This window comes from Gemelliphila sp. 1F1, from assembly GCF_056897515.1.
In genome coordinates this window covers 173014-230684 of the sequence record NZ_JBXHBE010000001.1, presented here as the reverse complement: position 1 = coordinate 230684, position 57671 = coordinate 173014, and the positions used below count along the sequence as shown (strand labels likewise).

The 57671-nt window shown below is 27.2% G+C and carries 56 protein-coding genes and 1 riboswitch (2 of these 57 only partly in view); of the genes, 4 read left to right on the top strand and 52 right to left on the bottom strand.

The annotated features are described in order from the left end of the window. The 26 genes from AC1XWJ_RS01040 to AC1XWJ_RS00915 all read right to left on the bottom strand — a co-directional run. Positions 1-420 carry the beginning of an acyltransferase family protein gene (locus tag AC1XWJ_RS01040; RefSeq protein WP_483333951.1) on the bottom strand. It extends 1455 nt beyond the left edge of the window, so 420 of the gene's 1875 nt are visible here — the first part of the coding sequence; its start codon is at positions 418-420; its stop codon lies beyond the left edge, outside the window. A 133-nt stretch (positions 421-553) separates the two neighbouring features. Next, entirely contained in the window at positions 554-2722 is a 2169-nt protein-coding gene (locus tag AC1XWJ_RS01035) for a Tex family protein (protein WP_483333950.1), read from the bottom strand. After that, on the bottom strand, positions 2722-3861 hold the full coding sequence (gene alr, locus AC1XWJ_RS01030) for an alanine racemase (RefSeq protein WP_483333948.1): 1140 nt from the start codon (positions 3859-3861) through the stop codon (positions 2722-2724). Before alr ends, AC1XWJ_RS01035 begins: the two co-directional genes overlap by 1 nt. A gap of 4 nt (positions 3862-3865) precedes the next feature. Then, the gene (gene acpS, locus AC1XWJ_RS01025) at positions 3866-4219 is read right to left on the bottom strand and encodes a holo-ACP synthase (RefSeq protein WP_483333947.1); all 354 of its coding nucleotides are present in this window, start codon (positions 4217-4219) and stop codon (positions 3866-3868) included. A 51-nt stretch (positions 4220-4270) separates the two neighbouring features. Next, positions 4271-4762, bottom strand: coding sequence for a PH domain-containing protein (locus tag AC1XWJ_RS01020; RefSeq protein WP_483333945.1), 492 nt, complete (start codon positions 4760-4762; stop codon positions 4271-4273). 10 nt (positions 4763-4772) lie between these two features. After that, positions 4773-6221 carry a PH domain-containing protein gene (locus AC1XWJ_RS01015; RefSeq protein ID WP_483333943.1) on the bottom strand — a complete coding sequence of 483 codons (1449 nt, stop codon included), beginning with the start codon at positions 6219-6221 and terminating at the stop codon, positions 4773-4775. Beyond that, positions 6211-6369, bottom strand: a complete 159-nt coding sequence (locus AC1XWJ_RS01010; protein ID WP_483333942.1) for a hypothetical protein — start codon at positions 6367-6369, stop codon at positions 6211-6213. The genes AC1XWJ_RS01015 and AC1XWJ_RS01010 overlap by 11 nt, the downstream gene beginning before the upstream one ends. 327 nt (positions 6370-6696) lie before the next feature. Beyond that, positions 6697-7320: an MBL fold metallo-hydrolase gene (locus tag AC1XWJ_RS01005; RefSeq protein WP_483333941.1), complete on the bottom strand. Its 624-nt coding sequence runs from the start codon at positions 7318-7320 to the stop codon at positions 6697-6699. A gap of 110 nt (positions 7321-7430) precedes the next feature. Next, positions 7431-8090, bottom strand: coding sequence for a deoxyribose-phosphate aldolase (gene deoC / locus AC1XWJ_RS01000; protein ID WP_483333940.1), 660 nt, complete (start codon positions 8088-8090; stop codon positions 7431-7433). A 13-nt stretch (positions 8091-8103) separates the two neighbouring features. After that, positions 8104-9408 carry a thymidine phosphorylase gene (locus AC1XWJ_RS00995; protein WP_483333938.1) on the bottom strand — a complete coding sequence of 435 codons (1305 nt, stop codon included), beginning with the start codon at positions 9406-9408 and terminating at the stop codon, positions 8104-8106. Positions 9409-9491: 83 nt separating this feature from the next. Further along, positions 9492-10031: a hypothetical protein gene (locus AC1XWJ_RS00990; protein WP_483333937.1), complete on the bottom strand. Its 540-nt coding sequence runs from the start codon at positions 10029-10031 to the stop codon at positions 9492-9494. A 17-nt stretch (positions 10032-10048) separates the two neighbouring features. After that, entirely contained in the window at positions 10049-10369 is a 321-nt protein-coding gene (locus AC1XWJ_RS00985; protein ID WP_483333935.1) for a hypothetical protein, read from the bottom strand. Positions 10370-10373: 4 nt separating this feature from the next. Beyond that, on the bottom strand, positions 10374-10793 hold the full coding sequence (locus AC1XWJ_RS00980; RefSeq protein WP_483333933.1) for a hypothetical protein: 420 nt from the start codon (positions 10791-10793) through the stop codon (positions 10374-10376). A 20-nt stretch (positions 10794-10813) separates the two neighbouring features. Beyond that, positions 10814-11803 (bottom strand): flotillin-like protein FloA, encoded by a 990-nt coding sequence (gene floA, locus AC1XWJ_RS00975; RefSeq protein WP_483333932.1) that lies wholly within the window; start codon positions 11801-11803, stop codon positions 10814-10816. A 16-nt stretch (positions 11804-11819) separates the two neighbouring features. Continuing rightward, positions 11820-12452 carry an NfeD family protein gene (locus AC1XWJ_RS00970; RefSeq protein WP_483333930.1) on the bottom strand — a complete coding sequence of 211 codons (633 nt, stop codon included), beginning with the start codon at positions 12450-12452 and terminating at the stop codon, positions 11820-11822. A 13-nt stretch (positions 12453-12465) separates the two neighbouring features. Continuing rightward, complete coding sequence (locus AC1XWJ_RS00965) at positions 12466-13185, bottom strand: MBL fold metallo-hydrolase (protein ID WP_483333929.1); 720 nt, start codon at positions 13183-13185, stop codon at positions 12466-12468. Positions 13186-13295: 110 nt separating this feature from the next. Continuing rightward, the gene (glyA, locus tag AC1XWJ_RS00960) at positions 13296-14510 is read right to left on the bottom strand and encodes a serine hydroxymethyltransferase (RefSeq protein WP_483333927.1); all 1215 of its coding nucleotides are present in this window, start codon (positions 14508-14510) and stop codon (positions 13296-13298) included. A 128-nt stretch (positions 14511-14638) separates the two neighbouring features. After that, the gene (gene ptsP, locus AC1XWJ_RS00955; protein WP_483333925.1) at positions 14639-16351 is read right to left on the bottom strand and encodes a phosphoenolpyruvate--protein phosphotransferase; all 1713 of its coding nucleotides are present in this window, start codon (positions 16349-16351) and stop codon (positions 14639-14641) included. A gap of 1 nt (position 16352) precedes the next feature. After that, complete coding sequence (locus tag AC1XWJ_RS00950) at positions 16353-16616, bottom strand: phosphocarrier protein HPr (RefSeq protein ID WP_483333924.1); 264 nt, start codon at positions 16614-16616, stop codon at positions 16353-16355. A 247-nt stretch (positions 16617-16863) separates the two neighbouring features. Continuing rightward, positions 16864-17628 (bottom strand): epoxyqueuosine reductase QueH, encoded by a 765-nt coding sequence (locus AC1XWJ_RS00945; protein ID WP_483333923.1) that lies wholly within the window; start codon positions 17626-17628, stop codon positions 16864-16866. 13 nt (positions 17629-17641) lie between these two features. Then, positions 17642-18643 carry a Holliday junction branch migration DNA helicase RuvB gene (gene ruvB, locus AC1XWJ_RS00940; RefSeq protein WP_483333922.1) on the bottom strand — a complete coding sequence of 334 codons (1002 nt, stop codon included), beginning with the start codon at positions 18641-18643 and terminating at the stop codon, positions 17642-17644. 21 nt (positions 18644-18664) lie between these two features. After that, entirely contained in the window at positions 18665-19237 is a 573-nt protein-coding gene (gene ruvA / locus AC1XWJ_RS00935) for a Holliday junction branch migration protein RuvA (protein ID WP_483333920.1), read from the bottom strand. A 36-nt stretch (positions 19238-19273) separates the two neighbouring features. Next, the gene (locus tag AC1XWJ_RS00930) at positions 19274-19927 is read right to left on the bottom strand and encodes a glutamate racemase (RefSeq protein WP_483333919.1); all 654 of its coding nucleotides are present in this window, start codon (positions 19925-19927) and stop codon (positions 19274-19276) included. 28 nt (positions 19928-19955) lie between these two features. Beyond that, positions 19956-20525: a hypothetical protein gene (locus AC1XWJ_RS00925; protein WP_483333917.1), complete on the bottom strand. Its 570-nt coding sequence runs from the start codon at positions 20523-20525 to the stop codon at positions 19956-19958. Between the two features lie 11 nt (positions 20526-20536). Beyond that, positions 20537-21094 carry a GNAT family N-acetyltransferase gene (locus AC1XWJ_RS00920; RefSeq protein WP_483333915.1) on the bottom strand — a complete coding sequence of 186 codons (558 nt, stop codon included), beginning with the start codon at positions 21092-21094 and terminating at the stop codon, positions 20537-20539. Positions 21095-21207: 113 nt separating this feature from the next. Next, positions 21208-23787, bottom strand: a complete 2580-nt coding sequence (locus tag AC1XWJ_RS00915) for an ATP-dependent Clp protease ATP-binding subunit (RefSeq protein ID WP_483333914.1) — start codon at positions 23785-23787, stop codon at positions 21208-21210. A 160-nt stretch (positions 23788-23947) separates the two neighbouring features. On the opposite strand from AC1XWJ_RS00915, the gene AC1XWJ_RS00910 reads away from it, so the two are divergent. Further along, on the top strand, positions 23948-24790 hold the full coding sequence (locus tag AC1XWJ_RS00910) for an RluA family pseudouridine synthase (RefSeq protein WP_483333913.1): 843 nt from the start codon (positions 23948-23950) through the stop codon (positions 24788-24790). A gap of 68 nt (positions 24791-24858) precedes the next feature. Here AC1XWJ_RS00910 and AC1XWJ_RS00905 read toward each other — a convergent pair whose 3' ends face one another. From AC1XWJ_RS00905 to tsaE, 7 genes are all read right to left on the bottom strand, one after another. Next, positions 24859-26007, bottom strand: a complete 1149-nt coding sequence (locus tag AC1XWJ_RS00905) for an MFS transporter (RefSeq protein WP_483333912.1) — start codon at positions 26005-26007, stop codon at positions 24859-24861. Positions 26008-26030: 23 nt separating this feature from the next. Then, positions 26031-26735, bottom strand: a complete 705-nt coding sequence (locus AC1XWJ_RS00900; RefSeq protein WP_483333911.1) for a CPBP family intramembrane glutamic endopeptidase — start codon at positions 26733-26735, stop codon at positions 26031-26033. A 120-nt stretch (positions 26736-26855) separates the two neighbouring features. Further along, entirely contained in the window at positions 26856-27629 is a 774-nt protein-coding gene (locus AC1XWJ_RS00895; RefSeq protein ID WP_483333910.1) for a formate/nitrite transporter family protein, read from the bottom strand. A 122-nt stretch (positions 27630-27751) separates the two neighbouring features. Then, positions 27752-28774, bottom strand: a complete 1023-nt coding sequence (gene tsaD / locus AC1XWJ_RS00890) for a tRNA (adenosine(37)-N6)-threonylcarbamoyltransferase complex transferase subunit TsaD (protein ID WP_483333909.1) — start codon at positions 28772-28774, stop codon at positions 27752-27754. Positions 28775-28777: 3 nt separating this feature from the next. Next, positions 28778-29215 (bottom strand): ribosomal protein S18-alanine N-acetyltransferase, encoded by a 438-nt coding sequence (gene rimI, locus AC1XWJ_RS00885; RefSeq protein ID WP_483333908.1) that lies wholly within the window; start codon positions 29213-29215, stop codon positions 28778-28780. After that, positions 29202-29858, bottom strand: coding sequence for a tRNA (adenosine(37)-N6)-threonylcarbamoyltransferase complex dimerization subunit type 1 TsaB (tsaB, locus tag AC1XWJ_RS00880; protein WP_483333907.1), 657 nt, complete (start codon positions 29856-29858; stop codon positions 29202-29204). Before tsaB ends, rimI begins: the two co-directional genes overlap by 14 nt. Further along, complete coding sequence (gene tsaE, locus AC1XWJ_RS00875; RefSeq protein WP_483333906.1) at positions 29852-30307, bottom strand: tRNA (adenosine(37)-N6)-threonylcarbamoyltransferase complex ATPase subunit type 1 TsaE; 456 nt, start codon at positions 30305-30307, stop codon at positions 29852-29854. The genes tsaB and tsaE overlap by 7 nt, the downstream gene beginning before the upstream one ends. A 140-nt stretch (positions 30308-30447) precedes the next feature. Between tsaE and AC1XWJ_RS00870 the strand changes: the two genes are divergently transcribed. Beyond that, positions 30448-31002 (top strand): thermonuclease family protein, encoded by a 555-nt coding sequence (locus AC1XWJ_RS00870; RefSeq protein ID WP_483333905.1) that lies wholly within the window; start codon positions 30448-30450, stop codon positions 31000-31002. Positions 31003-31027: 25 nt separating this feature from the next. Here the strand turns inward: AC1XWJ_RS00870 and AC1XWJ_RS00865 are convergent, their stop codons facing one another. From AC1XWJ_RS00865 to AC1XWJ_RS00840, 6 genes are all read right to left on the bottom strand, one after another. Next, positions 31028-31606, bottom strand: coding sequence for a DNA-3-methyladenine glycosylase I (locus AC1XWJ_RS00865; RefSeq protein ID WP_483333903.1), 579 nt, complete (start codon positions 31604-31606; stop codon positions 31028-31030). A gap of 10 nt (positions 31607-31616) precedes the next feature. After that, the gene (gene mfd, locus AC1XWJ_RS00860; RefSeq protein ID WP_483333902.1) at positions 31617-35162 is read right to left on the bottom strand and encodes a transcription-repair coupling factor; all 3546 of its coding nucleotides are present in this window, start codon (positions 35160-35162) and stop codon (positions 31617-31619) included. A gap of 7 nt (positions 35163-35169) precedes the next feature. Next, the gene (gene pth / locus AC1XWJ_RS00855) at positions 35170-35727 is read right to left on the bottom strand and encodes an aminoacyl-tRNA hydrolase (RefSeq protein ID WP_483333901.1); all 558 of its coding nucleotides are present in this window, start codon (positions 35725-35727) and stop codon (positions 35170-35172) included. A 68-nt stretch (positions 35728-35795) separates the two neighbouring features. Further along, a complete protein-coding gene (locus tag AC1XWJ_RS00850) occupies positions 35796-36749 on the bottom strand; it encodes a ribose-phosphate diphosphokinase (protein ID WP_483333899.1) in 954 nt (317 codons plus the stop codon). Positions 36750-36977: 228 nt separating this feature from the next. Next, positions 36978-37286, bottom strand: coding sequence for a thioredoxin (gene trxA / locus AC1XWJ_RS00845; RefSeq protein ID WP_483333898.1), 309 nt, complete (start codon positions 37284-37286; stop codon positions 36978-36980). 44 nt (positions 37287-37330) lie between these two features. After that, positions 37331-39664: an endonuclease MutS2 gene (locus AC1XWJ_RS00840; RefSeq protein ID WP_483333897.1), complete on the bottom strand. Its 2334-nt coding sequence runs from the start codon at positions 39662-39664 to the stop codon at positions 37331-37333. Between the two features lie 360 nt (positions 39665-40024). On the opposite strand from AC1XWJ_RS00840, the gene AC1XWJ_RS00835 reads away from it, so the two are divergent. After that, the gene (locus tag AC1XWJ_RS00835) at positions 40025-40873 is read left to right on the top strand and encodes a hypothetical protein (protein ID WP_483333895.1); all 849 of its coding nucleotides are present in this window, start codon (positions 40025-40027) and stop codon (positions 40871-40873) included. Between the two features lie 240 nt (positions 40874-41113). On the opposite strand, the gene rpoD is transcribed toward AC1XWJ_RS00835, so the two are convergent. Both rpoD and dnaG read right to left on the bottom strand, forming a co-directional pair. Then, positions 41114-42208 carry an RNA polymerase sigma factor RpoD gene (rpoD, locus tag AC1XWJ_RS00830; RefSeq protein WP_483333894.1) on the bottom strand — a complete coding sequence of 365 codons (1095 nt, stop codon included), beginning with the start codon at positions 42206-42208 and terminating at the stop codon, positions 41114-41116. 11 nt (positions 42209-42219) lie between these two features. Further along, positions 42220-44019 (bottom strand): DNA primase, encoded by a 1800-nt coding sequence (gene dnaG / locus AC1XWJ_RS00825; protein ID WP_483333892.1) that lies wholly within the window; start codon positions 44017-44019, stop codon positions 42220-42222. A gap of 468 nt (positions 44020-44487) precedes the next feature. Here dnaG and AC1XWJ_RS00820 point away from each other — a divergent pair, with 468 nt between their 5' ends. Next, complete coding sequence (locus tag AC1XWJ_RS00820) at positions 44488-45861, top strand: glycine--tRNA ligase (protein WP_483333890.1); 1374 nt, start codon at positions 44488-44490, stop codon at positions 45859-45861. Positions 45862-45933: 72 nt separating this feature from the next. On the opposite strand, the gene AC1XWJ_RS00815 is transcribed toward AC1XWJ_RS00820, so the two are convergent. From AC1XWJ_RS00815 to rpsA, 11 genes are all read right to left on the bottom strand, one after another. Beyond that, positions 45934-47811, bottom strand: coding sequence for an ABC-F family ATP-binding cassette domain-containing protein (locus AC1XWJ_RS00815; protein WP_483333888.1), 1878 nt, complete (start codon positions 47809-47811; stop codon positions 45934-45936). A 98-nt stretch (positions 47812-47909) separates the two neighbouring features. Beyond that, positions 47910-49376 (bottom strand): amino acid permease, encoded by a 1467-nt coding sequence (locus AC1XWJ_RS00810; RefSeq protein WP_483333887.1) that lies wholly within the window; start codon positions 49374-49376, stop codon positions 47910-47912. 71 nt (positions 49377-49447) lie between these two features. Then, positions 49448-49624: riboswitch (Lysine riboswitch) on the bottom strand. Between the two features lie 235 nt (positions 49625-49859). Next, the gene (gene mtrB / locus AC1XWJ_RS00805; protein WP_483333886.1) at positions 49860-50063 is read right to left on the bottom strand and encodes a trp RNA-binding attenuation protein MtrB; all 204 of its coding nucleotides are present in this window, start codon (positions 50061-50063) and stop codon (positions 49860-49862) included. Then, positions 50060-50620 carry a GTP cyclohydrolase I FolE gene (folE, locus tag AC1XWJ_RS00800; protein ID WP_483333885.1) on the bottom strand — a complete coding sequence of 187 codons (561 nt, stop codon included), beginning with the start codon at positions 50618-50620 and terminating at the stop codon, positions 50060-50062. Before folE ends, mtrB begins: the two co-directional genes overlap by 4 nt. A gap of 55 nt (positions 50621-50675) precedes the next feature. Continuing rightward, entirely contained in the window at positions 50676-50948 is a 273-nt protein-coding gene (locus tag AC1XWJ_RS00795; protein WP_179942236.1) for an HU family DNA-binding protein, read from the bottom strand. A 123-nt stretch (positions 50949-51071) separates the two neighbouring features. Next, positions 51072-52079, bottom strand: coding sequence for an NAD(P)H-dependent glycerol-3-phosphate dehydrogenase (locus AC1XWJ_RS00790; RefSeq protein ID WP_483333884.1), 1008 nt, complete (start codon positions 52077-52079; stop codon positions 51072-51074). Positions 52080-52582: 503 nt separating this feature from the next. Beyond that, the gene (locus AC1XWJ_RS00785) at positions 52583-53539 is read right to left on the bottom strand and encodes an Abi family protein (RefSeq protein ID WP_483333883.1); all 957 of its coding nucleotides are present in this window, start codon (positions 53537-53539) and stop codon (positions 52583-52585) included. Between the two features lie 250 nt (positions 53540-53789). Beyond that, positions 53790-53972: a CAP domain-containing protein gene (locus AC1XWJ_RS00780; protein WP_483333882.1), complete on the bottom strand. Its 183-nt coding sequence runs from the start codon at positions 53970-53972 to the stop codon at positions 53790-53792. A gap of 8 nt (positions 53973-53980) precedes the next feature. Then, positions 53981-55543: a CAP domain-containing protein gene (locus AC1XWJ_RS00775; protein ID WP_483333881.1), complete on the bottom strand. Its 1563-nt coding sequence runs from the start codon at positions 55541-55543 to the stop codon at positions 53981-53983. A gap of 119 nt (positions 55544-55662) precedes the next feature. Then, on the bottom strand, positions 55663-56970 hold the full coding sequence (der, locus tag AC1XWJ_RS00770) for a ribosome biogenesis GTPase Der (protein ID WP_483333880.1): 1308 nt from the start codon (positions 56968-56970) through the stop codon (positions 55663-55665). A gap of 91 nt (positions 56971-57061) precedes the next feature. Continuing rightward, positions 57062-57671, bottom strand: partial view of a 30S ribosomal protein S1 gene (gene rpsA, locus AC1XWJ_RS00765; RefSeq protein WP_483333879.1) — the 3' portion only. It continues 596 nt past the right edge of the window; 610 of the gene's 1206 nt are visible here — the last part of the coding sequence; its start codon lies off the right edge, out of view — the gene reads right to left on this strand; it ends in the stop codon at positions 57062-57064.

Here is a 57671-nt window from a genome sequence, read left to right as displayed (position 1 = left end):
CCATAGATGCTTAAATGGACTTATAGATCCAAAACTATCAAAATAATCTACTTGATGAAAAATATACCACCAATTACTCACATAAATATATCCAAAAATAGCATCAAGATGACTTTTTTCTAATAATACTTTATTAAATAACACCATTATAATCAAAACAGCAGTTATCATTAAATATACAGCCGGTAATAATCTCCTAGCTCTTCTCACATAAAAATTAACTAAATTTATTCGGCCATTCTCTTTAAACTCTTTTATTAAAAGTGAACTTATTAAATAGCCGGATAAAACAAAAAATAAATCAACTCCCAAAAATCCCCCTGGTAAATAAGAGGCACTACAATGATAAATAATAACAGAAATCACCGCTATAGCACGTAAGCTATCTATACTGGGAAGATATGAATTTTTCTTTTTCATAAATAACCTCCTCAAATAAAAACTACATTATGTATTATACCACTTTTCTCACTAAAATAGTTATTTTGTATTAAATTATTAAAAAATAAAAATAGTGATAAGCAAACTCATCACCATTCTTTAATATAATAAACTAGTTTTCTAACATAGTTAATGAAACACGACCTCTATCTTTATCAATTTCCAAAACATATACATCTACTATTTCTCCTACACTTAATATGTCTAATGGGTTTTTTATAAATTTTTTACTTATTTTAGAAATATGAACCATAGCATCTTGTTTTAGACCTATATCTATAAAAGCTCCAAATTGAGTAATGTTTCTTACCGTACCACTAATCTTATCTCCTATTTTTAAATCATCAATAGTTAATATATCTGATTTTAATAACGGTTTGTCGAAATCATCTCTAATATCACGCATAGGTTGTTTTAGATCTTTAATTATATCTTCTAACGTTTCATAGCCACATTCTAATTCAACAGCTAATTCTTTTATATTTATATTTTCAAATTTGTGAATTAATAACTCTGTTCCTATATGTTCTTTTGTAATATTAAATTTATTTATTAAGCACTCTGCAATATGATAGCTCTCTGGATGAATTCCCGTTGAATCCAAAATATTTTCACCGTCATTAATTCGCAAAAATCCTACACATTGTTCAAATGTTTTTTTTCCTAATCTTGGTACATTTTCTACCTCTTTTATTGATATTATTTTTCCATTTTCTTGACGATAACGAACAATATTTTTGGCAATATTTTTGTTAATTCCAGATACATATGACAATAATGATTCTGACGCTGTATTTACGTCTACACCAACATTATTAACTGCAGTTTCTACAACAAATTGTAATTCTTTTTCTAAATATTTTGGAGATATATCATGTTGATATTGTCCTACACCTATTGATTTTGGATCAATTTTTACTAGTTCACTAAGTGGATCTTGAATACGTCTAGCTATAGATATCGCACTTCTTTCTTCTACATTGAAATCAGGAAACTCTTCTCTGGCTACCTCACTAGCAGAATAAACACTAGCTCCTGCTTCATTAACAATACAAAATTCTATTTTTAAATTATTATTAGACAATGTATTATATACAAAAGTTTCTGTTTCTCTAGATGCTGTTCCATTTCCAATAGCTATTAAGTTAACATTATGTTTTTTTATTATATCAACTATAACTCTACTAGCTTGTGCCATTTTCTCTTTACTGGCAGGTTTGTGGGGATAAATAACCTCTTTAGTTATAAAATTTCCGTATTCATCTACTACCGCTAGCTTACATCCCGTCCTAAACGCAGGATCAACACCTAATACTATTTTTTCTTTTAATGGAGATTGTAGTAATAGTTGTTTTAAATTTGCAGAAAATACCAAGACTGACTCTTCTTCAGCTTTTGTAGTTAAATCAGAACGTATTTCTCTTTCAACGGAAGGAAATATTAATCTTTTGAAAGCATCTTCTATACAAGATAATAAAATACTATCCAATTCGGTATTTTTATTTCTTAATATTGAGTTTAATATAAAGCTACATAACCTATCTTTGTCGTTGGATATTGATACTTTCACAACATCTTCTTTCTCTGCTCTATTAATTGCTAATATTCGATGAGAAACTATTTTATTAATAGGTTCACTATAGTCATAATAGTTAAAATATGTCTTATTCACATCTTTTTCTTCAACATTTTTCTTAGCTTTAGTATTTATTTGACCAAATTTTTTCGTGTTTTCTAAAATATACTCACGATATTTAGCATTATCAGAGATTATTTCTGCGATAATATCAAGTGCATAATTTATAGCATCTTGCTCAGTGAAAATATCCTTGCTATCATCTATATATTTTTTAGATTCAAGTTCTAATTCTTTTATAGTTTTTGGTAATGACAAAATATACTTAGCTAAAGGTTCTACTCCTTTTTCTTTAGCTATTGTAGCTTTTGTTCTCTTTTTTTCTTTAAAAGGTCTATAAAGATCCTCTACTCTTTGTAATTTTTCTTGCTTTAAAATTTCTTTTTTTAGGTCTTCTGTTAATAATCCTTTTTCATCTATTAACCTAATAACTTCTTGTTTTCTATCTTCCAAAGATTTTAAATAATTGTATTCATCTTGAATTTTTTTTATAGCTACTTCATCTAAAGAATTAGTCATCTCTTTTCTATAACGAGCTATAAATGCAATGGTATTCCCTTCTTCAAGTAATGTTAAAACATTAGTTATATATTTTTCTTGAATCTTTAAAGATTTAGACAAGTCTGTAGTTATTTTTTCATACATTAATTAATTTTCTCCAACTCTTTATTATTTATATAGTACTTTCTAGGAACTCTATTACTTATTAAGCAATATACTTCATAAGGTATAGTTTTTAAGTATTTAGCATATTCTTCTACTGCTAGACAATCATTGTTATAAATGCCATAAAAAAGAACTTTATCTCCTAAAGAAACATCTTTATCACATTTTATCATTAACTGATCCATGCAAACTTTTCCTACAATTTCACATAACTTTCCATTAACCATAACTTTCCATCCTTGAGAGAAGCGTAATATTCCATCACGATAACCAATAGGTATGGTTGCTACAGTTTCTTTTTTCTCGTTCTCATAAGTACATCCATACCCTACTTTTGAATGTTCAGCTATTTCTTTAATATGTACAACTTCACTTATTAACGAAGATACATTTTTTAGAACAATATCTGTCTCTTTTTGTATATCTTCACTCGGATATGAACCATAAAGTGATATTCCTACACGTACTAAGTTTAAATTAGATGATTCTTTAGCATATCTAATTGTTGCCGCTGAATTTTCTTGATGCATATATGTAGGTTTAATAGTTATATTACTTACTATCTTATCGAACACATCTCTCTGATAATAGTCATAAGAATTATCACTGGCATCTGCATTAGCATAATGTGTAAAAATTCCTTCTAATCCGATATTTTCAGAAATTAAAATATCGTTTATTTCTTTTGCTTCTTTTTCACTATTAATACCTATTCTTGCCATACCACTATCTATCTTCAAATGTAATTTTAAGTTCTCTTTATTACAGCTTATATTTTTAATAGATTCTATCAACCATTTTACTGATGGACAACATAAAGATATATTATTTTCTATCGCAATATTTATATTTTTAGGATTTGTAACTCCTAAAACTAATATCAAACTATCTTCTGCTACAGAACGTAATTCTAATGCTTCTTCTAAAGTCGCAACTCCAAATATCTTAACATTATTTTGATATAAATAGTTCCCAACTACTTTAGCACCTAAACCGTAAGCATCTGCTTTTAATATTACCATTACTTCCTTATTATTAAGGTTGTTTTTTATACTGTTGTAATTAAATAAAATATTGTCTAAATCTACTTTTAAATATGTTGGTCTGTCGTTAATCATAACCTTACTCCTCCCTTTCTAATACTACAAAAGCAACTGTAGTAGTTTTTGTATGACTTATTGTCACACTAGTAATAAAATTTTTATAAATAATTGTCGGTTTCCCTAAATTATCTTTCGTTATTTCCACATCTTTAAAAGAAAAATATTTAGATATACCGACACCCAAAGCTTTTGACATAGCTTCTTTTACCGCATATCTTGATGCTAAAAATTCTGCTTTCCTCCTCCTATTCTTTATATTAGATAATTGATTAATTTCATTATCTGTATATATTTTTTTTAAATATTTTTCATTATCTATATAATTAAAAAATCTATTTATATCTTCTATATCGCATCCTATTCCATAAATCATAAAAAATACCCTTTAATTTCAATCAATAAAATTTCAAACAGAAATAAAGTATTAAGTTTTCTCCATATATTTTTCTTTATTACAAATTATTTTATCTTTTATTTGATATACTTCATTTGAATTAATATATTTTAAAGTAGAATTATAATTTATTTTATTTAATTCTATATTAGATAAATTATATTTTCGCATAATAGAACCTTGTTTTATTTCAATATTCTTTATAATATTATAAGGTATAAATTCTTTGCTTTTTTCAAAAATTCCACTTTTTATAATTATTCCGTACTCTGTTATTTTAAACATATACTTTCTATAATGTAACAATGTTTCAACAACCATTAATAATTCTGTAAAAACTAGTAAAACTCCCAAAATCACTATAATATATTTATAAAAAGTTCCAATTAATTCATATTTATTTTTAAATATTGTTAATCCGATTAATAAAATAGTGTATATTACAATTATGTACATTGAATAACTGATGAGCATAACCTTTAAACTTTTACTACCTAATTTATTATAACCATTGTATTTCATACTAAAACCTCTAATTAGTTAAAATATTATTTGAAAGTTCCTTCTCCCTTTCTTTACTAACATATTTTATTTTTGATATATCTAAACTTCCTACTGTAAATATAATAAAATGTCCTATATTATTTTTCTTTAAAAATAAATTTGTGTTTATTGAATATTTGCTAATTTTTTCTATATACATATATTCTTCTATTTTAGTTAAATTTTTAACACTACAAACATTTATTATATTTTTATTAAATTTATATAAAGTATTGCTAATGAAAACTTTATAGTAAATTATGCTATATCCTATACTAGCTAAAGAAATGCATACAGAGGCTATACACAATTCTTTAATACTATAACTACGTGAAATTGCAAGATAATATACAAAACTATTAACAAAAAATATAAATAACATATTTAAAATAATTAGTTTTCTTTTTATTAAAAATTTTGCTTTTTGGTCTAACAAATAATCATTACTATTTTTTAAATCAAGATGTAAAACTTTACTAGTAAAATTATCTATAAATTGTTTATTGGCTATGGGAATAATTACTACTTTATCTCTTATAACTTCTAAATCTTCATTTATGTCACCTGTGGCCAAAACAACACTCAAACTAGCTAATCCAAATATTTTAAATGGTAGACTTTGCGTCAAAATTACTTTTTCTATTTTTTCTTTTGGAATAACTATAGTTCTTTTTTTTATAACTCCGTACCGACACATTAAATTATCGTTATATTCAGTAAGTTCAAATCCTCTAAAAGATATAAAAGTTCTAACTATTGAAACAACATACAAACATAATATTATAACTATTGTTATTAATATAAATACAGCAACACTAAAATTCCTAAGTTCCAAGTAATAATCAAAATTAAAATTTAAATTTACTCCAATTATTTTTTCAAATAAATCTACTATTTGGTTAAAAAATGAAGAAATAATTGTAACTGTAATTAATATTTTATTTTTTAATAAACTTAATATTAATAGATCTTTAGTGCTCAACTTAAATTTATTATCTTGATTTTTCTTTTTATCAACTTTATTATCTAAATTTATTAAATTAATAATTCTATTAGCTTCTCTTTTTGTTATAGGTCCTAATTTAACTGTTTCATCTATACTATTAATATCTAGAGCTACTAAGCCTAAAATTTGATAAAAAATATTTTCAGTCGTGTCAATATTGTATATATTTTTTAACTTTATATATTTTACTCCTTTAACCGAAACTCCAGAATTATAAATAAAAGTATCATCCTGTATCTCATAATAAATATTTCTGTATTTTAGTATCGTATAAAATAATACGAAAGATATATAAATTATAATTGTTTGTAATTTAAATTTATAAAATTCAGAAATTACAATAAATAAAATAAACAGATAATTTTTATAGTTTTTAAATAATTCCTCAATTACAAAAAATATACTAAGTTTTCTCTTATCTTTATTTTTCATAATCATTAACCTCGTAATTATTTATATCTTTTAAAATTATTTTTTTAAATTTATCTTCAATTTCATATACATACCTATCTTGCACATAAAAATAAGTAATACTTTTACTTGTAAAAATTGTTATTTTTGAAAATTTATATTTATTCATTAATAATCCTTGACTTATTATATACGATGATATATTTCTTGTGGGTAAAACGTCTTTACTAAATTTTAGCAAATATTTAGTTTTGTACACAGATATATTATCATTACTAAATATAGTAAAAAAATTACTCTGCATTTTTTTATAAAGAATACAGTATATTAATGATTCAATTAACATTAAAGTATAAAACAAATATAATACGTATATTAAAAATTTATTATCAAATATTTTTGTTAAAAAGAAAAATACAAGTAATGATATTAAAAAATACAACAATCTTTTAGTTAAATAATATAAAATATTAATATCTCTATAATATTTCATAGCTTATATTAATCCTAAATCACGTTCTTTTCTAATCGTTGTAGGATATCCATGCCCAGAATATACAATTTTATCTCCATCTAATTTAAACAGAACATTGTGCAATGAATTTTTTAATTCTTCATAGTTTGAACCAGGTAGATCATATCTCCCATAACCTCCATTAAATAAAGCATCACCTACTACTATAAAATCGCCAAAATCAAATGACAAGCCCCCGGGCGAATGACCAGGTGTCGGCAAAACTTTAAATGTCATACCAGCTAATGTATAATCTTTATAATTTTCAAATTCAAATTCTGCCTTATCTGTAACTATTTCTTCCCTTAAACCAAACGTATAGGATAAATTTAATTCTCCAGATTCTAGCCAATCATTCTCTTTTGGAGAAATATAAACAGGCACACCGTACACTTTTCTACATTCATCAACACTTGCTATATGATCAAAGTGTGCGTGGGTCAAAATTATAGCTTCTATGTCCACCTCTAATCTATTAATTGTTCTTTCAATTCTTTTGAATCCTGCTCCTGGATCAACTATAATTCCTCTGCCATCTTTATAAATTATATAGCAATTTTCTTCTACCATATCAGTAATTATTCGTTCTACTTTTATTTCTGCCATATCATCATCCCTCCTTACAAACTTATTATACTACTTTTTATAAAAAAAATAAATGTAAGGGGTTAAAAAAGATATAGTTATTATAAAATAACTATATCTTTTAATTTATATTAATAACCTGAACCTTCTGTTCCTTCTATTATAGCTATACCTGAGCTTGTTCCAAGTCTTTCTGCGCCTAATTCTATATATTTTTCGGCAGTTTCTTTATCTCTTACTCCTCCACTTGCTTTAACTTTAGCATTATTTCCTACAACTTTTTTCATTAGTTTTACATCTTCATAAGTTGCTCCTCCACTTCCAAAACCAGTAGAAGTTTTTACAAAATCTGCTTTAGCATTTAATGATAACTCACAAGCCTTAATTTTTTCATCATCAGTCAAATAGCAAGTTTCAATAATGACTTTTAATACATTGTTGCCTATAGCTTCTTTTATTTCACGTATCTCATTTTCGACATAATTATAATCACCTTCTTTAAGACGTGCCACATTGATAACCATATCTATTTCACTAGCTCCATTTTCAATAGCTTCTTTAGCTTCGAAAACTTTTGCAGTTGTAGTCATTGCTCCTAATGGAAATCCTACAACAGATGCTACTTTAACATCTGTTCCTAATAATAAATTATAACATTCCTTAACATTACTTCCATTTACACAAACACTAAAAAAATTATATTTTTTCGCTTCTTCACAAAGAATTTTTATTTCGTCCTTAGTTGTCGTAGCTTTTAAAACTGTATGATCTATATATCTATTAATATTCATTATTATTTATCTCCTATTCAATTATTTCTAAAATATTTTTTTTATTTTCTACTTTTTTGTCAGTGAGAATATAGGCATCTAGTACCATTTTTTTACTTGTCTCAACATTTTTGTCATCATTATATTGAATCTCTACTAAAACATCACCTTTATCAACAAAATCTCCAACTTTTTTATGCATTGTAATTCCTACTGCATAATCAATTACATCTTCTTTTGTTTCTCGTCCTGCTCCAATAATCATTGCGGCTTTTCCTATATTTTCTGCTCTTATACTGCTAACATAACCAGAATGTTCACTAACAACTTTAACCTTATTTTTAGCAATAGGTAGTAGTGTATAATCATCAACTATATTTTCGTTAGCACCACTCATTCTTAAAAATTTTTTCATATTATCCAAAGCTATTCCATCTTCTATAACTTTATCAATAATTTGTTCTGCTTCTTTAAAATTGCTAACTTCACCTTTATTTTTTAATGCTAAGTATACTAAAGTATATACTATCTCTTTTAAATCGTCAGACCAATTTCCAGATAGTGCTTCTATTCCTTCAATAATCTCATTAGCATTACCTACATTTATTCCTAAAGGTTCTTCCATATTAGTTAGTACTGCTATAGTTTTTCTTCCTAAGGAATTACCTATACTTACCATTCTTCTTGACAACTCTCTAGCATCTTCTATAGTTTTCATAAATGCACCATCTCCAACTTTTACATCAAGTATTATTAAGTCAGATTGAACTGCCAACTTTTTACTCATAATACTACTAGCTATTAATGGAATGCTATCTACTGTAGCAGTCACATCTCTTAATGAGTAAAGTTTTTTATCCAAAGGAACTATTTTGTCACTATATCCCATAATACCAACACCTGTTTCATTAGCAATACTAACTAATTCATCTTTATTATTAGAAAATTTGAAATTAGCTATAGATTCAAATTTATCTATAGTCCCTCCAGTATGTCCTAATCCTTTACCTGAAAGTTTAGTTGTTGCCATTCCAACAGCTGCTAACAATGGCCCTAGCACTACTGTTACTTTATCGCCTACTCCTCCTGTAGAATGTTTATCTACGAGATATTTCTTCATATTTTTAAAAAATATAGTATCACCAGAATCTCTCATTTTCAATGTAAAATAAGCTAATTCTTCATCAGTCATACCATTGAAATATACTGCCATTAAAAAAGCGCTCATTTGATAATCTGGAACATTTCCTACTAAATAGTTATCTAATAAAAAATCTAATTCTTCATTAGATAATGTTGATCCCTTCTTTTTACTATCAATTAAATCAACAATTCTCATAATTATCTCCTTAAATTTTTTTATATTATACACTAAATTATATCACATTTAATAGATATAAGATAGTCCTTTATTAAAAATGTTTATAGGCAATATAATCGTTTTAAACTATGTTTTTTATCTTCTAAATATATATTATTTGAAATTTCTTTTATTTCTAAATATTTTTCTGTTTTTAATAAAAACATTAATTCATTAAATGATTTTTTAGAATATACTAATTTTCCTCTTATATTATATGCTTTATAACCTAAAATAATAAGTACATAAGATAAAAAAACAAAATCTAATCTATATAATATTAAAATAGCTGACAAAACAATAAATGGTAATACTAAAACATCAAATTTAATTATTAAAAACATTGTAATCAACAGAAAAAATAAAAAATATCTAATATCTATTATACTAACATTAGATATTTCTTTACCATCACAAACAAAAATATTAGTTTTACTCCATATAAATATCCATATTAAAAACAAAATGCTCAATAAAATTAAAATTACTGATATAAATATCATTGTCAAATTCATAAAAATAATATTATAAAATAGCATAAACAAATAGAGTGGCAAAAATGAATATGTACAATAACCTATATAGTTATATAATCTATTCATAATACCACTCCTTTTAATTACCTTTTACTTTTTGGTTTTTTCAATATTTCTGAAAAAATAATATCATTAATTAATTGTGAACTAGAAATTGTATAATCATTATCTTTTAAAATTTGTCGTTCTTTATCTACAAAAATTTTTCGATTAGGTCTTTTTTCTACCATATCAATGGTCTTAGATATATCATTAGATGTTTTATAATTTTTTTGTTTATTATCTACAACTACCTTTTTTTTCTTTTTAATTTTTTTACTATTACTTTTATCTTTCTTAAAATTAGAATAAATCTGATATATACTCAAGATAAAAAGTATTGTGCCCCAGCTAATATTAAACATATAACTACCTCCTATTCTTTCTTTCAATATATTCAGTAGTTATCAATCCTCGAATAATATTTTTTTGATTAAAAACTAAATTTATATTTTTATCTTTAATAATTTGCTTTCTATGCTTAAGATTCATATCATCTTTATAGTTTCTCAAACTATCAGTAAGACCTTGTATTTCTTTGGATTGCTTTTTGATTGTAGAAATTAAGTCTTTTTGGAGTTTTATATTTTCATCATTTAACTCGTTTTTATTTGTAGATTTAATATCCTTAATTCTTTTAATAACTTCTTCTCTTAATTGTTCTAATTTAATTTGTTCATTATTACTAAGTTTCTTTTTGTATTTATTACTATCACTAAAGTAAATACTAGCAATAGTTATCGCTATTATTATGATTATTGGGAATATAGAGAATAATAAAAGGTTCATTACTATTCCTCCCTATTTAATTATTTGTTTTCTTGTTCTTCTGATTGTGACATACGTTTTATAGAATCACGCATTCCTGTATCTGCCTCTAAGTTTTTGTAATTCATATAATCCATAACACCTAAATTTCCTTCTCTAAATGCTTTTGCCATAGCTAATGGTAGTTCTGCTTCAGCTTCTACTACTTTAGCGCGCATTTCTTGAATACGAGCTTTCATCTCTTGCTCTTGGGCTACCGCCATAGCTCGACGTTGTTCTGCTTTAGCTTGAGCAATATTTTTGTCTGCAATGGCTTGTTCTGTTTGAAGATTAGCTCCTATATTTTGTCCAATATCAACATCTAAAATATCAATCGATAAGATCTCAAAAGCTGTACCTGCATCTAATCCTTTGTCTAAAATTGTTTTTGAAATTCTATCAGGATTTTCCAAAACTACAGTATGAGACTCGGAAGACCCTATTGTCGAAACAATACCTTCTCCTACACGAGCTATAACTGTATCTTCTCCAGCTCCCCCTACCAATCTTTCGATATTAGCTCTAACTGTAATCCTAGCTTTTGCTTTTACTTCAATACCGTTTATTGCTACCCCAGCAATATAAGGTGTTTCAATTACTTTTGGATTAACACTCATTTGAACTGCTTGTAAAACATCTCTACCTGCTAAATCTATTGCAGCACATCTTTCAAATGATAAACTTACAATATTAGCTCTATGAGCCGCTATTAATGCATTAATAACTCTGTCTACATTTCCTCCGGCTAAATAATGGCTTTCTAACTGATTAATAGTAACCTCTAAACCAGCTTTATGAGCTTTAATCATAGGATTAATTACTCTACTAGGTACAACACGTCTTAATCTCATACCAACTAATGTGAAAATACTCACTTTAACACCTGCAGCTATGGCACTAATCCATAGCCCTAATGGGAAGAAAGTGAAAAATATCGATAACACTATTATTATTACAATAATAGAAATTCCTAAAAAAATTGCTTCTGGCATATAATCATCTCCTTATTTATATTTTTTGTACAATTATCCTCATACCTTCTACATGTGTAACAATCAAATTACTACCTTTATTTATAAATTCCCCTTCGGTAACAACATCATACTTAACGTTATTGTATGTTGCTGTTCCAGATGGTCTAAGGTCTGTAAATGCTACTAGTTCTTTCCCTAATAAGTCTAATTGACTTTCTTTAGCGACATAACCTTGTGCTGTAGAAATAGAATCAGACAAAACCAACTTATTTAGTAAAATTAATTTATTTTTAAACACATAAACATTTATTAAAAATAAAAATACGAATGCAATTATAGAACTTAGTATAATAAACGTAATAGTTTGAGTTTCTTTATTTATAGCTATTATTGATGATACTACTGTAATTATTCCTATAGTACCTATAATCCCCCCAGGCATAAACATCTCTAATACAATTAAAGATAATCCACCAAAGAATAACAACAACACAAATATATTAATACCTTCTTGTAAAATATGTAAAGCTATATATAGCGTTAAACTCAAAATACTAGTAATTCCATAAAAATTAAATTTTTTTGAAAATAGTTGTTGACAAAAGGTTAATGACATTACAATTAGTAACAGCCAATCTACATATATTAAAGTATTTATTAAATTCATCTATTACACCTCCCTAAATTTTATTATATTCGTCTTCTAAATAGCTGATTAGCTCCTGCTTGGAAATAATATTTCCGTGTCCAGGTATAGCATATTCAAAGTCTATATCGTTTATAAAGTTTATATAATCATATAGTTTAGCTTTATCAAAAGATAAAGGTACAGTTTTATAGCTTTTACTATGGCTATCTCCTAAGAATAGTAATTTTTCACTTTTTACGTATATCAATAATGCATCATCAGAATGAGAATTATCATTATTATAAAAATATACTAATAAATTTCCGAGATTCATACTAAAATCTCCATATTTTTTTATATTAGGTATCCTAATATTTATGTCATCAATATTAGGATAAACTTTTTTTAGAACATCTACACTGTATTGAGTATCTATATTATTTCTAATACGTCCTGAGATGCTAGCAGAATCCCAATTCCATTTTGACATTTCTAATAGATAATCATTTGTCTTAACACTAGAAATAATAGGTAAATCAGTATAAGCAGCTCCAAAACTATGATCCCAATGATGATGTGTCAATATTACATACGTAGGATGTGGTAATTTTTCTTTTTTTAATTCGTCAAAAAATAATTTTACTTGTTCTTTACTATTACCTGCATCTATCATTATAGAAAAATTTTCTCCTCTTATGTAACCAATAGCCGGTTCTAAATAAGTAAATCTATGCTTAGTATAGTAAACTTTATCAGAAAATTTGTATAACATTAAAACATACTCCTCAATGCTATACTTAATTATATCATATAAAAATATATCAGTAAAGCATTTTCATTTTTCGTACTTTAGATTTAATTTATAAAATATTAGTTGAAATTTTATGAATTATTTTTTCTTGTAGTAAGCTCTAAAACTTTTTCTTTTGTATCTTCTATTAATTTATCTCCTTCTCTTAATAAATTACAAATTAGTTCAGCTATGTATCTAAAATCATCTTCATTGTATCCTTTAGTTGTCATAGCAGGACTTCCTAGACGTAGACCACTAGTTTTCATTGGTGGTAGCGTATCAAAAGGAATACCATTTTTATTACAAGTTATTCCAACCTTACTAAGTAATAAACTAGCATCATGTCCATTTATACCTAATGTTGAATATGTATCTATTAAACATAAATGATTATCTGTTCCACCACTGATGACAGGAATATTATTCTTTCTAAATACCTCAACCATAGCAGTTATATTTTTTAATACTTGTTTTTGATAATTTCTAAAGTCTGAACTTAATGCTTCTTTAAAGCATACTGCTTTAGCTGCAATTATATTCTCTAAAGGTCCTCCTTGTATTCCTGGAAAAATTACTTTATTTACTTTTTTAGCTATTTCCTCATCATTAGTTAAAATTATTCCTCCACGTGGCCCTCTTAAAGTTTTGTGTGTTGTAGAAGTAATTACATGTGCATAGGGCACTGGATCTTCATGTAATCCTGTTGCTACTAATCCTGCTATATGAGCCATATCAACTAATAAATACGCTCCAATTTCATCAGCTATTTCTCTAAATATTTTAAAATTAATTGTTCTAGGATATGCACTTGCTCCAGCAATAATTAACTTTGGCTTGTGTTCTAAAGCTAATTTTCTTACATTATCGTAATCTATAGTATGCGTATCTTTTGTAACTCCATACGAAACATTATTATAAATTTTTCCAGAGAAATTAACTTTACTACCGTGAGTAAGATGTCCACCTGCATCCATACTCATACCTAAAACTGTATCGCCAGTATTTAATAACGCCATATAGACAGCCATATTAGCACTTGAACCAGAATGAGGTTGCACATTAGCATATTTTACATTAAATAATTCTTTTAGTCTCTCTATAGCAAGTGTTTCTATTTCGTCAATATACTCACAGCCATCATAATATCTTTTTCCAGGATATCCTTCTGCATACTTATTAGTTAAAATACTTCCCGTTACTTTCAAAATATCATCCGAAACAAAATTTTCACTGGCAATTAATTCAATATTAGTCTCTTGACGCACTCTTTCCTTATCTAAAATATCAAAAATTTCTTTATCCATTTATTTTCCTCCTAAAAAACAATTATATAAAATATATTATAACAAAATAGATCATAATATGATATTATAATTGATTTTTCTTAAAATAAAAAATAAACTTAGGAATTAATACCTAAGTTTATTTTTTATTATTTAGTATATTCCTCTACTAGTTCTAATACTTCTTCAGTAGTAGAACACTCAATAGCTTTTTCTACTAATTCTTTCATTTTTGGAACTTCTAAGTTTTTAATCTGACTTCTTGCTTGTAATATAGAAGTTGCTGACATTGAGAATTCATCTAATCCCATTCCTAAAAGTAATGGAATAGCTAATGGATCTCCTCCCATTTCTCCACACATTCCAGTCCATTTACCCTCTTTGTGTGATGCTTCTATGACATTTTTAATTAAACGTAATATAGCAGGGTTATACGGTTGATATAAGTAAGCAACTTTCTCACTCATACGATCTGCTGCCATAGTATATTGAACAAGGTCATTCGTTCCTATCGAGAAGAAGTCTACTTCTTTTGCAAATAAGTCCGCTATCACTGCAGTTGACGGAATTTCTACCATTATACCTAATTCAATATCATCACTTACAGGTATTCCTTCTGCAACAAGTTTTTCTTTTTCTTCTAAGAACAATGCTTTAGCAGAACGAAATTCTTGCAATGTTGCTATCATAGGGAACATTACACAAAGTTTACCGTACACAGATGAACGTAATAATGCTCTTAGTTGTGTTCTAAATAAATCTGTTTTGTCTAAACAAAGTCTTATAGCTCTATATCCTAAAAATGGGTTCATTTCTTTTGGTAAATCTAAGTAAGGTAATTCTTTATCTCCACCTATATCAAGTGTACGAACTACTACTGGTTTATCTCCCATACCTTCTAAAACAGCTTTATAAGCCTCAAACTGTTCTTCTTCTGTAGGTAGTTGATCTCTTCCCATATATAAGAATTCTGTTCTATATAGACCTACTGCTTCTCCACCATTATTTTTTACACCTTCTAAATCTGCTGGTGTTCCAATATTAGCTGCTAAAATAACTTCGTGACCATCTTTACTCACAGTTTTCTCAGTTAACAATTTAGCCCATTCAGCTTTTTTCGCTTCAAATTCTGCTAATTTTTGTTTATATTCTGTAACTACTTCCTCTGATGGATTAACGACTAAAATTCCGTCTAAACCATCTATTATTAAGTTATCTCCATTACTTACTTGCTCCGTTATATTACCTGTTCCTACTACAGCTGGAATTTCTAAAGAGCGTGCCATAATAGCAGAGTGAGAAGTTCTTCCTCCTATGTTTGTTGCAAAACCTTTAACAAATTGTTTGTTAAGTTGCGCAGTGTCAGAAGGTGTTAAATCTTCAGCAATAACTATAACTTCTTCGTCAATTAAGCTAGGATTTGGTAAATCTACACCTAATAAATGAGCTAGTACTCTCTTAGATACATCTCGTATATCAGCAGCACGTTCTTTCATATATTCATTATCCATAGCTTCAAACATAGATACAAACATATCAGAAGTTTCTTTTAATGCATATTCAGCATTAATTTCTTTAGATTCTATGTCTGTTCTTACAGTTCCTATAAATTCCGGATCATCTAAAATTAATAGATGTGCTTCAAAAATTGCAGCTTTATCGGCTCCTAAGTTTTCTAATGCTTTATCTTTAATTATACTTAATTCTTTTTTTGATACCTCTACCGCTGAATCAAATTTTGCAACTTCTTCTGCAACATTAGAAATCTTTCTTTCTGTTATAGAAAGATTAGGTTCAACAAAAATATATGCTTTCGCAAAAGATATACCTTGTGATGCGGCAATACCTTTCAATTCTAACATATTAGATTAATCCTTCTTTCTTCATTGTTTCTTCGATTGCATTCATAGCTTCTTCTGCATCACTTCCATCTGTATAAATAACTATATCTGCATCTTTTCCAACACCAAGGCTCATAACTCCCATTATTGATTTCAGGTTAACTTTACGTCCTTTAAATTCTAACTCTATAGTAGATTCAAATTTAGAAGCAGCTTGTACCAAAAGCGTAGCTGGTCTAGCGTGGATTCCTGTTTCATCTATTACTTTGTATTCTCTTTTTAACATAGTGTTATTCTCCTTTAATATTAAATATTGTACATTGTTATAATAGCACATGACTGCGATATTTACAAGTGTTTTATAATGATTTCATTACTAGTATAAACTGTTTGTTACCACTTTCTTTTTTAATATTACTTTATTATAATGTGATTATGAAAATTTATTATGAAAACAAAATATTATATACTTAAACAGTAATTTAATATTAATAATAACTTTATTTTGAAAATTTTATTTTCAACGCATAGTTTTACAATAATTTTGTTCCTGTTTTCAATAAAGATTTATATTTTGCATAATCTTTATGTTGTATATTGTGTTCCTTAGCATTTTTATTAATTTCTTTGAAATCGATACCTTGATCTTTAGCAGCGAATACACATCCACAGTAGCATTGTCTATAAATATTGTAATCTTCACACATTTCAATAGAGCGTTTATAACCATTATTTTTTTTAAAATCAGATGGTAAGTAAAAGACTTCTATTTTTTCTTGTAATTCGTATCCACTCTCATTAATAATCTGTGCATTTTTTTTAGGACTTAAAGTTAATGCTGATGCAAAATAATCATATCCTAACTCATAGGCTTTTTTTGCTGCAGAATCAAGACGCATTTCATAACAAATATGACATCTCTCTCCACCTTCTCTTTCATTCTCATATCCTTTTACAGCTTTTACAAACTTACTAGGAGAATATTCATCAGCTATAAATTTAATTTTTGTAGCATTTCTCTCATTAAATTCTTCTATAAAATCTTTTTGTACTAACATACGTTTGATGTATTCTTCTTTAGGATGAATATTAGAATTTGAGAAAAAAATAGTTATATCACTTATTTCTGACAAATATTCCAAAACATAAGTACTACAAGGAGCGCAACAAGAATGTATTAATAATTTAGGCTTTATTTCTTGTTTTTGCCACTCTTTAATTAATTCTTTAAGTACATTATCATAATTTATTTTTTGATTTTTATGCCTTGTATTTATAAATTGTTTGCTATCTATCATTCACTGCTCCTTTCTATATAATTTTATAATCAACCCCTAAATGAGCATATGCTTTCGCTGTTGCTTTTCTTCCTCTTGGAGTTCTTTCTATAAATCCTTCTTTAACTAAATAAGGCTCATAGACATCTTCGATAGTTATACTTTCTTCTCCTATTGTTATCGCAATAGTTTCTAATCCTACTGCTCTTCCTTCATATCTTTTTACTAAACATTCCAATATCTTATAATCAATATTGTCTAATCCACTAGAATCTACTTGTAATAAGTTAAGAGAAGATATGGCTATTTCTTCATTAATTAATCCTGCATTTTTTACCTGAGCAAAATCTCTAACTCTTTTTAGAAGTCTGTTAGCAATTCTAGGGGTTCCTCTTGATCTCATAGCTATTTGGTATGTACTACCTTCATTTATATTACATCCATAAATGTTAGCACTACGAGCTAATATTGTTTGTAAATCAGATATTTCATAAAATTCTAGACGGCAGTGTACTCCAAATCTATCCCTAAGTGGTGCTGTCAATGCTCCTGCTCTCGTTGTAGCACCTATTAAAGTAAATGGTGGCAGTTCTATCCTTATACTTCTTGATTCCTCTCCTTTTCCTATTACTATATCTAAACAAAAATCTTCCATAGCAGAATATAATATTTCTTCAATAGCCCTATTAATTCTATGAATTTCATCAATAAATAGAACATCTCCTGGTTCTAAACTTGTAAGTATAGTTGCCAAATCTCCTGATTTTTCTATTGCTGGCCCTGAAGTATACCTTATATTAACATTCATTTCATTGGCTATTATAGTAGCAAGAGTTGTCTTTCCTAACCCAGGTGGTCCATAAATTAAGCAATGATCCAATACTTCATTTCTAAGTTTTGCCGCTTCTATAAATATTTTCAAATTTTCCTTTATTTGTTCTTGACCTATATATTGATCTAAATATTGTGGACGTAAGCTTTGTTCTTGAGGTTCTTCATCATTATTTTGATTATTTGATAGTATTCTTTCTTCCATAATACCTCCATATATATTATATTATTTGGTTAATAACTTTAATCCAACCTTTACATATTCATCCGCTTTATTATAATTGTATGTAGCCAATTGTTTTTCTATTTTAGTTAGCTCTTTTTTTGTGAATCCTAGTGCTTCTAACGCCAACATAGCATCTTCCAAAATAGGATTGTTTTTCTTACTCATACTATTAATATTTATAAAGTCAATTTTTCCTTGCAAATCAAGGATTATTTGCTGAGCAGATTTCTTTCCAATTCCAGGAAATTTAGTCATATAGGTTACATCAGAGCTATTTATAGCTTGTATAATTTCTTCGCTATTAGCTCCCGCTAAAATTGCTAATGCACTTTTGGGACCTACTCCTTTTACTTTAAGTAGTAATAAAAACACTTTTTTTTGATTTTTAGTTTGAAATCCATACAAAGTATTAGAATCTTCTCTTACTTGCTGACTAATATAAACAGTAGTTTCTTCATCTAATTTATATTCATAAGGATTAGCTACAATTAATTCATATCCTATTCCATTATTGTCTATAACTACGTTATTAGGGTTTATTTCCCTCACATATCCTCTTATATAAGCGTACATAAAATCTCCTCACATAAAAATTATATTTGCAATTTTCTACTTTCTTTTTAACAGTTCTAGCATATAACAAGTAGGATCAACAATTTCTACACTTTTTGACAATTTTTGAGATAATTCGTTAGCTATATATGGAAAATGTGTACATCCTAAAATAACTTTCTCAACTGCTAAGCTATTAATATATTCTGCTAAAAAATCAAAATTAAACTTTTCTGAAATTATATTAGAATTTTTTCCTAATTCAATATCTCTAACCATATCAAGCATAGTTATTCCCACAATATTAATGTTCTCATTAACTTCAAACATGACTTTCTCTATACCGGCTAATCCTTGAGCATTAGCACTTAATACTACTACATTTTTTATATCTTTAGCTAGATTTCTATAAATATGAAGTGGTGTAATAATATTTATATTATACTTTTTTGCTAATTTGTCAAAATCTACAGAAGCACTCAATGAATTACAATATACAAAAAGATTGGTACAATCCTGTTCTATTATGTATTTTATATGACTACTAATAATCTTTTCTTTATACTCTGAAGTAGATATTTGAAATAAAGTTTGCTCGTTAGGTGTTTTTGTATTTTCAATAACTATTAAATCGTTATAATTATTTTCTTTTAAAATATTTACACCCATTTGTGTATCTTTAGCTGTTCCTGCAATTACAGCTATTTTCATAATATCACTCCCATCTTATCTGTATTTACTAAAATTTTTTCTTAGGATGCTTATCTACAATATCAGAATTATTAGCTAATGCTCTTCTTCCTTTATCTGTTAGAGAATATCCTACCACATTTATATACTCAGATAATTCTTCTTCTGAAAAATTATCTTTAATAGATTTATGAACATCATCTTTCTTCATTTTTGAAATTCCTGTTATATTTTTAGTTTTTAAAATATTCTTCAAAACTGCCATTGTCGTATGTTCTAGAGAATCTTTTATATTATTTATTGTAACATATCCATTTTTTACCAATAATTCTAAATTATATGGAGCATCTATACCATAACTATATTCAAAATATTTTGGATACATTCCCGGTTTTATACTATCCGTAGTAAAAGTGCCAAAATCTATTCTCCACAAGAGAATTATATCTCCTGCTATTAAACCTTCTGTTGTTATTTCCATATTTTTTTTAGGTACTAACTTACTTTTAGAAAGCTCTACTTCTTTTAACCATTTTTCCAAATCTCTACTAGGAGATATAAATGGCATTACTTCATAATCTTCATAATATTTTTTTACTTTATCTTCTAAATTCTTCATTTTTACCTCTTTTAATTAAATCTAATCTTTAAATCATTTATATTCTTTATATCTTTCATATTTTTATTATGTTGTAAAATAGATTTTTCATACCAAACTACATCATACCAATTATTAAACTTATATCCTACTCTTCTGAAATGTGCTACTTTTTCATATCCATATTTTTTATGAAAAATTTCACTTTGTTCATTTGGATAAGTAATACACGATGTTATATTAACAATATTTTGTTCGTATAAAATTTCTTCTAATTTAGTATAAAGTAACTTACCTACTCCAGAATTTACGTTTCTTCTATCTACATAAATAGATAATTCTACAGTATAATCATAAGCTTTTCTGTCTTTAAAAGTATTAACATATGCATAACCTATTATAGTATTACCTTTTTGAGCAACTAAAAAAGGATATGTTTTGGTTATTTTATTAATTCTATCTTTAAACTCATTAACAGTAGGCGTTATATAATCAAAAGTTATAGCAGTGTTTTCTACATAATAATCATAAATATCTAGTAACTGTTGTGCATCATCTTCTCTTACAAAACGCAATGTAACATTTTCCATTTTATACCTCTAACAAAATTTTATTTAATTATAACATAAAAAATAAAAATTAAATAACTTTCAACTTAACAAATAAAAAAGGTTTTAACTTAATAAAACCTTTTTACAAATATCTATTTAATATTTATTATTAACTTATCATTATAATCAAGATTAATTGTTGAATTGTCTTCTATACCCTGCTTAATAATTTCTATAGCAAGTTCATTTTCTATGTTACTTTGAATAAATCTCTTCAATGGTCTAGCTCCAAATTTCATATCATATCCTCCAGTAGCTATCCAATCAATAACATTTTCAGTATAAGTAAGATTAACATTTTGTTTTTCTAATCTTAGAACTAATTCTGATAAAAGTTTTTTAGTTATATCTTTAATATTATTTTCAGATAATGGTTTAAATATTATAATATCATCCATACGATTTAATATTTCTGGCTTGAAATATCCATAAAGTTGATTAATTACATTTTTTCTCGTTTCTTCTGTAATTTCTCCGTCATTAGCCTCTTCTAATAAATTCATAGATCCGATATTTGATGTCATTATTATAATTGTATTTTTGAAATCAACTACTACTCCTTTAGAATCTGTTAATGTACCTTCATCTAATAGTTGTAACAAGATATTAAATACATCTGTATGAGCTTTTTCTACTTCATCCAATAATATTATGCTGTATGGATTTCTACGAACACTTTCTGTCAGTTGACCACCTTCTTCATAACCTACATATCCCGGAGGAGCTCCTATTAATCTACTAACAGAATGTTTCTCCATATATTCACTCATATCTATTCTAACAATATTTTTTTCGTCATCAAAAAGATTAAGTGCTAAAGCTTTTGCTAATTCTGTTTTACCTACTCCAGTAGGCCCTAAGAATAAGAAACTTCCTATAGGTCTATTAGGATCAGAAATCCCAGCTCTAGAACGAAGTATAGCATTAGTAACACTATTCACAGCTTCATCTTGTCCTATTACTTTCTTATGTAGTGCAAATGATAGATTAAGTAATTTCTCTTTTTCTGTTTCTACTAATCTAGTAACTGGAATTCCGGTTACTTGACTTACTATATAACCTATTTCGTCTTCTGTTACTTCTTGTTTTAACAATTTATAATCATCTTCTTTTGCATTTTCTTCTAATTCTAATAATTCTGCTTCTAATTTTGGTAGTACTGAATATTTAAGCTCTGATGCTAATTCCAAATCATAATTATTTTCTGCTCTTTCTAATTCTAATTTTTTACTATCTATATCAGATCTCAATTTACTAATTTTAGATATTTTTTCTTTTTCTTTATCGACTTGCAGTTGAAGATATGATTGTTCTTCTCGCAAACTAGCTAGTTCTTCAATGAGATTTTCTAAACGTTTTTTGGATACTTCATCAGTTTCTGATTTCAATGCTTTTTCTTCTATTTCTAATTGCATAACTTTTCTATTAATAATATCTAACTCTTCGGGATTCGACGAATTTTCTGTCTTTATTGTAGCGCAAGCTTGATCTATTAAATCAATGGCTTTATCTGGTAAAAATCTATCCGTTATATATCTATTAGAAAGTTCTGCAGCATCTACTATGGCTCTATCTGAAATTTTTACGCCATGATAAACCTCAAATCTTTCTTTTAAACCGCGTAAAATAGAAATTGTATCCTCAACTGTCGGTTCTTTTACTAATACTTTTTGGAATCTTCTTTCTAATGCTGAATCTTTTTCAATATAATTTCTATATTCATTTAATGTTGTAGCACCAATACAATGTAATTCTCCTCTAGCTAGCATTGGCTTCAATATATTTCCTGCGTCCATGGCACCATCTGTTTTACCAGCACCAACTAACATATGAATTTCATCAATAAATAAAATTATATTCCCTTCTTTTTCTTTAATTTCTTTTAGTACTGCTTTTAAACGTTCTTCAAACTCACCTCTGTATTTAGCTCCAGCTACTAAACTAGTTAAATCCAATTCAAATATAATCTTATTTTTTAATTCTTCTGGTACATCCCCTTTAACTATTCTTTGAGCTAGTGCTTCTACTATTGCTGTTTTACCTACACCCGGTTCCCCTATTAAAACAGGATTATTTTTAGTTTTTCTTGATAAAATTCTTATTACATTTCTAATTTCATCATCTCTACCAATAACAGGATCTATCTTTCCTAATTTAACCTCTGATACTAAATCACGTCCATATTTTTCTAATACTTCATAGCTATTTTCTGGATTTTCATTCATAACTTTTTTGCCTCCTCTAATATCATCAATGACTTTTGTCAATTTTTCCAATGTTGTTACATTATCTAAATTATTTTTAAAAATACTGTTAGTTATATAACTAGCTAATAACAAGTGTTCACAAGAAATAAACTTATCTTCATACTTATCTTTTAGTTTATTGGCTTCTTGCATTAAGTTATTAGCATCATTACTTATATAAGAACCATAGCTTATATTATCACCAACTACTGAATTTATTTTTCTCATTTCATTATCTAATTCAGACAAGAGTTTTTCTTTGTTAACATTAATTCTTGTCAGAATATCACTATACAAATTAATATTTTTAGTAGCTTCATAAATTATCATTTCACTTGTTATACTTTGACTTTTTAATTCTATTGCTTTTTGTTGTGCCTTTGACAAAATTTCTTTGACACTATTAGTTAAACTATTTATATCCATAATTAACCTCCAATATAGTCAATTTTGTTTTGACCTTTTTTGACTATAAAAATATTATACACCTTTTGACCAATTTTGACAATAGTTTTTTTAAAAAATTTTACTTTAAATAAAAAAAATGTTAGAATAACAATCTAGATTAATACAAAGGACTTATTTTATGAAATTTATAATTAATGATAATTATCCTACCTTACGTGAATATTTATTAAATTTTTTACTATTGTCTAAAAAAAATGTTCATATATTAAATATGGCTAAAGACGGAATATTCATTAATGGTAAGAATGTTAATTTATACGAAAAAATATATAAAAACGATATTTTAGAAATAACTATTCAATTAGCTAATTCTACATATATTAATAACAATAATATAAATATTGATATTGAATATGAAGATGACTTTATTCTAATAGCTTCTAAGCCGTTCGGTATGAAAACTCATCCTAACGACATTAATATAGAAAACAATGCATTGGTTAACTACTTAATAAAAAATTATAACTACTTAGAGCCAATACACAGATTAGATATAGATACATGCGGATTGGTTATTTTTGCAAAAACTCCTCTAGTAAAATCAAAACTTGATTACAATTTAGAAAATAAATACATAAAAAGATATTACAATGCTATTGTTAAAAATAGTATTCGCCCTCAAACAATAACAACCAAAATCGGAAGAAGTAATACTGAAAAGAATAAAATGGCTGTTACCAATAATGGAAAAATAGCAATTACTAATATTTTATCATGTACAAAAACAAAAAATAATTTTTACAAAATTGAAATTTCTTTAGAAACTGGACGAACTCATCAAATAAGAGTTCATCTAGCATATTTGAAAAATGCTATTATTGGTGATAAACTTTATTCAAAAGATTATATTAACTATCCTAATATGTATTTAGGAGCTTTAAAAATTGAGTTAAATCATCCTATATCAGATGAAAAAATAATTGTAAAGTCTAAATACTCAGACTTGTTTTCTAAAATGTAATATTTTTTGAATTGAGACTAATGAAAAAGGTGTAACGAAAAATAGCATTACACCTTTTTATATAAATATTAAAATTTCAATCTACTAGCAATTATTAATGAGATAAAAGCAACCCCCGATGACACAAGGAATACTAAGTTAGTACTAATGTCCCATATAAATCCTACCATATACATACCCAAAAATGCACTTAATTGAAATCCTACTGCACTGTATAAATTTTGCATTTCTAGTGTTTTTTCTGAATTAAATTTACTATTAAGTAATAAAATAAAAGATATTTGAGCTAAGGCAAAAGTTATTGCGTGTAATGTTTGCATAAAGATAAAAACATATACATTTTCAAACAAACCTAGCATTAACCACCTAAAAGCTGCAGTCGCACAAGCAAATATTAAAAATTTCCTTGCGCTAATATTTCTAGGCAATTTATTAGAAAATATAAAAAATAGTATCTCTGATATAACCGAAATGTTAACTATTAATCCTGTTAACCACTTTAATGAAATGTTCATACCTTCAAGGTATAAAACACTATAATTATTATATGCTGCATGACTAAGTTGTAAAAAGAAAAATGTCAAAATCAACAATATTGCATTTCTATCATTCTTAAGCCAAATAAACTGTTTAGATGTTCGTTTAGAATTATTACTATATGAATCTACATTTTTTAACAAATCAGGAGTCGGCATTAATGTAAACATAAAGTAAATAAACACTAAACTCGCTAAAACATAAAATATATAGTTATTACTAATATAACCTAAAACACTTCCTACTATTATACCTATAGTCATAAAACTAATAGAGCCAAAAACTCTAACCTTACCATAATCTACATTTCCTTCTTTAAGAAAAAGTGATGATGTTGTTTCTGTAAGTGGTGTTAAACTAAAATAAGTTAACCCGAATAAAAATGTTACCAAAAATAAATTTATTTTATTATCAACGAATCCATAAAATAATACTATCACAAAACCAGATAATCCAATTACTTTATATGACATATGTAGTCCAAATCTTTTTATCAAAGCAGTACTAACAAATATACCGCTGATAAATCTAGCTAAATAAATCATAGAGAAAACTGCACTAGCTTCTAATACTGATAAATTTTTTATCGTTGTTAAATAAATTATCCAATATTGAAAAAATACACCTTGCACAGCATACTGCAAGAAATAATTTAATCCTAACCAATTTTTTGCCTTCATATACTTTATCCTCACCAATTATACTACGCTAAAAAAACTTGAGCATATAAAACTATAAAGTTCATCAAAATATGGGCTAGTATAGGTGCAAATATTCTACCTGTAACTTTATATAATATACTAAATACAATAGACATAACTATATAGACTACCATAACAGGGGAAATTCCATCATGTGGCAATGCAAAAATAATACCAGTAACCATAGCAGCTAATGAAAATCGTAATTTATTGTTGTTTGTATCTATAATATCATATAAATATCCAAATATTGCTTTTCTAAAAACTAATTCTTCTAATACAGGTGCAAATACTATTGCATAAACAGAATATAAAGGAACTGATTTTACAATTTGCGATATAGTCGATGTATTTTGACTACCAGTCTCAATACCAAATATAGCCGATATTAATTGCAAAATAATTCCCAACATCATCTGTAACATCATCATAATAATAAATCCTATAAATCCATATAAAAATGTTTTTAATATCCCAGACTTGTTATTTACATTTTCTATACTATTAATTTTATTCTTATTAGTGAAGAAAATAATTATTATACTAGCTATTAAACAGTTAATTAGCATAATAGATATTCTTGAAGTTACACTAGTAACACTAATAGTTCTTAATATAAAAGTTGGTAAAAAAATAGTAAATATTAGGTATATTACTACAACAAAAAAACTTTTCCAAAATTGACCTTTTTTTAAAGAAATATTCATATCTTAACCTCCAAATTATAGACTATAACATTATACCACACTTTGAAATAAATAAACTTAAATTTTAGTGAATATAAAAAATAAAATCTTTGACTCTTTTTAAAGTCAAAGATTTTATTTTTATCGTTTTTGGTACGCTAATGAATATAAACAAGCAACCATTACTAGACCTCCTAGTAAATTACCTATCCAAACAAAAAGCATATTTTCTGCAAATTGTAAAAATGTAATATGTGCTCCCGCCAACATCGCTGCTGGTATTATAAACATATTTGCCACAACGTGTTGGAATCCAATAGCAACAAAAGTCATAACTGGAAACCAAGCTCCTAAAATTTTTCCTGTAACATCTTTAGCTGCAAATGATAACCAAGCTCCCATACTCACTAACCAGTTACACCCTATGCCAGAAACAATCATTTGAAGCGGAGTTGCATTCACCTTTGCTTCAGCAGTATGAATAGTCTTTTCCAAAACAACTCCTTCTGTAAGACCAACTATATGACCGAAGAAATATGCTACAAAAACTGCTCCAACTACATTCATAAGTGTTATAAAAACATAATTTTTTAAAAGTCTTTTTATATCTATTTTTTTAGATAAATAAGCAGCTCCTACAGCCATCATATTACTAGTAATAAGTTCTCCTCCACCTACTAAAATACAAGCAAGTCCTACTGGAAAGACTGCAGCACCAATAAATGATCCAAATCCTCCCCATTCGTGAGGGAAAGTTCCCGCTATTCTTATGTAAGCTAGATATCCTACACTAATAAATGCTCCCCCCAAAAATCCTAATACAACCATATATAGCCAACCTGCATTAGCTTTTGCTTGTCCTTTTTGGGCAGAATATTCATATATTTCTTGAGGTTCTAAATAAAGTTTAGACATATATACTACTCCTTAAATTAATTTTACAATGACTATTATACAACAAAAAACTAAATATTTGCAAGCGTATAATGTAACTATATAAAAAAACTTATGTAGTTCTTGTACTACATAAGTCTTACCTATTTCATAATTTTCTCTAATTTCATACTAGATTTTGCATTTAACTCTAATGGATTAGTAAAAATATTGTTTTTGTAATAATAATATCCCACTGCTCCCATCATAGCTGCATTATCGCTACAATATTCCATTTTTGGTATTAATAATTCAATATTTAGCTTATTAGCTAGATTGTTAGCACGTTCTCTAAGTTCACTATTTCCAGCTACCCCTCCTGCTATAATAAGTTGCTCAACATTAAATTGAATTAAAGCTTTCTCTGTTTTATATAATAAAATATCAATTACTGCTTTTTGAAAACTTGTAGCCAAATCTTCTTTTATTATTTCTTCTCCCCGCTGTTTTGCATTATGAATAATATTTATAACAGCAGACTTAATACCAGAGAAACTGAAATTATAATCATCACTGTCTATCATAGCTCTAGGAATGTTATAGTTATCTTCTCCTAGTTTAGCTAATGCATCTATTTTCGGGCCGCCTGGATATTCTAATGATAATTGTCTAGCTATTTTGTCATACGCTTCACCTACAGCATCATCCAAAGTACTACCTATTATTTTGAATTTCAATTCATCCTCTAAAATAACTAACTCGGTATGCCCTCCACTAACTACTAAAGCTAAAGCGGGATATTTTATATTGTTTTCAATGTTAGTGGCATAAATATGTCCAGCTATATGATGTGCAGCTATTAAAGGTTTATTCAATGTATAACTTAATGTCTTAGCAACATTAACACCAACTAACAATGATCCTATTAGTCCTGGACCTTGAGTTACACATATAGCATCTATCTCTTCTAAGGATATATTTGCTTCTTCTAAACTTTGAGCCACTATTTGTAAAATTACCTCTATATGCTTTCTACTAGCTATTTCTGGAACTACTCCTCCATACTGCTTATGAGTATCTATTTGACTACTTACAATATTAGACAAAACTTTCTTTCCATTTTCTACAATAGCAACACTAGTTTCATCACAGCTAGTTTCTATAGCTAAAATTTTAACATTATTCATTGCTTAAAACTCCCTTACCATAACATAAGCTGTTTCTCCGTTATTTTGATAATAATTTTCTCTACGTCCAGAAACATCAAATCCTGCTTTAATATACACTTTATAAGCTCTCTTATTACTTTCTCTAACTTCAATAGTTGCTCTTTTTGCATTTTTCATTTTATATAGTTCCATTATATATACAAGGAATAATTGCCCTAATTTTTTATTTTGATGAGGTTTATCAATAACTATCTTATTTATCTGATATTCATCAACTACATACCAGCCACCACAAAATCCTAGAATCTCATCATCATTAAAAATAGCATAATACTCAGAATTTTCGTGCTCTAATTCATTTTTTAGCATTTCTTTTGTCCAAGGATCATCAAAATTATTATTATCTATCTCTGACAATCTATCTAAATGTTCTACACCAACTCTATTAATTTTTATCATTTTTTAAACTCCTTTCTGCCTCTGTTAAACGTAAGTAGTTAGGTATTGCAGCAAAGCTAGTTGTTTGTTGAGAATAGTTTTTTACTAATAAATAATCTTTTGCATCAATATTTTTTATTACTACACTAAAATCTACTTTTACATTATTGTAATCAAAATTTCCAACATTTGTTATAAATTGAACAGATTTATTTAAATTATTAACATATGATACTAATTCTTCAAATGAATAATATCCTTCTGTCAACACCTCTTCATTATTAAAATATGCTGCAGCATAAACATTCCCTCTACGACCATCAAAAAAAGAAACAGTCAAAATATTTTTTTTATTATAGTTTGCAGCAAGAAGTCTCAAAGATGATAATGTCTTTATAGATATTTTCAAAACATAAGATAATGTTTTACCTATTGACAAAACTACTCTAAGAGCTGTATAAGAGCCCGGACCATTAGTTACAACTATTTCCGTTAAATCGTTTTTACTAACATTAGCATTACTTAAACAGTTATCTATTTCTTTTAATATTATTTCAGATAAATTTCTATGGCTCTCAACAATGCTCTCAGCTAAAATTTGATTATTTTTTATACAACATACTGATAAAGTACTGTTTGATCCATCTATAACCAAACTTACCATAATTTTATAATCTCTCTTTCTATATTTTTGTATTTATCCCCTTCAGATAATATCTCAACAATTCTTACATCATTATCATAATTTATTTGAAAATTAATTTTGTCTTTAGGCAAAAAGTCAGAGATAAATTCTGACCATTCTATAACACAAACAGCTTGTTCATAAAATATATCCTCAAAGCCCAAATCTTCTTCATTATTTTCTAATCTATAGGCATCGATATGATAGAACATTTTATTATTAGCTTCATACTCTTTCAAAATATTAAATGTAGGTGAATTAACTACATCATTAACTCCCAAATATTTTGCAAAAAATTGAGTGAAAGTAGTTTTTCCAGCACCTAAATTTCCATTTAAAGTTAAAATAAAATTTTCCGTTACAAGTTCTGACAATAATTTTGCTAAACGTTCTGTATCCTCTAAATTTTTTAATATAATTATTGACATATAAGCTCCTATACCTAGTTAATTAATAATACTATAATACATTATTTATATTCTAAATGCAATATTTTGATAACTATAACTGCTCAATAGAAAATTAAACAATTTTATGATATCATTAGATAATTGATAAGGAGGATATTATGAATAAAAAACTATATTCTATACTAACTACTATTTTTACGGTTGCCATTATTCTATTTTTATATATTTATGGTGGAGATTTATTTAATAATACAAAATACAATTCTGAAACAATAAACGGAGTACAAATTACTGGAGATACAACAAAATACCCAGTTCAATTTATTCGAAAAATAGATGGAGATACTATTAAAGTAAAATTCAACAATCAGGATTTAACCGTAAGATATCTATTAATAGATACCCCAGAAACAGTTAAAGCAAACACAGAAGTTCAACCTTATGGACCTGAAGCAAGTGCTTTAAATGAAAAAATATTAAAAAATGCAAAAAAAGTAGAAATAGAATTTGATGTATACAAAAAAAAAGATAAGTATGATAGAGCACTTGCATACGTATATGCTGATGGGAAAAATGTTCAAGAACAATTACTTAAAGAAGGTTTGGCAGAAATAAAATATGTTAAAGAACCCGATACTCGTTATCTAAATGATTTTAAAAAAGCACAAAATGAAGCCAAAGCTAATAAGAGAAATTTATGGAGTAACAATTAAAAATGAATTAGATTAGAATAATTATCTAATCTAATTCATTTTTACACTTATCATAGCAAAAACAATCAATTAAATGATCGTTAATAATTCCTATAGCCTGTAAATAACTATAAATAACCGTACTTCCTACAAAAGAAAATCCTCTTTTTTTCATATCTTTACTTATCATATCAGATAATGAAGTTTTCCCTGGTATCTCACTCATAGTTTTATTTTCGTTATTAATTTTTTTATAATCTACAAAGTTCCATATATAATTGTAAAAAGTTTTAAATTCTTTTTGAATATTAATAAAGGCTATTGCATTTTTTCTTATAGCATATATTTTTAATTTATTTCTAATAATTCCTTCATTTTCTCTTTGTTTTTCAAGAAATTCATCGCTATATGTTGAACATACATTGTAATCAAAATTATCAAAGGTATCCAAATAATTCTTTCGTTTCTTTAATATTATATACCAACTAAGTCCTGCTTGCATACACTCTAACATAAGTAGTTCAAATAATTTTTGCTCAGAATTAACAACTCTTCCCCACTCGTTATCATGATACTCTATCAATAAATCATTACTAGCCCAATTACATCTAATTTTACCGCCCATATATTGTCTACTATCTCCTTAAATTTATTACAGGTTTAATATCTTTTATTAATTTAATCAACCTTTTAATTGAATAATTATTACCTTTATCAATTTCAATTATTAAAGTATCTTTTACCATAATCCTTACATCCTTATTAGCGGACAATATCTCAAATAGTAATTTTCCATCCAAACTGTCTAAAATTTCTTTTTTAAATGTAATAATTGATTTGTTAGCAAGTTCTTTAATACTATCTACTAAAATATCTTGAGCATTTACTTTTAGCAAAGTTAAATCTAGTAGATTTTCTACTTCAACACCAAAATCCGAAAATCTATCTATTAATTCTTCAGTAATTACTTCTATATCTTCTTCTGTCTTAGCATTATTTAATTCTTTATAAAAGTATATTTTATCTGCATCATTATTAATATAAGATTTAGGAATGAAAGCATCTATATTCAATTTTATATCAATTAGATTACCCTCTTGTTCAAAAATATCGTATGTTGAATTTTTTGTTTTTTCTTTAATTATTTGCTCATAATAACTAATATCCTGAGTTTTATCCGCCTTTATTAATGGTTCTAGTATTTCCTTTTTATCTGATAATTCTTTTTCTAACATTTGTGAATATAGTGTATATCCTACAGAATCTATAAAGCCATGTTGTCTACCTCCCAAAATATCTCCTGATCCTCTTATTGATAAATCTTGCATTGCAATTTTAAAGCCACTTCCCAAAGAAGTAAAGTTTTTTATGGCAGATAATCTTTTTTCTGATGATTCTGTCAAAACTTTAAATGGTTTATACATAAAATATGCATAGGCTTCCCTGCTACTTCTTCCTACACGACCACGAATTTGGTATAATTGACTTAGTCCGAATTTGTCTGCATCTTCTATAATTAACGTATTAATATTAGAAATATCTATACCTGTTTCTATTATAGTAGTTGTAATTAACATATCGTACTCTTTATTTATAACATCTGTCATTATATTTTCAAGTTCTTTTTGGGTCATTCTTCCGTGAGCATACGCTATATTAATTTCTGGTAAGAGTTTTTTTAATTCTAAATATTTTTCTTCTATGGACTCAACTCTATTATATACATAAAATACTTGTCCTTGTCTATCAACCTCTTTTAATACTGCCTCTCTAACAACATTCGGATTTTCGCTCATAACGAAAGTTTGTATAGGCTGTCTATCTCTAGGTGGAGTTTCTATAATTGATAAATCTCTTATTCCTATTAAACTCATATGAAGTGATCTAGGTATAGGTGTCGCGCTTAGAGTTAGCACATCAATCATATTTTTTAATTGTTTTATTTTCTCTTTATGTTTTACTCCAAACCTTTGTTCTTCATCAATAATTAATAATCCTAAATCTTTATACTTAAATTTATCATTGAGAAGTTTATGTGTTCCTATAATAATATCTATTTGTCCTGCTTCTAATTGTTTAATTATTCTCGTTATTTCTTTAGCAGAATTAAATCTACTAACTACTTCTATATTAACTGGAAAATTACTAAATCGTTCTCTAAAATTATTGTAATGCTGTTCCGCTAACAAAGTAGTAGGTACTAAGACTGCTACTTGCTTACTATCCATTACAGCTTTGAAAGCAACTCGCATAGCCACCTCAGTTTTACCAAATCCAACATCGCCGCACAATAATCTATCCATTGGACGTTCTTTCTGCATATCTTGCTTTATTTCTATAGTTGCTTTTTCTTGATCTTCTGTGGCAGTAAACAAAAAATCTTGTTCAAATTCTTTTTGCATAACACCATCTTCACTAAAAGCGTATCCTACATTAAGCTCTCTTTTTATATACAACTTTATTAACTCTTCAGAAATATCTTCTATCTCTTTACGAACTTTATTTCTAACTTGTTGCCACCTTTTTGTTCCTAGTTTATTAATCTTTGGTTTTCTATTATCAGTTGATGATATATATTTTTGAATATATTTCATATTTTCTATATCAACGTAAATAACATCGCCACCTTCATAAACTACTTTTAAAAAATCTTTGTATATTCCAGAAACTTCAATATTCTCTATTCCTTCATATACCCCAATACCGTGATGTATATGAACTATATAGTCCCCTATATTTAAGTCTTGATAGTTTCTTATTTTTTCTGAATTAGAGTTTTTAAAAGATATACGTTTTTTTCTACGCTTTGCATCTTTGAATATCTCAAATGGTGTAATTAAAATAAATTTATTGCGTCTACTATCAAATCCTTTTAAATTATATTTAGTTTCTTCTATGTGAATTTTTCCTGCTTGGATACCTACATGAATATAGTCGTATAAATTATAATCAAAAAGTATTTTTTCTATATAATCTCGTTGTTTCTTTGAGTTAACAGCAATAACTATTTCATAACTTTCAAGTATTCTATTTTTAAATTCTTTTGCTAACTGTTCTTCAGTTGGATAAAAAGATAAATCTACTATATCTAAATTAACATAAGACTCAATAAATTTTTCTGTACTCTTTAATGTTGACAAATAATATTTTGTATTTGGAGTAGCATTTAACTTTTCAAAAGCCTCATTATCAATTACATTTTGAAAAATATAATATTGATTAATTTCTCCTAGACTAATTGCAAAGTACTCTTTTAACTCCAATATTTTTGCTTTAATTTTAGTATAGTTATCATATATTATAATAGAATCATCAAATAAATAGTCTACTATGCTATACGGATTTCTGTATATATAATTAGAAAAACTAGTTAATTCGTCAAAAATGTTACTATCTTTATATAATTTAATTTTATTTATTAAATAAGTTGCTACCTCTTTATAGTTATCATATTTTTCCAAATTTTGTTTTGATAATTCCTGCTCCAATTTGGATACTACTAAATCTCTTTCATCACTATTTAAGAAAAAATCATCTGCAGGATATATATTTACATAATTTATTTTCTCTATTGATTTTTGACTTATAGTATCAAAACTTCTTATAGTATCTAATTCCTCATCAAAATAATCAAGACGAACGGGATAATCATTTAAAGGACTATAAAAATCTATAATTCCTCCTCTTTTGGCATATTCTCCTATATTTTCAACACTATCTACTAGCTTATATCCCATATCCACTAATGTTTTAGAAAAATCACTAAAACTTATATAATTATCTAAAGATATATTGACATTATACTTTTTGAAATCTACTGGACTCTTAATAGTTCTATATAAAGAGTTGCTAGGAATAATGACAATCATTTTTTTCTTATTAACTAAATTATTTAAAATTTTTAAAGATAGCTGCTCCAAATCATTACTCTTGTTAGTAAATCGTTTTAGAGTATCTATTTCTGGATAAATATAAACATCGTCTTCAAATGTTAACAAGTCTTGTGATAAAACTTCTGCAGTCTTTTTCGTATCTACTATAATTGCTACTGTTCGCTGATACTTTCTAAAAGTATTAACTATCGTCAGTACTTTTGTAGAAATATTATTCGAATAAAATTCAATATTTTTATAATCTTTAGTATTATAATCTACAATATCAAACAATTTTTCTATTAACATAATTCTCCTAATTGTACTTATTCATTAGTTCATTAAATGACAAAGTTGCAAAATCTTTTATGCAGGCAGTAGATTTTTTATAAATTTTTTCAAGTTCACTTAACTCACTCTCAGTAAATCTTCCTAATACATAGTCTACAACTTTCATACCATTAATAGGTCTATCTATTCCTATTTTTAATCTATTGAATTTATCTGTTCCTAAATGATTTATAGTACTTTTTATACCATTATGACCCCCACTACTTCCTCGATTGCGTAGTCTAAAGTTAGCAGTTTTTGTATCTAAATCATCATAGATAATTAAAACATCTTCTAATTCTAAATCAAAATAATCATAAAATTTTCTAATAGCTTCGCCTGATAAATTCATATATGTTGTAGGTTTTACCAATAAATATTTTTTCCCATCTACGTATCCTACACTGTACTCTGCATTAAATTTATTTTTATCAAAACTAAAATTATTTTCTTCTGCAAATTTATCTAGTATCATAAATCCTACATTATGTCTAGTTTTCTCATATTGTTTTCCAGGATTTCCTAATCCTACTATCATTTTCATAAAAAAACTCCTATATAAATTTTTATAAAATTTAAAAGGCAACTTATAAGGTTGCCTTAATTAATTATTTATTCAAATAATACACTTACTGGTTCGTTATTATGAATTCTATATATCGCTTGACCTATTAAATCACCTACACAAAGTGGCTTCATCTTATCAAGTTTTTTCTCTTCTGGTATGTCTATCGTATTAGCATACACTAACTCTTTAATTGGTGATTCCTCTATTCTTTCAATAGCCGGTCCACTTAAAACTGCATGAGAACAACTAGCGTAAACTTCTTTTGCTCCCATTTTCATAAGTGCTTTAGCTGCAAGTGTTATAGTTCCAGCTGTGTCAATTATATCATCAATTAAAATACAAATCTTTCCTTCTACATTCCCTACTATATTCATAACTTCCGCTACATTTGGTTTAGGTCTACGTTTATCTATAATTGCGATAGGGGCATTTAGTCTATCTGCTAATTTTCTAGCACGTGTAACCCCACCATGATCAGGAGAAACGATAACAACGTCATCTAAATTTGATAATTTTTCTTTAAAATATTTCGCAATAATAGGCACAGCCATCAAGTGATCCACAGGTATATCAAAAAATCCTTGTATTTGTAAAGCGTGCAAATCTAGTGCTACAATTCTATCAGCTCCTGCTGTTTCCAATAAATTAGCTACTAATTTAGCAGTAATAGGTTCCCTACTTCTTGCTTTTCTATCTTGACGTGCATAGCCATAGTAAGGTATCACTACATTAATTGTATCCACAGAAGCTCTCTTCAAAGCATCTATCATTATTAGCAATGTCATTAAACTTTCGTTTACAGGATTACTTGTAGATTGAATAACAAAAACTTCACTTCCTCTTACACTATCATCAATATTAATGGATACTTCTCCATCACTAAATTTCTTTACACTACATTTGCTAAGTTCTATCCCTAAAGACTCCGCAATTTTTTTTGCTAATGGTATATTAGCATCTAGCGAAAAAAGCATTAATGGTTTTTCTTCATTATACATTTTGTTTCTCCTCTATCAATTAATAAGTACTCTAATAATTTTATCACAAATCTATGTCCATTTCTAGATTTTTGCGGGATTTTTTGTTTACTTATTTTGTATAATTAAATTATATAAAATATATATTAAATATCATTAGTTAAGATAAACTCTATACTATACTCAAACATATTGTTCAACAATTAATAAATAAAATACGATGTTAAAATTTAACATCGTATTTTTTATTTAATTATATTTTACTAAAATTTCTTTTAATGCTTCTTTAGGTCTAAATCCTGATAGCTCTTCTAAAACTTCTCCATCTTTCATTACTAATAAAGTTGGTATTGACATAACTCCATATTCAGAAGCAGCTTCTTGATGAGAATCAACATTTATTTTACAAAATTCTATATTCGGTAATTCTCCATCTAACTCTTCTAAAACAGGAGCTAACATTTTACAAGGTCCGCACCATGGCGCCCAAAAGTCAAATAATGTTACTGAACTTTCTTTTGATAATTCATAAAATTCTTTATCTGTTATTTCTCTCATTTATATTCTCCTTAGTTTTTGTTTTATATATATTACTACTTTATTTATATAATTTCAACTATTGTTACTCCTAATCCACCTTCTGTTTGTCCCCCACTACGAAAAGATCCTACATACTTATTAGTTTTCAGATATTCCGAAATATTTTTTTTCAAAATACCCGATCCTACACCATGAATAATTGTAAATGAATCATATCCCATTAACAAAACTTTGTCCATATATTCTTCAATAGTCCTTAATGCATCTTCAGTATTTTTACCAATAACATTTATTTCTAAAGATACATTCCCCACATTATTTTTTATATTAATATAACTTGATTCTCTCACCTTTTCTTTAGCTAATAGTTTTACTTCTGAACGTTTTATATTTAATTTAAGAGCTCCTAATTTTACTTGCAAATCATCACCTTTTATATCAAGGACTGTTGCACGTTGATTGTATTTTAAAACTAACACATCATCTCCTACATTTATACTCTGAATATTTTCTTCATCTGCATGAAATACAGTATTAGAAAAATTAACTTTATACTTATCAATATCTTGTATAACTTCATTAAATTCATGCTGTTTTATACTTTGATTTTCATCTTTAAAAGTCTTATAAATTTGTAACAATTCCTCTTTTTTCTGCTCAATATCTTGGTTTAACTCACTATACAATTTTTCGTATAAACTATCTTTATACTTATAATAGTCTTCTATATAATTACTAAGTGAATTTTTTATATCTTTAACTTCCTTAATATCATCATTCAAAATTAAAATTTTATTATCATATTCTTGAATGTTTTGGGCTAACTTATCTATAAAAATATTATTTTCTTTTTCAGTTTCTTTAAGATAGCTAGTTGCTTCTTCTACAATATCATCTGCCAAACCAAGTTTGTAAGAAATATTTATAGCGTTAGATTTGCCAGGTAATCCTATAATAAACTTATATGTCGGTTTTAGTAAATCAAAATCAAATTCTAATGAAGCATTTTTATAATAATCTGATCTAAAGCAGTAATCTTTAATTTCTGGATAGTGTGTCGTACACAATACAGTAGCACGAACATCTTTAAATTTGTTCAACAATGCCATTGATAAACCAGCACCCTCACTAGGATCTGTCCCAGAGCAAAGTTCATCTAAAAGAACCAAACTTTTATCATCAACCTTTTTTAAAATATCAATTATATTAGTCATATGTGATGAAAATGTTGATAAATTATTTTCTATTGACTGATTATCTCCTATATCTATAAATATATCTTGATAGTATCCTATTTTAGAATCTACATTAGTAGGTATATAAAGTCCTAAATGTGCTAAAGCTACACAAAGACCTACTGTTTTCAAAATAACTGTTTTTCCCCCAGTATTAGGACCTGTTATAATCAGCGAATCTTTATTATTATCTAAATAAATATCATTTTTTACTACAGTGTCTGAATCTATAAGTGGATTATATGCTTTCTTTAAGTCTATAATCTGCTCGTTAAGCATAATAGGTTTTACAAAACTTTTATTTATTGCAAAATTAATCTTTGAAAAAATAAATTCTACATTTGCAAAATTATCCAAAGACCATTTCAAATCATCTCCAAAATTAGCAACTTCAATAGTAGCTTCTCGTAAAATCTTTAAAATTTCTTCTCTTTCTTTGCGAGTAAGACTACTAATTTCATTATTTATAATAACATTTTCTCTTGGCTCTACGTAAAAAGTGTTACCAGAGGCTGATTCATCGTGAATAATTCCACCAAAATCATTTTTATATTCAGGTTTAACCAAAATAACATCTCTATCATTTCTTTTAGTAATAATTGCCTCTGTTAATTTATTACCATTTCTTCTAATAATATTTTTTAAAATATTGTCTGATTTAACTTTTAATTTTCTCTTACTATCTTTTATATGTTTCAACTCTATTGATGCATCTTCTCTTATATAACCATCTTCATCAACTATTTTATTCAAATAATCAATTAAATAATTGTAATCTACTATATTATCTACATAATTAGTTATATATGGATACTCTTCAAGATCTAACTTTTTTATTTCATTAAATTTACTTTTAAACCTACTATAAGTAATTATATTATGTAAAATATAAAATAATTCTTTTTCAGATAATACACTCTCTATCTTAGCTTTTTTTATACTATTGTAATAATTGTATATTTTTAGTCTAAATTCATTAGGATATTTAATAAATAATTTTTCTACTTCTTCATTTTCTTTATGAATAGCTAATAATTTATTATATTCTCGTATATATTCTAAATTTCTAAATCTCTCTTTTGATAATTCTGAATAACAATAGTTGTCTGCATCTTGTAAAACTAAATCAATATTTAATTTTTTATTAATTGATGACTGCATAAGTTATCTCCTTACCTACTATTTATTGTTAAAGTATACAATTACATATAAAATTTGTCAATAAAGATAAGTTTTATATTAATTGTTATAAAATAAAAAATATTTAGTATAAATTAATTTATACTAAATATTTTTTACAATTGTAATATTATCTTGTAAAAATTATAATTTAATTCTTTTTTATAAGATACATAGTGTTATTTTAGTATCTTTAGCTCTTTGTTCATATTTTTTTAATTGAGTATTTATTATCTTCTTGACAAAATATAAAAGAAAACGTATTCTATATGTATAGAATATATTTGATTTGATATTATATACAAAATAATACTAAAATAAAAATTTAAAGGAGATTTTATTATGAAAAAGTCTAAACTATTATTAACAGCACTAATAAGTACAGGCGTTTTATTAACAGCCCCAGCTAATATAAATGCTGAACACGCAAATGATTATGATAAACCTGACGGATATGGTAAAGACGGGAATAAACTTTTTGTTCACTTCGCTCAAAAAGGTGGTAAATTATATATGGTTAATGATACTTTTAGTTATGATTATTTTAAATATTATTCAGAAATCAAAGGAATTATGTTCACGCCATTAGAAATGCCAGAAGGACTAGTTTTAAATTCAAATGGGACAATTACTGGAGCATATAAAAACTACGGTCTTCAAACTATAAGAATAAAATTATCCGCTCCCGGCTATGTTGATGATATAAGTACACATCATGAATTTGTATTCCCTGAAAACTATGGTCTACCTAAAGGATATTTTAAAAATCTTTATTTGAAAGTAGATAAAGATAATATTAATTACAATTTCTCAAATGAGTTTACGAAAGATTTCAATTGGGAAATTTCTGGATTACCCGAAGGCGTAGAATTTGATGAGAACAATCTTTCTCTGACTGGAACTCCAAAAGAATTAGGGACTCATATTGTTGATATTGTTGGTAGATATAATAAAAAAATAAAAATTAATGACTATTATTTTTCTGTTCCAAACATACGTAAACAATTCACTATAACTGTTGTAGAAGATACAGACCCTATTATTAAAGAAATAATAAAAGAAAAAATAGTATATGTTGATAATGCAGGTAAAATACACGTTGTCAAACAAAACGGAGATATATTGACTATAGATAACCCAAGCAAAAAATCTTCTGGAAGAGTATTGCCAAAAACAAATGCTGTTAACTAGTAATATAAAGAATATTATTAATACATTTATTTGTAAATTTTACAATTATTATTTATAAATAAAATCACCCTTTCTTTTGATAAGACCTGAGTTATAAAGAAAGGGTGTAATTACTTTAAAAGAGTAAGGTTATACCTTACTCTTTTATTATATCATAATATAATTTAAATTTAAATATCAAAATCCAATTATATTCAATATTCAAGATATAGAAAACTGTATATTTCTATATAAATATATTTATTCCATAAAACCTTTTAGCTTATTTAATTTTGATGGATGTTTTAATTTTCTTATTGCTTTTGCTTCTATCTGTCTTATACGTTCACGTGTTACTCCAAAAGCACTCCCTACTTCTTCAAGAGTATGAGTTTTTCCATCTTTTAGACCAAAACGTAATTTCAAAACATTTTCTTCTCTATCCGTCAAAGTTTCCAGTATTTCTTCTAATTGCTCTTTTAACAATTCGTTAGCTGCGTGCTCCACTGGAGATTGAGCATCTTTATCCTCAATAAAATCTCCCAAATGCGAATCATCTTCTTCCCCTATTGGAGTTTCTAATGATACTGGCTCTTGTGCAATCTTCAAAATTTCTCTAACTTTTTCTGGAGTCATATTCATTTTCTCAGCTATCTCTTCTGGTTTAGGCTCTCTACCTAAATCTTGCAGCAATTGACGTTGAATACGAATAAGTCTATTTATAGTTTCTACCATATGAACAGGTATACGAATTGTACGTGCTTGATCGGCGATAGCTCTTGTTATAGCTTGCCTTATCCACCAAGTAGCATATGTACTAAATTTGAATCCTTTTGAATAATCAAATTTCTCCACAGCTTTAATAAGTCCCATATTTCCTTCTTGAATAAGGTCTAAAAATAACATTCCACGACCTACATATCTTTTTGCAATACTTACTACTAAACGTAAGTTTGCTTCTGCTAACTCTTGTTTCGCTATTTCTTTCTCTACATCATTTCCTGTATCAATAGTTTTTGCTAATTCTAGTTCACGTTCTTTAGAAAGAAGTGGCACTTTTCCTATTTCTTTTAGATACATTCTAACTGGATCATTAGTTTTTATTCCTGCTGGAACTGATAAATCTTCTAAATCAAGTTCTTCTTCGTGGTCATCATCTTTGTGATTAGAATTTATTAATATTATATCTTCTCTACTTAAAAGTTCATAAAAATCATCCATTTCTTCAGAAGAAATATCTAGGCTAGATAATGCTTCTAAAATTTCTTCTTGAGAAAGTTCTCCATCCTTTTTACCTTTTTCAAGAAATTCTTGTTTTATTGTTTCAAAATTTTGGACATTTTTTTCTTCAGCCATAATTTTTCTCCTTACTTTTTATAATTTTTTAATTGTTCTAACAATGATTTTTGTGTTTCATAATCAGCTACTAATATTGCATTTTTTAAATTATTTTTTATCTCAAAAACACTTTGTTGTAAATTTGATTCATTATTAAAATAATGTATATAATCTCTGACTATATCGCCAGTTGGATTATCTTCTATTAAAAAATTCTGACTATCAATATAAGTAGCTAAATTTATCAGCTCTACATCGCTAATATTGTTGATAAATCTATGAATTTCAAATTTTTGATAATTGTTGTAATATGTTACCAAACTATCTAATAAATTATCAAACAATTTATCTTGGAATTTGCAACTACTTAATTCCTCATAAACTTCTAACAAAATTGTTCTATCTATAAATAAATATTTAAACATTTTACATAATTTTTTATCATATTTTATAGTACTATAAATATTATTTGTAGATTGTGAAAAAGATACATCACTTGCATTACGTTTTTTTTCGCCTAAATTGTTCAATTCTGTAATTAGAATATTTTTTTCAATGCCAAATTGTTCAGCTAAATATGATATCAATAAATCTTTTAATGATCTGTCTTCTAAATATGTTAAATCTGTTAAAATTTCATTTTTATAAGCTATTTTTTGTTCGACATTTCCAGCCGATAATCTATTATAATAATCAATTTTAAATTCTAAAAAATGTATTTTATTTTTGTTAGAATAGTTGTAAAAATTAAAATCACTATCTCTTTTTAAACAACTATTTAAAAATTCATCAATATCTTTCTCACCAATAAATAATAGTTTAAATATATTATCCGTTTTTTTGATAAGTTTATTACCTATATTAACTGCTGCCTCTTCTCCTGCATTATCATTATCCAGTGCTAAGGTTATTTTAGGTGTTATTCTTAACAACTCGGCAAGTTTCTCATTATCTATATTCGTTCCCATTAAGGCTACTATATTTTTAACACCTTCTTGATGAGATTTTATAACATCCATATATCCTTCACACAATATTATATTTTTTTCTTTGTTTATATGTTGTCTTGCAGATGAAAAATTGTATAGAACTTTTCTTTTTTCAAAAATATCTGTTTCGTGTGTATTATAATATTTGGCAATGTTCTTGTCGTTAGACATAGTTCGCCCAGAAAAAGCAACGACTCTGTCTTTATCATCTTTAATAGGAAACATTACTCTATCTTTAAAAATATCGTAATATTCACCAGTATTTTCATTTAATCCAATAATTCCCGCATCTTTAGCATATTCTAAAGAAATATTATTAGCTTTGAAAAAATCAATAGCCAATTTATTGCTAGGAGGAGCATACCCTATATTAAAATGCTTAATACTTTCTTTACTAATTCCTCTAGATATTAGATAATTAAGAGCATCTTCTGCCTCTTCTGTATTAAGAAGTATATAATTATAGTAATCTGCTATAAGACTATGTGCATAATACATAACATCATAGCGATTATCTAAATTAAAATTTTCTTTTTTAGAAGAATTGTCATCTAATTCTAATCCTAATCGTTTTCCTAATTTTATTATAGCTTGATTGTACGTAATATTTTCTATCTGTGATAAAAATTTGAAAATATTACCCCCACCTCCACAACCGAAGCAGTAAGCTATTTTCTTTTCAGGAGATACAGTAAACGAAGGAGTTTTTTCATTATGAAAAGGACATAGTCCTAGAAAATTTTTTCCACGTTTATCTAATTTTATATACTCAATAACTAACTCAACTATATCTATACTATCTAATATGTAATCAATATCTTGTTGTGAAATTTTTCTCAAACTATCCTCCCAAAATTATAATGATAAAATTTTAGATTAAAAAGAGTGGGATAAAGAGATTATATCTTTACTTCCCACCCTAATGGCTAAAGGATAACTCTTATTAATTAACTATTTATTAATAACCATAGTTAATCGCCATTTAATTAATATGTTTTATTACTAAGTAAATGATAAATTTAGACATAATAATATAAAGTAATTATAGCATATATTTAAGAAAAATAAAAGTTTTCTATTGAATTTTGAAAAAAAAAATGATAGAATGTTAAAAAGCGAGTTAATGACGGTGAAAGATTAACAAATTAAATTGGCAATTTTTAATTTTAAACATTTTAATAGTTTAAGAGAGTTAGAAACTAATTAGGGTGGAACCGCGGATACATTTCGTCCCTGTATGTATTAAATTACGTACAGGGATTTTTTGTTTTCTAAAACCTTAATTACAACATTTTAGGAGGAAATTATATGGAAAAACTTTTATCTTTAGCAAAAAATCGTGGATTCATTTTTCAAGGATCTGAAATTTACGGAGGATTAGCAAATACTTGGGACTATGGTCCACTTGGTATTGAATTAAAAAATAATATAAAAAAATTGTGGTGGAAAAAATTTATACAAGAATCACCATATAATGTAGGACTAGATAGTGCTATCCTAATGAATCCAAAAACTTGGGAAGCATCTGGACATGTAGGTAACTTTAGTGATCCTATGATGGACTGTAAAGAGTGTAAATCACGCTTACGTGCAGATAAACTTATCGAAGAATTTTTCTTCCAAACAAAAGGAGAAGATATTGTTGTTGATGGATTACCTTTTGAAGAATTAGAAAAAATCATTAGCAATAACAAGATCCCTTGTCCAGAGTGTGGTAACCATAACTTCACAAATATTAGACAGTTCAATCTAATGTTCAAAACTAGTCAAGGTGTTGTACAAGATTCTACAAGTGAAATTTACTTACGTCCAGAAACAGCACAAGGTATATTCGTCAATTTCAAAAATGTTCAACGTAGTATGCGCAAAAAATTGCCATTCGGTATTGGACAAATTGGAAAATCATTCCGTAATGAAATTACTCCAGGTAATTTTATCTTTAGAACTCGTGAATTTGAACAGATGGAATTAGAATTCTTCTGTGAACCTGGTAGTGAATTGGAGTGGCATAACTTTTGGAAAAATTACTGTGAAAATTGGTTATTACAACTAGGTATGACTAAAGAGAATATTAGATTACGTGATCACGAAAAAGAGGAATTATCTCACTACTCTAATGCAACAACAGATATAGAGTACAAATTCCCATTCGGATGGGGAGAACTTTGGGGAATAGCGTCTCGTACCGATTATGACTTAAAACAACATAGTGAGCATTCAAAAGCAGATTTATCATATCACGATTTAATTAAAAATGAAAAATTCATTCCTTATTGTATTGAGCCTTCAGTTGGTGTTGATCGTGTATTGTTAGCATTTTTTGCTGATGCATATAATGAAGAAGTAGTTAGTGATAATGATACTCGTGTAGTATTAAAATTCCATCCTGCATTGGCTCCATATAAAGCAGCTATTCTACCTCTATCAAAAAAACTAAGTGAACAAGCAACTTCAGTATTTGCTGAATTAGCTAAAGACTTTATGGTTGACTTTGATGAAACTGGATCTATCGGTAAGAGATACAGACGTCAGGACGAAATAGGAACTCCTTTCTGTATAACTTATGATTTTGAATCAGAAACAGATAATATGGTAACTATACGTCATAGAGATACTATGGAGCAAATTCGTATACCTATCAACGAAGTCAAACAATATATAGAAGACAGCTTAAAATTTTAATAAAGAATAGGTTTCAAAAGGATAATAGTTTTTTTGAAACCTATTCTTTTATTTTATAATTGAATATAAGTTTTATACATTCTCCATTAATTCTGCTAGGTATTCCCATCTTTGTAACTTTTCTTCTAGCATATTATTTAATAATTGTTGTTCATTTGTCAATTCTGTTAATTTTTCAAAATCAGAACTATTTTTAGAGATTTCTATTTCTATATTTTTAATATCTTTTTCAATATTTTCTATCTCTTTATCAATAGTTTCCCATTCTTTTTTCTCAGCAAATGTTAATTTTTTCTTTTCAGTTTTTTCTTTAATTGGTACAATCTTTTCTTTAACTATTTGTGGCTCTATTGTCTTTGCTCTATCTTCAAATTCACTATAGTTTCCTATATGTTGTTCTACTAATCCATTACCTTTAAATACAAGTAATTTTGTTACAACTTTATCTAGGAAATATCTATCGTGTGATACTGTTACTACTACTCCATCAAAATTATTCAAATAATCCTCCAATATAGTTAAAGTTTCTGTATCTAAATCATTTGTTGGTTCATCTAGCAGTAACACATTCGGTTGGCTCATTAATAGCTTTAGTAAATATAATCTTTTTATTTCTCCTCCGGATAATTTACCTATCTGTGTTCCGTGAGTATGCATAGGGAATAAAAATTTCTCTAACAGTTGAGCTGCAGATATTGACGATCCGTCTTCTCTTATTAATGTTTCTGCTTCTTCTCTCACATAATTAATAATACGCATTGAACTATCTACATCTTCAGGCATTTGATTAAAATATGCTACTTTTATCGTGCTTCCTACTTTGATACTTCCTTCATCTACTTCAATTTTATTTGATAATATATTCAAAAATGTAGATTTACCTACACCATTGTCTCCTATTATTCCTATTCTATCATTATTCTGAATTATCAAACTAAAATCTTCTAAAATATTTTTATTATCATAAGATTTATATATATTATTTATTTCAAAAACTTGTTTTCCTATTCTTGTATTATCTATGTCAATATTTAATTCATTTTTAATTTCTTTAGTTGTAACTTTTTGTTCTAAATCTAAAAACCTATTAATTCTAGCTTGTTGCTTCGTAGTTCTTGCTTTAACACCACTTCTCATCCACTCTAATTCTTTTTTATACAATTTTTTATTTTTTTCATATTCTATACTTTCGTTTTGTTTTCGCAATATTTTCTTTTCAAGAAAATCACTATAATTACCATTGTATTCAAATAAATTTCCCATATCTAATTCAAAAATTTTCGTTGAAATATTATCTAAAAAATAACGATCGTGAGTAATTACTAATATACTATTTGGATAACCTTTTAAATATTTCTCTAACCATTTTATCGTATCAAAGTCTAGATGATTGGTAGGTTCATCTAGTAATAATAAATCTGGAGTTTCTATTAAAACTTTTGCTAATGATACTTTTTTCTGTTGACCTCCTGATAATTCACTAACTTTTTTATAATAATCAGTAATTCCTAACTTAGTCAATATAGTTTTCGCTTTGTTAATAATATTCCAAGCATCTTCTTTGTCAATTCTTTCTTGTAATTCAAATAATTCTCTTTGCTTATCTTCATTTGATTGATCTAATTCTAACTTTGATAATGCTAACTCATAATTTTTAACTAATTGTATTATTTTAGCCTCACTAGAAAAAATACAATCCAAAACAGATAAATCTTCATCTAAGTTGGACTCTTGAGGCAAATAACCGATAGTATAATCATTACTATGACTTATGTTTTTATTATCAAAACTATCTAAATTGCAAATACATTTTAATAATGTTGACTTGCCTGTTCCATTAATTCCGATTAATCCAATTTTTTCTCCTTCATTTATAACAAACTCTATATTATTAAATAAAACTTTATCTCCGTATGTTTTTACCAAATTTGTAGCTTTATATACTTTCATTTTATATATCCAATCTGTAATCATTAATTTCATCTATAATTTTAACATATAAAAGAGAAAAGAAGATAGTAATAATTACTATCTTCTGTCTTCATATATTATTTAGCGTCTTGTGATAAATCAACTTTGTCTAAAGGTATTACTTTTGTTTTATATTTAATTTTGTGATACAAGTAGAAGAATAAGAATACCGGAACTCCCATATAAGTAGTTATTATAGCTCCCCAATCAACTATTCCTTGTGTTACTAATTTTGTATCTTGACCAATAATTACAACAATACACAATATTAGAGCTAGAATAGGCCCAACTGGGAACCATTTTGCTTTGTATTTTAAATCATCTAAACTTCTTCCTTGACTGATATACGCACGTCTAAATCTGTAGTGACTTATTGCTATTCCTAACCAAGCTATAAATCCTGTAAGCCCACTTGCTGCTACAATATAAGTATATGCATTGGTACTTGTTAATTGGATTAAGAATACTACTATTACCACTGCTGTTGTTGCTAAAAGTGAATTTATAGGTGTTCCTTTTTTATTTAATTTACCAAATAATGGATATGCTAATTTATCTCTACTCATAGCGTACAACATTCTTGTAGAAGCATACATACCTGAGTTCCCTGCCGACAATATCGAAGTTAATATTACTGCATTCATAACACTTGCTGCAAATGCAAATCCTGCATTTTGGAATACGATTGTAAATGGTGATTTCGCTATTTCTTCTGCACTTTCCGCTCCTAATAAATCTGGAGATGTATAAGGAATTAATAAACCAATTACGATAATTGCTAATACATAGAATATTAATATTCTCCAAAATACTTGTTTTACTGCTTTTGGAATTGTTTTTTCTGGATTTTCACTTTCTCCAGCAGTTACCCCTATCAACTCTGTACCTTGGAAAGAATATCCTGCAATTAAGAATACTCCTAACGCTGCTAAAATTTTGCTAGATATAGAAGAATCAGTACCCACAAAAGGAGCTTCTCCAACTGTAAAATTAGAAAATCCTATAAATTGTCCGCCAAGAATACCGAAAATTGTTAAACATCCTATTACTAAAAATACTATAACCGTTACTACTTTAATTAATGCAAACCAATATTCACTCTCTCCATACACAGAAACACTCAACGAATTAAGTCCAATGATTAATAGTAAGAAAATTATGCTCCAAACCCAACTTGGAAAAATTCTCATCGGTTCCCAATAGCTAACTGCCAATGCAGAAAGTTCAATATCTGCTGCAACGGTAATAACCCAGTTAAACCAATAATTCCATCCTAATGCAAATCCTAATGATGGATCAACATAACGAGTTGCATAAGTACTAAAAGATCCTGATGTTGGAAGATATGTAGCCATCTCCCCTAGTGATGTCATTAAAAAATATACCATAAGTCCTATTGATAAATACGCTACTATTGCTCCTCCGGGACCTGCACTGCTTATCGCTTGTCCACTCGTCATAAATAGACCACTACCTATGCAGCCTCCAATTGCAATCATAGTTATGTGTCTTGATTTCAAATCTCTTTTTACTTCTCTTGTCATAAAATTTCTCTCCTTTATAAAATAAAAATGCACGAACTACATTAAATATAGAACGTGCATTGCACCTCTAAAAGTAAAGTAGCTCAACACAGTAAAAACTGTGACAGTCCTATGCTTATTAAACATAGTCCCAACAATATGTATATAGGTTCAACATATCATTTCGGCGACGTTTCCTTTCACTGCAAGTCATCGGCTCCTACTCCTAATTACAGCTACTCTTAAAAATCGCAACCTCCACCTCACCTTTAAGTGAGGTATATTCAATTTTCTTACTTGATAAACATTATAAATTATATATTAATTAATGTCAACTATTTTTTGAAAATTTTTAGAATATTTCATAAATTAACAATTAATATAAGTTATCTATAAAGTTATTAATTTTTATATAATAAAAAACAAAAAATTAGTATTGCTATCATAACTAATTTTTTACTTAAACATTTGTATTTAAAAAACTGCTATTATAATACCTACTTATTAACCACTTATAACTTGATTTAATTTAGATATTATTACTGCAGACCCTACAACCTTATAATTTATTATATTGTCGTTTAGGTTCAAAATAATAACTTCACCTTTGTTTAATATTTCTAACGATTCTTCATTATTATTTTTTTTCGTTATTACTTTTACATTATCTTTTTCTGCTCTTATTATTAAATAATTTATTTCTGTCATAATTTTATTTTATACTCTATATCTCTAACTAAATTTATATCTTCCAAAAATATTCCAGTTTTTTTACTAGTAACAGTTTTTGTTCCTATTTTCTTTATACCTCTCATTGCCATACACATATGTTCAGCTTCTATAAGAACATATACACCTTTAGGATTTAAAGTTTCCTCTAATGCCGTAGCAATCATAGTAGTCATATCTTCTTGAATTTGTAATCTACGACTAGCACTTTCTACTAATCTTGCTAATTTACTAAGTCCTGTTATTTTTTTATTATTAGGAACGTAGGCTATATGACAAACTCCATAAAAAGGAATCATATGATGCTCACAAAGAGAATAAAATTGTATATCTTTTACTAAAATAGGTTCATCGTTGTCCGATTCAAAAAAAGTATTTATTTCATCTTTTGGATCTACGCCTGTTTTAGATAACAATTCCTCATACATATTAACACATCTTTTAGGTGTATCTATTAATCCTGCACGTGAAACATCTTCTCCTATATTTTCTAATAATTGCTTAATTAATAACATTGATTGCTCTTTATTTTTCAACGTTTTCTCCTCAAAAAAAAGTTACTGAAAAAATTCAGTAACCTTGCTTAATTAATTATTTTACTGCATCTTTAAGAGCTTTACCTGCTTTGAAAGCTGGTACTTTGCTAGCTGCGATATCGATAACTTCATTAGTTTGTGGGTTACGACCTTTACGAGCTGCTCTTTCTCTTACTTCAAAGTTACCAAATCCAATAATTTGGATTTTTTCACCTTTAGCTAAAGTTTCTTCTACTGTTGCTACGAAAGCTTCAATAGCTGCTGTAGCTTGTTTTTTTTGTAGACCAGATTTTTCGGCCACTTTTGCGATTAATTCTGATTTATTCATTTATAATTCCTCCATTTATTAGTAGTGGTTGTACCACTTTACTTATTAAATATTACCACATTAACACTGTTTTCGCAAGCATTTCTTGCAATTTATTAAAAATATTTTTCTTTTTCTATAAATTTAAAAATTATTTAATTCTTCCGTTGCTAATCTTGTCATTAAATTGTCTACACAATCACGAATATCTAAATTTTCATACAATACTTTGTAAATATTTTCTGTAATTGGCATATATATATTATTTTCTTTAGCTAAAAAATGACAAACTTTTGTAGTGCGCACTCCTTCTGCTACCATATCAAGTTTTTCAGTTGCTTCTTTCAAAGTATATCCTTTACCTATTAGTAAACCGCAGTTATAATTTCTTGAATGAATTGATGTACAAGTTACAACTAAATCTCCTATGCCTCCCAAGCCCAGAAATGTTAATTCATTAGCTCCCAAATGTTTACCCATACGTGTAATTTCTATAAGTCCTCTAGTAATTAAAGCAGCTTTTGCATTATCTCCAAGACCTAACCCATCAATAATACCGCATCCTACTGCAATAATATTTTTTAAAGCTCCTCCTATTTCAACACCTATAATATCTTTATTCACGTATATTCTAAAATATTTATTTTGAAATATTTTTTGTGCTAATTTATTTAATTCATCATTTTTTGAAGCAATGGCTACAACTGTTGGATGACGTAACACTAATTCTTCCGCATGTGATGGACCGCTTAATACTCCAACTCCTTTTAGTTTATCTTTATCGATAACTTCTTTTATTACTTCTGACATTCTAAGATTCGTATTTACTTCCAAACCTTTAGAAACGTGTATAATAAATTTACTGTCAGTTAAGTAATTATTTATCTCACTGCAAACTTCTCTCATAGCTTTAGTAGGAACAGCAATTACTAAAACATCACCAAAACTAGTAGCTTCTTGTAACTTATTAGTTGCATTTAACTCTTCAGGCAATACAATATTTTTTAAATATCTTTGATTAGTATGATTATTATTTATTTCATCACAAACATTTTTGTCTCTAGCGTAGATAAGAACATCATGACCATTATCTACAATAGCTTGTGATAATGCCGTTCCCCAACTACCAGATCCTATAACTGCTACTTTCATATAATTATTTCCTTTCTAATATCTATCATCACAATACAATTATAACAGATTTTTGAGAAATATTCATGTTATTAACAATTAACAATATGTTTATGGTATATTTTATATTGTAATAGCTAAATGATTAGTAATTATAAGGTGTAATAAAATAAAAAACTAAATGTATTTTAAAATACTTAGTTTATAATGATTCTGATAATTTATCATCCTCTAATTTGATATTACTAGTTTTATTTATTATTAATTTAGCATTATTAGGAATATTTATTATATTATTATCTATTATTTATTAACTACTCAAATTAATATTTAACTTAATTTAATATAATATTATTTAATTCAATATATGCCTATACATATCTCTTATATAACTACATTTCTACATTAATATTGCTTAACATATTAATTGATATTTAGGTATTTTTAATACTTTTTCAGATAATAGGCACTTTTTGAGAACTAAAAAAGGAAGCAAATACACTCCTTCTTGATTTAATAATAGTCTATTTACTTCTTTTTTTATTATTTTTAATTTTACTTTTAACTTTATTTTTATATAAAAGATTCATTGCGTGATAATCTTTAAATCCTAGCATTTGTGAATATATTAATTGTCTTTCTGTTACCTTATCTAAAGAAGTTTTTATACTTTTAAAATTATAATCAGAATCTATTTTATGGATTAATTTATCTACTACACACAATACTATAGCTAACCTATTAGTTGGATATCCTTTATTATTTATATATAAAATATCTTTCCAATCTTCGTGTATTTTGGGAGTAGTCTTTAATTTTAAATCTACTATATTTGAATTATGAGCACATAGATTTCTTACTAAGTTTAATGTTTTCAACCAAGAAATAAGTTTTTCTCCTGTTATACCATATCTATGAGATAATTTCTTTAATTTTGACTTTGATAATAATTCCAAAATTCTAATCATATCACCAAAAGTTAATATATTGATAAGTAACCATATAGGAGGATATTCCTTGTTACTTTCCTTCATTTTTCTTTTTATTTCTTTGTTATCAGTATTCTTTAAATATTTTTTTATTTTATTTTTAAATTCTTTTTCTTTATCTGCAAGATAATATTTACAATATTCGTCTTTATTAGCCCAATTTTTAAATTCAAGATATCCATAAGCTGCTAATGATCCATGCCCTAAAATATACGAAAGGTTCGTCTTCACGGATACTTCTATATTCTCTATAGCATCAAATAAATTCATTCTTAAATGCTTATCGTTTATGTATCTTCCTACTATATATTCAAAATATATACCTCGATAATCCAAATCATCACTTTCCTTTATACAAAAAGGTTCTGCAAATTCTTTTATTTTATAGTAATTTACATTACTCAATTTCTTTTCAGCTGCTATCTCATCTTTAAAAAGCATTTTTCTCTTCTTTAGCAATTCTACTTGCTCTTTATAATCTAAATGTTCCAATACTTTATTTTCTCCTAAAAAAGAATCCCCACGTCAGACTTATCTGCCTAAAAAGGAGTGGGGACATAGATATTTATACAATTATAATATATCATTTCGCATTTTTAGTCAAGTATTTTTCGAAAAATTTTTATATACTTACACCTTGATATTATTTTCTTATAATTATAATATACACTCTATATATTATCCTTTAACTTTCTCGCAAAACAATCCCTTATAATCTAAATTACAAGGGATTTGTATGTAATTATTTTACTTGAGATAATAGCATTATAGCACTGATAGTATCCCAAAAATCATTAGGGTTAAAATCTCTAACACTTATATTTGTAGCTATTGTGTTAAAATCAGCTCTTAAAATATTAGCTCTGTGACCTTCAGATTCCATCCAACCATCAAAGAAATAGTTTGCTAAATATCTAGTGTCCATTACTGTTGTTAAATTTTTCCTGCTAAATTTTCTCCAGAGTAAGCATATTTTTTAGCCATTTCAGGACTAGCATCTGCAAATACTGTACTAAATTTTCTACCATCTGGACGAGTGTGGTCGTAATTAACTAAAGCCTCATTTGCTCTTGTTTTAGCAAACTCACTTAATTCTTCACTAAACACTAACGGTTGTAATCTTAATTTAGCACGTTCTTCATTAGCACGTCTAGTTATAATTTCGTTAAATTCTTGAATATTAAAGCTATTAGCAATTTGATTGTATAACTTTTCAATTCTTCCTATATTTTGTTTTCCAAAAGTATGTGTTTCAGTGAAATATCTATTTGCTATTGAGTTATATTTATTATCTTTATTAGTTTTTGCATCTAATCTTTCTTCATCAGTCATTGATGGGTATGCTTTAGCGTATTCTTCTAATAAAGTCATTCTTTCATTTTCTTGTTTAGTTACTTGTTCTCTATAACTTAAAACTTTAGTACCAACTCGAACTATTTTGTTAACAGGTTCTTGCGTAATAGAAGTTGCTACTGATGGATTAGGTTGTCTAACTCCATTTACTACTTTATAAGTGGTCATAATTAATTTCTCTCCGTTCACACCTTCTTTTTCAACAATAACAGTTCCTTTTTCTAAATTAGAATCATTAACTGTGATTGTGTTAAAAGGTACAACTTCTTTAGAATAAACTGTTTCAGAAGTAATAACATCTTTAGGTTTTTCTATAGGTTTAGTTTCAGGGGTAGTTGGTTTTTCAACTTCTGGTTTACTTGGAACTTCTGTATTTGGTTGTTCAGGTTTAATAGGTTCAGTTGGTTTCTCAACGTCAGGTGTAGTTGGTACTTCTGGCTTGCTAGGTTCAACTGGTTTTTCAGGTTGAGTTGGTGTTTCTTCCTTAGGTTGTTCCGTTTCAGGTTTATTTGGAAGTTCCGGTTTAGGAGTTTCAGGAACCTCTATCTCTGGTTTGTTAGGAACTTCCGTATTTGGTTTTTCAACTTCTGGTTGATTTGGAACTTCTACATTTGGATTGCTTGGCTCTACAGGTTTTTGTGTTTCGTTATTAGGAACTTCCACTTTAGGTTGTTCCATATTAGGGTTTTCTACGTTACCTGTATTCTCCACTACTATATCGTAAGTAACAGTAGCTTTTACATTACGCTCTTTAAACACTCCTTTTGTAGAAACTTGTTTAGTAACTACACTTGTATTTGGTAATTCCTTAACTTTTTCATCTTCAAACACAATTTCTCTTTCATCAACCTGACCTTTAGTCATATTACCTACTAAGAAATTATAATGTTTACCACTAACCATAACACTAACTTTTACGTTATCTGCTTTTTCTAATGCAGTAGTGATTACTTTAACTCCTTTTTCAGTTTCCACAAGTTTTAAACTAACTTCATTTGATTGTTCAGATTGTACATTAACTTTAGGTTGTGTGTTACTTACGTCATCTTTAGCTAATGTAACTTGGTCTGCTAAGTTAATCGCTCCTGTGATTGTTAATAATGTTGCTAAACTTTTAGAAATATTTTTATTTAATTTTTTCATAATATTAGCCTCCTTTAAATAAGTTCTATAAACCTAATTATATATATAGTCAAGGGCTAAAACAAAAAAAAGATAATTTCTATATGAAATTACCTTTCTATTTTATAAATAATTAATTTTTAATTTCTTTTTCTTGCTATTAATTTTATAGGTGTTCCATCAAAGTAGAATGCTTCTCGTATTCTATTTTCTAAAAATCTTTCGTATGAGAAATGCATCAATTCTGGATAATTAACAAAAAATACGAAAGTTGGTGGATTAATAGCCACTTGCGAAGAATAAAATATGTTTAGCCTTTTACCTTTATCTTGAGGTGTTGGATTCATAGCAACTGCATCTACGATCACTTCATTAAGAGTTGATGATTGAATACGACGATGCCTATTTTCGTAAGATTCTTTAATAAGCGGAAAAATATTGAACACTCTTTGCTTAGTTTTTGCTGATACAAAAATTGTTTTGGCATAGTCTAAATATACAAAGCTATCACGTATTTTTTCTTCAAATTCTTTCATTGTTTTATCGTCTTTTTCAATAGCATCCCATTTATTAACGACAATAATAACTCCTTTGCCTGATTCGTGTGCATAGCCTGCAACTTTTTTGTCCTGCTCTATTATTCCTTCTTCTGCGTTAATGACCACTAAGACGACATCTGACCTTTCAATAGCTTTTAGTGAACGTAAAACAGAATATTTTTCACAGTTTTCGTATACTTTGCCTCGTTTTCTAATACCTGCTGTATCAATGACAACATAATCATCACCGTCATATCTAAATTCACTATCTATCGCATCTCTAGTAGTTCCAGCTATTTCTGATGCAATAACACGCTCTTTACCCAAAATAGTATTTATTAGGCTAGATTTTCCTACGTTAGGGCGTCCAATTAATGCAAATCTTATTTTGTCATCTTCCTCTTCTTCATCTTGAACTTTGAAATTTTTGCATACTTCATCTAGCAAATCACCAATCCCTAATCCGTGTGAGCCAGAAATTGGATACGGATCTCCAAAGCCTAAAGAATAAAAATCATAGATAAGATGATTCATATCAAAATTATCAATCTTATTAACGGCAAGAATAACTGGTTTATCCGTTTTATAAAGTAATTTTGCTACTTCTTCATCATCTGGAGTAATACCATCGCGACCATTTACCAAAAATATTATTACATCAGCTTCATCAATTGCTAATTCTGCTTGTGCTCTAATCTGTTGTTGAAACGGTGTATTTTCTATTTCTATTCCTCCGGTATCTATCATAAAAAATGAATAATTTAACCATTCTGCTTTAGAATAAATTCTATCTCTAGTTACCCCTGCAACATCTTCTACTATAGATAGCCTATCGCCTATTATTTTGTTAAATATAGTAGATTTCCCTACATTAGGTCGTCCAATTATAGCTACTGTTGGTTTTGCCATAATAACCTCCTTACCACAATATTATAAATAATAAATGGGAGTGCTGGAAATTTTTCTCAGCTACTCCCTACAATTTAGATAAGCTTTTTGATTATTGTAAATCTTTGAATTTATCTGCCAAGCTAAATTGTGTATCTTCTGATTTTAAATATGATGTATCATATTCTGCTTCTTTTTCTTCTATTTCTACTACTGGTTTTTCTAATAATTCTTTAATAGATAATGCTAGCCTATTGTTGTCCGAATCTATTTCTAAAACTTTAACATTCACTACATCACCTTGTTTTAAAAATTCATTTACGTTAGTAACTTTCTCATGAGCAATTTGTGAAATATGTACTAAACCTTCCACAAAATCCATAACTTCTACAAATGCTCCAAATGATGTTATGTTCTTAACTGTTCCTTCTAAAATATCTCCTACGTTTACACTAGCTTTTAACACATCCCATTGTGTCGGTAGTAAAGTTTTTATAGAAAGTGATACACGTCCCGCTTCTCTATCAAGACCTATAACTGCTACTTTTACAACTTCTCCTTTTGTTAGAACATCTGTAATTTTATCAAAACGTTTATTAGAAATTTCAGAAATATGAACTAAACCATCAATTTCTCCAATATTAACGAATGCTCCAAAGTCTGTAATTCTATTAACTGTTCCTTCTAAAACATCTCCTACATTTAAGTTAGTAAATATTTCA

Bases quoted from the DNA above. Each gene is read 5' to 3' on its own strand.
- AC1XWJ_RS00980 (WP_483333933.1), bottom strand. From the start codon at position 10,793: ATGAACCTTTTATTATTCTCTATATTCCCAATAATCATAATAATAGCG.
- tsaE (WP_483333906.1), bottom strand. From the start codon at position 30,307: ATGTCAATAATTATATTAAAAAATTTAGAGGATACAGAACGTTTAGCA.
- AC1XWJ_RS00835 (WP_483333895.1), top strand. From the start codon at position 40,025: ATGAAAAAGTCTAAACTATTATTAACAGCACTAATAAGTACAGGCGTT.
- AC1XWJ_RS00810 (WP_483333887.1), bottom strand. From the start codon at position 49,376: ATGACAAGAGAAGTAAAAAGAGATTTGAAATCAAGACACATAACTATG.
- AC1XWJ_RS00950 (WP_483333924.1), bottom strand. From the start codon at position 16,616: ATGTTAAAAAGAGAATACAAAGTAATAGATGAAACAGGAATCCACGCT.
- AC1XWJ_RS00840 (WP_483333897.1), bottom strand. From the start codon at position 39,664: ATGCAGTCATCAATTAATAAAAAATTAAATATTGATTTAGTTTTACAA.
- AC1XWJ_RS00790 (WP_483333884.1), bottom strand. From the start codon at position 52,079: ATGAAAGTAGCAGTTATAGGATCTGGTAGTTGGGGAACGGCATTATCA.
- AC1XWJ_RS00915 (WP_483333914.1), bottom strand. From the start codon at position 23,787: ATGGATATAAATAGTTTAACTAATAGTGTCAAAGAAATTTTGTCAAAG.
- ruvB (WP_483333922.1), bottom strand. From the start codon at position 18,643: ATGGAAGAAAGAATACTATCAAATAATCAAAATAATGATGAAGAACCT.
- AC1XWJ_RS00775 (WP_483333881.1), bottom strand. From the start codon at position 55,543: ATGAAAAAATTAAATAAAAATATTTCTAAAAGTTTAGCAACATTATTA.
- AC1XWJ_RS01020 (WP_483333945.1), bottom strand. From the start codon at position 4,762: ATGAAATACAATGGTTATAATAAATTAGGTAGTAAAAGTTTAAAGGTT.
- AC1XWJ_RS00930 (WP_483333919.1), bottom strand. From the start codon at position 19,927: ATGAAAATAGCTGTAATTGCAGGAACAGCTAAAGATACACAAATGGGT.
- AC1XWJ_RS00870 (WP_483333905.1), top strand. From the start codon at position 30,448: ATGAATAAAAAACTATATTCTATACTAACTACTATTTTTACGGTTGCC.
- AC1XWJ_RS00865 (WP_483333903.1), bottom strand. From the start codon at position 31,606: ATGGGCGGTAAAATTAGATGTAATTGGGCTAGTAATGATTTATTGATA.
- AC1XWJ_RS01015 (WP_483333943.1), bottom strand. From the start codon at position 6,221: ATGAAAAATAAAGATAAGAGAAAACTTAGTATATTTTTTGTAATTGAG.
- tsaD (WP_483333909.1), bottom strand. From the start codon at position 28,774: ATGAATAATGTTAAAATTTTAGCTATAGAAACTAGCTGTGATGAAACT.
- AC1XWJ_RS01035 (WP_483333950.1), bottom strand. From the start codon at position 2,722: ATGTATGAAAAAATAACTACAGACTTGTCTAAATCTTTAAAGATTCAA.
- AC1XWJ_RS00925 (WP_483333917.1), bottom strand. From the start codon at position 20,525: ATGAAGAATTTAGAAGATAAAGTAAAAAAATATTATGAAGATTATGAA.
- AC1XWJ_RS01010 (WP_483333942.1), bottom strand. From the start codon at position 6,369: ATGAATAAATATAAATTTTCAAAAATAACAATTTTTACAAGTAAAAGT.
- der (WP_483333880.1), bottom strand. From the start codon at position 56,970: ATGGCAAAACCAACAGTAGCTATAATTGGACGACCTAATGTAGGGAAA.
- AC1XWJ_RS00990 (WP_483333937.1), bottom strand. From the start codon at position 10,031: ATGAATAGATTATATAACTATATAGGTTATTGTACATATTCATTTTTG.
- AC1XWJ_RS01005 (WP_483333941.1), bottom strand. From the start codon at position 7,320: ATGGCAGAAATAAAAGTAGAACGAATAATTACTGATATGGTAGAAGAA.
- AC1XWJ_RS00900 (WP_483333911.1), bottom strand. From the start codon at position 26,735: ATGAATATTTCTTTAAAAAAAGGTCAATTTTGGAAAAGTTTTTTTGTT.
- AC1XWJ_RS00905 (WP_483333912.1), bottom strand. From the start codon at position 26,007: ATGAAGGCAAAAAATTGGTTAGGATTAAATTATTTCTTGCAGTATGCT.
- AC1XWJ_RS00965 (WP_483333929.1), bottom strand. From the start codon at position 13,185: ATGTTATACAAATTTTCTGATAAAGTTTACTATACTAAGCATAGATTT.
- glyA (WP_483333927.1), bottom strand. From the start codon at position 14,510: ATGGATAAAGAAATTTTTGATATTTTAGATAAGGAAAGAGTGCGTCAA.
- AC1XWJ_RS00795 (WP_179942236.1), bottom strand. From the start codon at position 50,948: ATGAATAAATCAGAATTAATCGCAAAAGTGGCCGAAAAATCTGGTCTA.
- pth (WP_483333901.1), bottom strand. From the start codon at position 35,727: ATGAAAATGATAGTAGGATTAGGAAATCCTGGAAAACAATATGAGAAA.
- mfd (WP_483333902.1), bottom strand. From the start codon at position 35,162: ATGTTAATAGAAAAATTGTTTGATATTGTAGATTATAATACTAAAGAT.
- AC1XWJ_RS00970 (WP_483333930.1), bottom strand. From the start codon at position 12,452: ATGAATTTAATAAATACTTTAATATATGTAGATTGGCTGTTACTAATT.
- trxA (WP_483333898.1), bottom strand. From the start codon at position 37,286: ATGAGAGAAATAACAGATAAAGAATTTTATGAATTATCAAAAGAAAGT.
- AC1XWJ_RS00920 (WP_483333915.1), bottom strand. From the start codon at position 21,094: ATGGAAAATGTTACATTGCGTTTTGTAAGAGAAGATGATGCACAACAG.
- deoC (WP_483333940.1), bottom strand. From the start codon at position 8,090: ATGAATATTAATAGATATATAGATCATACAGTTTTAAAAGCTACGACA.
- ruvA (WP_483333920.1), bottom strand. From the start codon at position 19,237: ATGTACGCTTATATAAGAGGATATGTGAGGGAAATAAACCCTAATAAC.
- AC1XWJ_RS00945 (WP_483333923.1), bottom strand. From the start codon at position 17,628: ATGATAGATAGCAAACAATTTATAAATACAAGGCATAAAAATCAAAAA.
- mtrB (WP_483333886.1), bottom strand. From the start codon at position 50,063: ATGACAGAAATAAATTATTTAATAATAAGAGCAGAAAAAGATAATGTA.
- acpS (WP_483333947.1), bottom strand. From the start codon at position 4,219: ATGATTTATGGAATAGGATGCGATATAGAAGATATAAATAGATTTTTT.
- rpoD (WP_483333894.1), bottom strand. From the start codon at position 42,208: ATGGCTGAAGAAAAAAATGTCCAAAATTTTGAAACAATAAAACAAGAA.
- AC1XWJ_RS00995 (WP_483333938.1), bottom strand. From the start codon at position 9,408: ATGAGAATTGTTGATTTAATTGATAGTAAAAAGAAGGGATCAACATTA.
- AC1XWJ_RS00820 (WP_483333890.1), top strand. From the start codon at position 44,488: ATGGAAAAACTTTTATCTTTAGCAAAAAATCGTGGATTCATTTTTCAA.
- tsaB (WP_483333907.1), bottom strand. From the start codon at position 29,858: ATGGTAAGTTTGGTTATAGATGGATCAAACAGTACTTTATCAGTATGT.
- AC1XWJ_RS00850 (WP_483333899.1), bottom strand. From the start codon at position 36,749: ATGTATAATGAAGAAAAACCATTAATGCTTTTTTCGCTAGATGCTAAT.
- rimI (WP_483333908.1), bottom strand. From the start codon at position 29,215: ATGATAAAAATTAATAGAGTTGGTGTAGAACATTTAGATAGATTGTCA.
- alr (WP_483333948.1), bottom strand. From the start codon at position 3,861: ATGATTAACGACAGACCAACATATTTAAAAGTAGATTTAGACAATATT.
- ptsP (WP_483333925.1), bottom strand. From the start codon at position 16,351: ATGTTAGAATTGAAAGGTATTGCCGCATCACAAGGTATATCTTTTGCG.
- AC1XWJ_RS00895 (WP_483333910.1), bottom strand. From the start codon at position 27,629: ATGTCTAAACTTTATTTAGAACCTCAAGAAATATATGAATATTCTGCC.
- AC1XWJ_RS00815 (WP_483333888.1), bottom strand. From the start codon at position 47,811: ATGAAAGTATATAAAGCTACAAATTTGGTAAAAACATACGGAGATAAA.
- AC1XWJ_RS00780 (WP_483333882.1), bottom strand. From the start codon at position 53,972: ATGGACACTAGATATTTAGCAAACTATTTCTTTGATGGTTGGATGGAA.
- floA (WP_483333932.1), bottom strand. From the start codon at position 11,803: ATGCCAGAAGCAATTTTTTTAGGAATTTCTATTATTGTAATAATAATA.
- AC1XWJ_RS00910 (WP_483333913.1), top strand. From the start codon at position 23,948: ATGAAATTTATAATTAATGATAATTATCCTACCTTACGTGAATATTTA.
- AC1XWJ_RS00985 (WP_483333935.1), bottom strand. From the start codon at position 10,369: ATGTTTAATATTAGCTGGGGCACAATACTTTTTATCTTGAGTATATAT.